51 protein-coding genes and 2 pseudogenes (2 of these 53 only partly in view) are annotated in these 56,721 nt (G+C 71.7%); 36 read left to right on the top strand and 17 right to left on the bottom strand.

Going from position 1 to position 56,721, the window contains the following annotated elements; genetic code table 11:
• Positions 1-65, bottom strand: partial view of a lipocalin family protein gene (locus tag JGR68_RS12750; protein WP_199362399.1) — the 5' end (the start) only. Its footprint begins 574 nt before the window's first position; only the first 65 of its 639 coding nucleotides appear in the window; the start codon lies at positions 63-65; the stop codon falls past the left edge of the window.
• A 117-nt stretch (positions 66-182) separates the two neighbouring features.
• Here JGR68_RS12750 and JGR68_RS12745 point away from each other — a divergent pair, with 117 nt between their 5' ends.
• The 12 genes from JGR68_RS12745 to JGR68_RS12690 all read left to right on the top strand — a co-directional run bounded on the left by JGR68_RS12745 (position 183) and on the right by JGR68_RS12690 (position 12,084).
• Complete coding sequence (locus JGR68_RS12745; RefSeq protein WP_199362398.1) at positions 183-440, top strand: hypothetical protein; 258 nt, start codon at positions 183-185, stop codon at positions 438-440.
• A gap of 93 nt (positions 441-533) precedes the next feature.
• A complete protein-coding gene (locus JGR68_RS12740; protein WP_199362397.1) occupies positions 534-2,687 on the top strand; it encodes a prolyl oligopeptidase family serine peptidase in 2,154 nt (717 codons plus the stop codon).
• Between the two features lie 59 nt (positions 2,688-2,746).
• Positions 2,747-4,927, top strand: a complete 2,181-nt coding sequence (locus tag JGR68_RS12735) for a S9 family peptidase (RefSeq protein ID WP_199362396.1) — start codon at positions 2,747-2,749, stop codon at positions 4,925-4,927.
• Positions 4,924-5,349: a YbaN family protein gene (locus JGR68_RS12730; protein ID WP_199362395.1), complete on the top strand. Its 426-nt coding sequence runs from the start codon at positions 4,924-4,926 to the stop codon at positions 5,347-5,349. Before JGR68_RS12735 ends, JGR68_RS12730 begins: the two co-directional genes overlap by 4 nt.
• A 9-nt stretch (positions 5,350-5,358) precedes the next feature.
• Complete coding sequence (locus JGR68_RS14080) at positions 5,359-5,682, top strand: lipoprotein (RefSeq protein WP_234446520.1); 324 nt, start codon at positions 5,359-5,361, stop codon at positions 5,680-5,682.
• Positions 5,669-6,541 carry a diaminopimelate epimerase gene (gene dapF, locus JGR68_RS12720; protein ID WP_199362656.1) on the top strand — a complete coding sequence of 291 codons (873 nt, stop codon included), beginning with the start codon at positions 5,669-5,671 and terminating at the stop codon, positions 6,539-6,541. The genes JGR68_RS14080 and dapF overlap by 14 nt, the downstream gene beginning before the upstream one ends.
• Positions 6,538-7,212 (top strand): DUF484 family protein, encoded by a 675-nt coding sequence (locus JGR68_RS12715; RefSeq protein WP_199362394.1) that lies wholly within the window; start codon positions 6,538-6,540, stop codon positions 7,210-7,212. The genes dapF and JGR68_RS12715 overlap by 4 nt, the downstream gene beginning before the upstream one ends.
• Positions 7,213-7,234: 22 nt before the next feature.
• Positions 7,235-8,182: a tyrosine recombinase XerC gene (gene xerC, locus JGR68_RS12710; RefSeq protein ID WP_305067923.1), complete on the top strand. Its 948-nt coding sequence runs from the start codon at positions 7,235-7,237 to the stop codon at positions 8,180-8,182.
• Between the two features lie 75 nt (positions 8,183-8,257).
• Positions 8,258-9,163, top strand: coding sequence for an amidohydrolase family protein (locus tag JGR68_RS12705; RefSeq protein ID WP_200672694.1), 906 nt, complete (start codon positions 8,258-8,260; stop codon positions 9,161-9,163).
• A 79-nt stretch (positions 9,164-9,242) separates the two neighbouring features.
• Positions 9,243-9,794: an ATP-dependent protease subunit HslV gene (gene hslV, locus JGR68_RS12700; protein ID WP_199362392.1), complete on the top strand. Its 552-nt coding sequence runs from the start codon at positions 9,243-9,245 to the stop codon at positions 9,792-9,794.
• 2 nt (positions 9,795-9,796) lie between these two features.
• The gene (hslU, locus tag JGR68_RS12695) at positions 9,797-11,197 is read left to right on the top strand and encodes an ATP-dependent protease ATPase subunit HslU (protein ID WP_305067852.1); all 1,401 of its coding nucleotides are present in this window, start codon (positions 9,797-9,799) and stop codon (positions 11,195-11,197) included.
• A gap of 314 nt (positions 11,198-11,511) precedes the next feature.
• Positions 11,512-12,084 (top strand): hypothetical protein, encoded by a 573-nt coding sequence (locus tag JGR68_RS12690; RefSeq protein WP_199362391.1) that lies wholly within the window; start codon positions 11,512-11,514, stop codon positions 12,082-12,084.
• Here JGR68_RS12690 and JGR68_RS12685 read toward each other — a convergent pair.
• On the bottom strand, positions 12,081-12,560 hold the full coding sequence (locus JGR68_RS12685) for a nucleoside deaminase (protein WP_199362390.1): 480 nt from the start codon (positions 12,558-12,560) through the stop codon (positions 12,081-12,083). The genes JGR68_RS12690 and JGR68_RS12685 overlap by 4 nt on opposite strands.
• Positions 12,561-12,595: 35 nt before the next feature.
• Between JGR68_RS12685 and ubiE the strand changes: the two genes are divergently transcribed.
• The 3 genes from ubiE to JGR68_RS12670 all read left to right on the top strand — a co-directional run bounded on the left by ubiE (position 12,596) and on the right by JGR68_RS12670 (position 16,349).
• Positions 12,596-13,354, top strand: a complete 759-nt coding sequence (ubiE, locus tag JGR68_RS12680) for a bifunctional demethylmenaquinone methyltransferase/2-methoxy-6-polyprenyl-1,4-benzoquinol methylase UbiE (protein WP_199362389.1) — start codon at positions 12,596-12,598, stop codon at positions 13,352-13,354.
• A 98-nt stretch (positions 13,355-13,452) separates the two neighbouring features.
• Positions 13,453-15,522 carry a M1 family metallopeptidase gene (locus JGR68_RS12675; protein ID WP_199362388.1) on the top strand — a complete coding sequence of 690 codons (2,070 nt, stop codon included), beginning with the start codon at positions 13,453-13,455 and terminating at the stop codon, positions 15,520-15,522.
• A gap of 71 nt (positions 15,523-15,593) precedes the next feature.
• A complete protein-coding gene (locus JGR68_RS12670; RefSeq protein ID WP_234446519.1) occupies positions 15,594-16,349 on the top strand; it encodes a hypothetical protein in 756 nt (251 codons plus the stop codon).
• Positions 16,350-16,352: 3 nt separating this feature from the next.
• On the opposite strand, the gene JGR68_RS12665 is transcribed toward JGR68_RS12670, so the two are convergent.
• Complete coding sequence (locus tag JGR68_RS12665; protein ID WP_199362387.1) at positions 16,353-17,717, bottom strand: hypothetical protein; 1,365 nt, start codon at positions 17,715-17,717, stop codon at positions 16,353-16,355.
• A gap of 19 nt (positions 17,718-17,736) precedes the next feature.
• The gene (locus JGR68_RS12660; RefSeq protein ID WP_199362386.1) at positions 17,737-18,669 is read right to left on the bottom strand and encodes a carbohydrate kinase family protein; all 933 of its coding nucleotides are present in this window, start codon (positions 18,667-18,669) and stop codon (positions 17,737-17,739) included.
• Between the two features lie 290 nt (positions 18,670-18,959).
• Here JGR68_RS12660 and JGR68_RS12655 point away from each other — a divergent pair, with 290 nt between their 5' ends.
• The 8 genes and pseudogenes from JGR68_RS12655 to JGR68_RS12620 all read left to right on the top strand — a co-directional run bounded on the left by JGR68_RS12655 (position 18,960) and on the right by JGR68_RS12620 (position 28,503).
• Positions 18,960-20,003, top strand: coding sequence for a rod shape-determining protein (locus tag JGR68_RS12655; protein ID WP_199362385.1), 1,044 nt, complete (start codon positions 18,960-18,962; stop codon positions 20,001-20,003).
• Between the two features lie 23 nt (positions 20,004-20,026).
• Positions 20,027-20,938 (top strand): rod shape-determining protein MreC, encoded by a 912-nt coding sequence (gene mreC, locus JGR68_RS12650; protein ID WP_199362384.1) that lies wholly within the window; start codon positions 20,027-20,029, stop codon positions 20,936-20,938.
• The gene (gene mreD / locus JGR68_RS12645; RefSeq protein WP_199362383.1) at positions 20,935-21,420 is read left to right on the top strand and encodes a rod shape-determining protein MreD; all 486 of its coding nucleotides are present in this window, start codon (positions 20,935-20,937) and stop codon (positions 21,418-21,420) included. The genes mreC and mreD overlap by 4 nt, the downstream gene beginning before the upstream one ends.
• Positions 21,420-23,270 (top strand): annotated as a pseudogene (mrdA, locus tag JGR68_RS12640) (penicillin-binding protein 2); the annotation flags it as partial. The gene mreD and the pseudogene mrdA, both read left to right, overlap by 1 nt.
• A gap of 167 nt (positions 23,271-23,437) precedes the next feature.
• Positions 23,438-24,550, top strand: a complete 1,113-nt coding sequence (gene rodA / locus JGR68_RS12635; RefSeq protein WP_199362381.1) for a rod shape-determining protein RodA — start codon at positions 23,438-23,440, stop codon at positions 24,548-24,550.
• Positions 24,551-24,615: 65 nt separating this feature from the next.
• Positions 24,616-25,773: a lytic murein transglycosylase B gene (mltB, locus tag JGR68_RS12630; RefSeq protein ID WP_199362380.1), complete on the top strand. Its 1,158-nt coding sequence runs from the start codon at positions 24,616-24,618 to the stop codon at positions 25,771-25,773.
• Between the two features lie 41 nt (positions 25,774-25,814).
• On the top strand, positions 25,815-27,206 hold the full coding sequence (locus JGR68_RS12625) for a septal ring lytic transglycosylase RlpA family protein (RefSeq protein WP_199362379.1): 1,392 nt from the start codon (positions 25,815-25,817) through the stop codon (positions 27,204-27,206).
• Positions 27,207-27,282: 76 nt separating this feature from the next.
• On the top strand, positions 27,283-28,503 hold the full coding sequence (locus tag JGR68_RS12620) for a D-alanyl-D-alanine carboxypeptidase family protein (RefSeq protein WP_199362378.1): 1,221 nt from the start codon (positions 27,283-27,285) through the stop codon (positions 28,501-28,503).
• A gap of 9 nt (positions 28,504-28,512) precedes the next feature.
• Here the strand turns inward: JGR68_RS12620 and JGR68_RS12615 are convergent, their stop codons facing one another.
• Positions 28,513-29,424, bottom strand: a complete 912-nt coding sequence (locus JGR68_RS12615) for a CsgG/HfaB family protein (protein ID WP_199362377.1) — start codon at positions 29,422-29,424, stop codon at positions 28,513-28,515.
• Between the two features lie 140 nt (positions 29,425-29,564).
• Here JGR68_RS12615 and JGR68_RS12610 point away from each other — a divergent pair, with 140 nt between their 5' ends.
• The 6 genes and pseudogenes from JGR68_RS12610 (at position 29,565) to rarD (ending at position 36,240) form a co-directional block, all read left to right on the top strand.
• Entirely contained in the window at positions 29,565-29,843 is a 279-nt protein-coding gene (locus tag JGR68_RS12610; RefSeq protein WP_199362376.1) for a DUF493 family protein, read from the top strand.
• Positions 29,831-30,520: a lipoyl(octanoyl) transferase LipB gene (lipB, locus tag JGR68_RS12605; RefSeq protein ID WP_199362375.1), complete on the top strand. Its 690-nt coding sequence runs from the start codon at positions 29,831-29,833 to the stop codon at positions 30,518-30,520. The genes JGR68_RS12610 and lipB overlap by 13 nt, the downstream gene beginning before the upstream one ends.
• A 160-nt stretch (positions 30,521-30,680) precedes the next feature.
• The gene (gene lipA / locus JGR68_RS12600) at positions 30,681-31,688 is read left to right on the top strand and encodes a lipoyl synthase (protein ID WP_199362374.1); all 1,008 of its coding nucleotides are present in this window, start codon (positions 30,681-30,683) and stop codon (positions 31,686-31,688) included.
• Between the two features lie 162 nt (positions 31,689-31,850).
• Entirely contained in the window at positions 31,851-34,037 is a 2,187-nt protein-coding gene (locus JGR68_RS12595; RefSeq protein WP_199362373.1) for a carboxy terminal-processing peptidase, read from the top strand.
• A gap of 314 nt (positions 34,038-34,351) precedes the next feature.
• Positions 34,352-35,254, top strand: a pseudogene (gene yedA / locus JGR68_RS12590) (drug/metabolite exporter YedA); the annotation flags it as partial.
• A gap of 83 nt (positions 35,255-35,337) precedes the next feature.
• A complete protein-coding gene (gene rarD / locus JGR68_RS12585) occupies positions 35,338-36,240 on the top strand; it encodes an EamA family transporter RarD (protein ID WP_199362652.1) in 903 nt (300 codons plus the stop codon).
• A gap of 63 nt (positions 36,241-36,303) precedes the next feature.
• Here rarD and JGR68_RS12580 read toward each other — a convergent pair whose 3' ends face one another.
• The 5 genes from JGR68_RS12580 to JGR68_RS12560 form a co-directional block, all read right to left on the bottom strand.
• A complete protein-coding gene (locus tag JGR68_RS12580; protein ID WP_199362651.1) occupies positions 36,304-37,617 on the bottom strand; it encodes an ABC transporter permease in 1,314 nt (437 codons plus the stop codon).
• 23 nt (positions 37,618-37,640) lie between these two features.
• A complete protein-coding gene (locus JGR68_RS12575) occupies positions 37,641-38,810 on the bottom strand; it encodes an ABC transporter permease (protein WP_199362371.1) in 1,170 nt (389 codons plus the stop codon).
• 27 nt (positions 38,811-38,837) lie between these two features.
• Positions 38,838-39,530: an ABC transporter ATP-binding protein gene (locus JGR68_RS12570; protein ID WP_199362370.1), complete on the bottom strand. Its 693-nt coding sequence runs from the start codon at positions 39,528-39,530 to the stop codon at positions 38,838-38,840.
• Positions 39,531-39,675: 145 nt separating this feature from the next.
• A complete protein-coding gene (locus JGR68_RS12565; RefSeq protein WP_199362369.1) occupies positions 39,676-40,923 on the bottom strand; it encodes an efflux RND transporter periplasmic adaptor subunit in 1,248 nt (415 codons plus the stop codon).
• Positions 40,924-41,044: 121 nt separating this feature from the next.
• The gene (locus JGR68_RS12560) at positions 41,045-41,269 is read right to left on the bottom strand and encodes a hypothetical protein (RefSeq protein WP_199362368.1); all 225 of its coding nucleotides are present in this window, start codon (positions 41,267-41,269) and stop codon (positions 41,045-41,047) included.
• A gap of 372 nt (positions 41,270-41,641) precedes the next feature.
• Between JGR68_RS12560 and JGR68_RS12555 the strand changes: the two genes are divergently transcribed.
• The 5 genes from JGR68_RS12555 (at position 41,642) to JGR68_RS12535 (ending at position 47,120) form a co-directional block, all read left to right on the top strand.
• Complete coding sequence (locus JGR68_RS12555; RefSeq protein ID WP_199362367.1) at positions 41,642-42,556, top strand: ABC transporter ATP-binding protein; 915 nt, start codon at positions 41,642-41,644, stop codon at positions 42,554-42,556.
• On the top strand, positions 42,556-43,329 hold the full coding sequence (locus tag JGR68_RS12550) for an ABC transporter permease (protein WP_199362366.1): 774 nt from the start codon (positions 42,556-42,558) through the stop codon (positions 43,327-43,329). Before JGR68_RS12555 ends, JGR68_RS12550 begins: the two co-directional genes overlap by 1 nt.
• 66 nt (positions 43,330-43,395) lie before the next feature.
• Entirely contained in the window at positions 43,396-45,258 is a 1,863-nt protein-coding gene (locus JGR68_RS12545; RefSeq protein ID WP_199362365.1) for a CIA30 family protein, read from the top strand.
• An 18-nt stretch (positions 45,259-45,276) separates the two neighbouring features.
• Positions 45,277-46,521 (top strand): sensor histidine kinase, encoded by a 1,245-nt coding sequence (locus tag JGR68_RS12540; protein ID WP_199362364.1) that lies wholly within the window; start codon positions 45,277-45,279, stop codon positions 46,519-46,521.
• The gene (locus JGR68_RS12535) at positions 46,518-47,120 is read left to right on the top strand and encodes a response regulator transcription factor (protein ID WP_199362363.1); all 603 of its coding nucleotides are present in this window, start codon (positions 46,518-46,520) and stop codon (positions 47,118-47,120) included. Before JGR68_RS12540 ends, JGR68_RS12535 begins: the two co-directional genes overlap by 4 nt.
• A 64-nt stretch (positions 47,121-47,184) precedes the next feature.
• On the opposite strand, the gene JGR68_RS12530 is transcribed toward JGR68_RS12535, so the two are convergent.
• From JGR68_RS12530 to JGR68_RS12500, 7 genes are read right to left on the bottom strand one after another with little or no spacing between them, the layout of a single operon-like run.
• The gene (locus JGR68_RS12530; RefSeq protein WP_199362362.1) at positions 47,185-48,612 is read right to left on the bottom strand and encodes a leucyl aminopeptidase family protein; all 1,428 of its coding nucleotides are present in this window, start codon (positions 48,610-48,612) and stop codon (positions 47,185-47,187) included.
• Complete coding sequence (locus tag JGR68_RS12525; protein ID WP_199362361.1) at positions 48,609-49,355, bottom strand: HAD-IA family hydrolase; 747 nt, start codon at positions 49,353-49,355, stop codon at positions 48,609-48,611. Before JGR68_RS12525 ends, JGR68_RS12530 begins: the two co-directional genes overlap by 4 nt.
• A gap of 18 nt (positions 49,356-49,373) precedes the next feature.
• Positions 49,374-50,513 carry an AI-2E family transporter gene (locus tag JGR68_RS12520; protein WP_199362360.1) on the bottom strand — a complete coding sequence of 380 codons (1,140 nt, stop codon included), beginning with the start codon at positions 50,511-50,513 and terminating at the stop codon, positions 49,374-49,376.
• 15 nt (positions 50,514-50,528) lie between these two features.
• The gene (locus JGR68_RS12515; RefSeq protein WP_199362359.1) at positions 50,529-51,071 is read right to left on the bottom strand and encodes a protein sip-5; all 543 of its coding nucleotides are present in this window, start codon (positions 51,069-51,071) and stop codon (positions 50,529-50,531) included.
• A 10-nt stretch (positions 51,072-51,081) separates the two neighbouring features.
• Positions 51,082-51,639 carry a phage holin family protein gene (locus tag JGR68_RS12510; RefSeq protein ID WP_199362358.1) on the bottom strand — a complete coding sequence of 186 codons (558 nt, stop codon included), beginning with the start codon at positions 51,637-51,639 and terminating at the stop codon, positions 51,082-51,084.
• Between the two features lie 45 nt (positions 51,640-51,684).
• Positions 51,685-52,047, bottom strand: coding sequence for a hypothetical protein (locus JGR68_RS12505; RefSeq protein ID WP_199362357.1), 363 nt, complete (start codon positions 52,045-52,047; stop codon positions 51,685-51,687).
• Between the two features lie 34 nt (positions 52,048-52,081).
• Positions 52,082-53,542, bottom strand: a complete 1,461-nt coding sequence (locus JGR68_RS12500) for a Do family serine endopeptidase (protein WP_199362356.1) — start codon at positions 53,540-53,542, stop codon at positions 52,082-52,084.
• A 577-nt stretch (positions 53,543-54,119) separates the two neighbouring features.
• On the opposite strand from JGR68_RS12500, the gene JGR68_RS12495 reads away from it, so the two are divergent.
• Entirely contained in the window at positions 54,120-56,279 is a 2,160-nt protein-coding gene (locus JGR68_RS12495) for an adenosylcobalamin-dependent ribonucleoside-diphosphate reductase (protein ID WP_199362355.1), read from the top strand.
• An 80-nt stretch (positions 56,280-56,359) separates the two neighbouring features.
• Positions 56,360-56,721, top strand: the 5' portion of a protein-coding gene (locus JGR68_RS12490; protein ID WP_199362354.1) for a hypothetical protein. Its footprint extends 115 nt past the window's final position; 362 of the gene's 477 nt are visible here — the first part of the coding sequence; it begins with the start codon at positions 56,360-56,362; its stop codon lies beyond the right edge, outside the window.

Below are 56,721 nucleotides of genomic sequence, written 5' to 3'. Positions count from 1 at the left end.
CCGGCCAGCAGGCACAGCGTGCGCAGGATGTCGGGGCGGGCGAGGGCTCGGAAGGGTCGGGTCATGGGCGGGTTCGGGGCGCCGCGGCAGCCTGCCTGCGGCACGGCGAAGGGGGCGTCAACACGATCGCAGTCCGTGAGATGGGGCATCCGCAGGCTGAGCCGACATTCTGGAGGCCCATCATGACAGTACGCAGCTACGCCGTGTCCCGGCGGTTTCCCGCCGTGTTCCCGCCGGCGCACGCCGGCGCCAATGCCGCACCCGACTGGGCCGGGCGCGTGGTCCTCGCGCTGGCCTTCCTGGCGGTGGTCGCGATGCTCTCGCTGCCGGACGCGCGCTCGGCCAGCGCCACCTTCGGCCTGCTGCCGCTGTGGCTCGCGGGCCTGCCGGCCACCGCGGGGCTCGCGCTGGCCGCGACCCGGCGCCGCGCGACCGGCTGAGCGCGGGTTCCGGACACGACCTTCGGCCCGCGGGCCGGGCCGGGTGCTGTGCTAGCGTTGCCGGCCCATCCGACCCGCCGGAGCCATGCCGCGATGCCCACGTTGCCCCATGCCTGCCTGTTCGCAGCGCTTGCCGTCGCCGCCTTCGGCGTGAACGCCCAGGAGGGCGCCGCCGTGACCGATCCCCACCAGTGGCTCGAGGACGTGGAGGGCGAAAAGCAGCTCGCCTGGGTCCGCGAGCAGAACGCGAAGGCCGAGGCCGAGCTGGCCGACACCCCCGGCTTCAAGGCGCTGGAGGCCGACCTGCTGGCCATCTACGACTCCGACGACAAGATCCCCGGCGTCTACAAGCAGGGCGACTGGTACTACAACTTCTGGAAGGACCGGAACCACGAGCGCGGCCTCTGGCGCCGCACCACGCTCGAGGAATACCGCAAGCCGCAGCCGAAGTGGGAGACCGTGCTCGACCTCGACGCGCTCAACAGGGCCGAGGGCGAGAACTGGGTCTGGCACGGCGCCAACTGCCTGCGCCCCCGGCTCTCCACCGAACCGTACACGCGCTGCCTGGTCGCGCTGTCGCGCGGCGGCGCGGACGCCGACGTCACCCGCGAGTTCGACCTGTCGACGAAGCAGTGGGTCGACGGCGGCTTCTTCCGCGCCGAGGCCAAGGGCGGACTGGGCTGGGTCGACCAGGACACGGTCTACGCCTATACCGACTTCGGCGACGGCTCGATGACCAGCTCGGGCTACCCGCGCATCGTCAAGGAGTGGAAGCGCGGGACGCCGATCGAGTCGGCGGCGGTGGTGTACGAAGGCCAGGCCGATGACATGTACATCGCGGCCGGCCACGACCACACGCCCGGCTACGAGCGCGACTTCGTCATGCGCACGATCGCCTTCTACAACGACGAGCTGTACCTGCGCAACGCGGACGGTTCGCTGACCAGGGTCGACGTCCCCAATTCCGCGCAGAAGTCGGTGCAGCGCGAGTGGCTCGGCATCGAGCTGCGCGAGCCCTGGGAGGTCGGCGGCCGGACCTACAAGGCCGGCTCGCTGCTGGTGGCGAAGTTCGACGACTTCATGGCCGGCACGCGCGAGCTGGAGGTGCTGTTCGAGCCCAGCGACACCACCTCGCTGGCCGGCAGCTCGTTCACGAAGAACCACCTCGTGATCAACGTGCTCGACGACGTCAAGAACCGCATCTCGGTGCTCACCCCGGGTCCGGACGGCTGGACGCGCAGCGAGCTGGCGGGCGTGCCCGAATTCGGCACCGTCAGCGCCAGCGCCGTGGACAGCGACGAGTCCGATGCGCTGTGGATGACCGTCACCGACTATCTGACCCCGACCACGCTGATGCTGGCCAGCGCCGCGCCAGGCGCGGCCGCGCCGGAGGTGCTGAAGACCCAGCCTGCGTTCTTCGACGCCTCGAAGCACGCGGTCGAGCAGCACTTCGTCAGCTCGAAGGATGGCACCCGCGTGCCGTACTTCCTGGTGCGCCCGAAGGACATGGCGCTCGACGGGAAGAACCCGACCCTGCTGTACGGCTACGGCGGCTTCGAGATCCCGATGGTGCCGGGCTATTCCGGCGGTACCGGCAAGGGCTGGCTGAACGGGCCTGATGGAAGCAGGGGCGGCGTGTACGCCGTCGCCAACATCCGCGGCGGCGGCGAGTACGGCCCGCGCTGGCACCAGGCCGCGCTCAAGGCCAACCGCCACAAGGCCTACGAGGACTTCGCCGCGGTCGCGCAGGACCTGATCGCGCGCAAGATCACTTCGCCTGCGCACCTCGGCATCCGCGGCGGCAGCAACGGTGGCCTGCTCACCGGCAACATGCTGGTGCAGTACCCGGAGCTGTTCGGCGCGGTGGTGATCCAGGTGCCGCTGCTGGACATGCAGCGCTACCACAAGCTGCTGGCCGGCGCGTCGTGGATGGCGGAATACGGCAACCCTGACAAGCCGGAGGAGTGGGCCTTCATCCAGAAGTTCTCGCCCTACCACCTGTTCGACCCCGCGAAGGACTATCCGCCGACCCTGATCCTCACCTCGACCCGCGACGACCGCGTCCACCCCGGCCACGCGCGCAAGATGCACGCGCTGATGTCGGCGGCCGGAAAGGACGTGCGCTATTACGAGAACATCGAGGGTGGCCACGGCGGTGCGGCCAACAACCGCCAGGCGGCGCACATGGACGCGCTGTACCTGACCTTCCTCTGGCAACAGCTCGGCCGCGGACGCGACGCCGAGTAAGGACCCGCGGGGCGCCTCCAGGGGCGCCCCGTTGCATTGCAACCCCGGAAGCCCCATCCATGAAGACCCTCGCCATCGCCAGCCTCCTGCTCATGACCGCCACCAGCCACGCCGCCACGCCCACGCCACCCGACGTCGAGAAGCGCGCGCACGAGGTTCGCGCGCCGCACGGCGCGGTGCGCCAGGACGAGTACTACTGGCTGCGCGACGACACCCGCGAGGACACCGGGATGCTGGCCTACCTCGAAGCGGAGAACGCCTACGTCGATGCGGTGATGGCGCCGCTGAAGCCCGTCGAGGACACCCTGTACGACGAGTTCGTCGCGCGCATCAAGCAGGACGACGCCAGCGTGCCGTTCCGCGACAACGGCTGGTGGTACTACTCGCGCTTCGAGACCGGCAAGGACTATCCGGTGCACGCGCGCCGGAAGGACGCCGATGGCCTGGGCGCGGCGGAGATCATGCGCCTCAACGAAGCCGCCGACTTCGCGGCCGAGGAGGTGCTGCTCGACGTCAACGCGATGGCCGAAGGCAAGGAGTACTTCTCGGTCGGCGTGTACGAGACCAGCCCCGACAACCGCGTCCTCGCCTGGGCCGACGACAGCATCGGGCGGCGCCAGTACACGATCCGCTTCCGCAACCTCGGGACCGGCGAGGTGTATCCCGAGTCGATCCCCGGCGTGTCCGCGGACATGGTCTGGGCCGACGACAACCGGACCCTGTTCTACGTCGAGAACGATCCCGAGACCCTGTTGACCGTGCGCGTCAGGAAGCACGTGCTGGGCACGCCGGTGGCCGACGACGTGGTGGTCTACGAGGAAACCGACGACAGCTTCTACATGGGCCTGTCGCGCACCCGCGACGACCGCTTCATCTGCATCGGCGTGGAGAGCACGGTGTCGAGCGAACTGCGCTGCACCCCGGCGGCCGCCCCGGGCGAGTTCGCCGTGCTGGCGCCGCGCGAGCGCGACGTCGAGTACGAGGCCGACCACTACGACGGCCGCTGGGTGATCCTGACCAACGCGCCGGACGCCGACGGCGGCAAGGCCCCGAACTACCGCATCGTCACCGCGCCCACCGCCGCGACCTCGCGCGCGGAATGGACCAGCTGGATCGCCCATCGCGACGACGTGCTGCTGGAAGGCTTCGAGTTGTTCGAGGGCTTTACGGCCATTTCCGAGCGTTCCAACGCGCTCGAGCGCATCCGCCTGCTCAAGGCCGACGGCGAGGAGTACGTGGCCGCCGACGAACCCGCCTATTCCATGGGCCTGTCGATCAACGCCGAGCCCGACACGCCGTGGCTGCGCTACGGCTACACCTCGATGACCACGCCGGCGACCACCTACGAGCTCAACGTCGCCACCGGCGAGCGCCGCCTGCTGAAGCAGCAGCCGGTGATCGGCTACGACCCGTCGAAGTACGTCACCGATCGCACCTGGGCCACCGCCCGCGATGGCACCCGCATCCCGGTCTCGCTGGTCTACCGCAAGGGCTTCCAGAAGGACGGCACCGCGCCGCTGCTGCAGTACGCCTACGGCAGCTACGGCATGTCGATGGATCCCGGCTACAGCCTGACCACCACCAGCCTGCTCGACCGCGGCATGGTCTATGCCATCGCGCATATCCGCGGCGGCATGGAAATGGGCCGCAAGTGGTACGACGACGGCAAGCTGCGCAACAAGGTCAACACCTTCACCGACTTCATCGACGTCACCGACCATCTGGTGGCCGGGGGCTGGGCGGCGGAAGACCGGGTGGCGGCCTACGGCGGCAGCGCCGGCGGCCTGCTGATGGGCGCGATCTCGAACATGGCGCCGGAGAAGTACCGGCTGATCCTTTCGCAGGTTCCGTTCGTGGACGTGGTCACCACCATGCTCGACCGCAGCATCCCGCTGACCACCAACGAGTACGACGAGTGGGGCAACCCGGAGCGCGCGGGCGACTACGCGTACATGGCCACCTATTCGCCCTATGACAACCTCGAGGCGAAGGCCTACCCGGCGATGTTCATCGGCACCGGCCTGTGGGATTCGCAGGTGCAGTACTGGGAGCCGGCGAAGTACGTGGCACGCCTGCGCGACCTGAACACCTCGGACGCGCCGGTCCTGTTCCGGACCAACATGGATGCCGGGCACGGCGGCAAGTCCGGCCGGTTCCGCCGCTACCGCGAGCTGGCCGAGATGTACGCCTTCATGCTTGACCAGCTGGCCGTCGGCCCGGCAGACGCGCCGGCGAAGTGAGCCCGCGGCCCCAGCACACCCCCCCCGGCGGGCGCCGCACGCGCTTCCGCTGGGCCTGGTGGCTGCTGGCCTACGCCGCGCTCGGTCTCGGGCTGCTCGGCATCGTGCTGCCCGGGCTGCCCACGGTGCCGTTCATCCTGCTCTCGGCCTGGGCCGCCGCGCAGGGTTCGGCGCGCCTGCACCGCTGGCTGCTGGCGCACCCGCGCTTCGGGCCGGTGATCGTCGACTGGCAGCGGCACGGGGCGCTGGCGCGCCGCTCGAAATGGCTGGCCACCGGCGCGATGGCGGCGTCCGCCGCGCTCCTGCTGGGGGTCGCCTGGGCCACGGGGTATGCGCGCTGGTGGGCGGTGGCGCTGCCGATCGCCTGCATGGCGGTGGTCTGCACGTGGCTGTGGATGCGGCCGGAACCGCCGCCGCGCTAGACTGCGGCCATGAACATCCGTCCCGTCCTGCCCGTCGTCCTGCTGTCCATCGCGCTCGCCCTCGCGGGCTGCGGCAACAAGGGCCCGCTGGTGCAGCCGCCGCCGCCCGAGGAAGGTGATTGGCCGGAGGAAGAGGCGGATGACGCCGACGTCGACGCGGACAGTGACGCTGACGCGGATTCCGATGCGGATACGGACGCGGACGCCGGCGACCGGGACGCCCTGGACATCGACACCGACACCGACGCGGATACGGATACGGACGCCGACTCCGACGTCGACGCCGACGCCGATGACCCGACGCCCGCTGCCGACGGTGATGGCGGCGCCTGATCCGGTGGATCCCGCGGCCGCCCCGGCCGGGCTGCGCTTCAGCAAGATGCACGGCGCCGGCAACGACTTCGTGGTGCTCGACCTGCGCGACGGCACGCCGCCGCCCGATCCCGCGCTGTGCCGCCACCTGGCCGACCGCCACCTCGGCGTCGGCTGCGACCAGATCCTGACCATCTCGCGCGCGCGCAGTGCAGGCGCCGTCGCCGCCTATGGCATCTGGAACGCCGACGGCTCGCCGTCGCGGCAGTGCGGCAACGGCGCGCGCTGCGTGGCCGCCTGGCTGGTGCGCGACGGCGCCGCCAGCGGCGCGTTCGTCCTCGACAGCCCGGGTGCCAGCCACCGCGTGCGCGCGCTGGGCGACGGCCGCTTCGAGGTCGCGATGGGCGTGCCGGCCTTCGCGCCGGCGGACATCCCGCTGGCCGGCGTCGACGCCCAGGCCGATGCCTACGCCTTCGACGTCGGGGGCCATGCCGTGTCGCTCGGCGCGGTCTCGATGGGCAATCCGCACGCCGTCATCGAGGTCGACGACATCGACGCCGCGCCGCTGGCCACGCTCGGCCCCGCGCTGCAGCGCCACGCCGCGTTCCCGCAGCAGTGCAACGTCGGCGTCGCCCAGGTGCTCGACCGCCGCCGCATCCGCCTGCGCGTGCACGAGCGCGGCGTCGGCGAAACGCTCGCCTGCGGCAGCGGTGCCTGCGCGGCGGTGGCGGTGCTCGCGCGGCGCGGCCGCGTGGACGCCGCGGCCGGCGTCGAGGTGGCGCTACCGGGCGGCACGCTCCGCATCCATCAAACGGCCGACGGCGTCCTGCACATGGCAGGCCCGGCGGCCTTCGTCTACGAAGGGGAATTCATCGCATGACCGACACCGTCGAGAAGCTCGGCGCCCACGAGGTCGCGGCCTGGCTGCGCCGCCACCCGGACTTCCTGAAACAGTTCCCGGACCTCGCGATCAGCATGGTGGTCCCGCGCGAGGATGGCCCGGCGGCATCGCTCGCCAGCTACCAGCTGGAAGTGCTGCGCGACAAGAACCGCGAGCTGTCGCGCCGGCTGCAGGACCTGTACGCGGTATCGCAGGAAAACGAGCGCCTGGCCGTGCGCACGCACCAGCTGACACTGGCGCTGATGCGCCCCGGCAGCGCCGCCGGCGTGGTGCGCGCGATGGTCGCGACGCTTGCCGAGGATTTCAGCGGCGACCTGGTGCGCGTGGTGCTGTTCGAAGCCCTGCCCGGACTGGCCGAAGAGGACTGGCTGCAGGTCATCGACCGCGACGAACGCCGCCTGCAGCCGTTCGCCGACTGTATCCGCGAGGGCGAGCCGCTGTGTGGCCGCCTGCATCCCGACAAGCAGGCGCTGCTGTACGCCGCGCGCATCGACGAGGTGGCCTCGACCGCCCTGCTGCCGGTCGCCGGCATCGGCCTGGTGGCCGTCGGCAGCCGCGATCCGAACCGCTTCTACCCCGGCATGGGCACGCTGTTCCTGCGCATGATGGGCGAGGCCTTCGCGGTGGCGCTGCGGCGCCATCGCGACTGAGTCGCACAAGCGTGCGCCGGCCGTGACCACCCTGGATGCAGCGGGGCGCGCGGCGGCGGCAACGCACCCGGCGGTCGCCGACTACCTCGCCCACCTCGAAGTCGAGCGGCGCATGTCGGCGCACACGCTCGACGCCTACCGCCGCGATCTTGCGGCGCTGGCCGGCTGGGCGCAGGCGCAGGACCAGGGCGAGCTGCTGGCGCTCGACAGCGCCGCCATCCGCGCCTTCGTGGCCGCCGAGCACCGCCGCGGGCTCGCGCCCAAGAGCCTGCAGCGCCGGCTGTCCGGCTGCCGCAGCTTCTACCAGTGGCTGCTCCGGCATGCACGGATCCGCGCCAACCCGGCCACCGGGATCCGCGCGCCGCGCGCGCCGCGCAAGCTGCCGCAGGTGCTCGACGTCGACGAGGCCGTGGCCCTGGTCGAAGTCCCCACCGATGCGCCGCTGGGGCTGCGCGACCGCGCGCTGCTCGAGCTGTTCTATTCCTCGGGGCTGCGCCTGTCCGAACTGCGCCTGCTGCGTTGGCGCGACCTCGACCTGGCCGAAGGGCTGGTGACGGTGCTCGGCAAGGGCAGCCGCCAGCGGACCGTGCCGGTCGGTTCGCATGCCTGCCGTGCGCTGGAGGCCTGGCGGGCCGAGGGCGTCGCGGGGCAGCGCCCGGGGCCCGAGGCCCCGGTGTTCCCCGGCCGCGGCGGCGCGCCGATCAGCGCGCGCGCCATCCAGCTCCGGCTGCGCGCGCTCGGCCAGCGCCAGGGCCTGTTCAAGCACGTGCACCCGCACATGCTGCGGCACTCGTTCGCCAGCCACGTGCTGGAGTCGTCCGGCGACCTCAGGGGCGTGCAGGAACTGCTGGGGCACGCCGACATCGCCACCACGCAGATCTACACCCACCTCGACTTCCAGCATCTGGCCAGGGTCTACGACGACGCGCATCCGCGCGCCAGGCGGCGCAAGGGTCCGGTCGGCGACTGAGGCTGGCGGAAACCGCGCTGTCCGCTGCGCGTCCGGCCTGTCGTTGGCGTGGAGACCACCACCGGAGCCCTGCCGATGCGCCTGCCGCTTGCTGCCGTCCTGCTGCTGGCCACCGGCGTCGCCTGCGCCCAGCCCTACAAGGGTCCGATCATCGATGTGCACCTGCACGTTGGTCCCGCGGCGCCGGGCGCGCCCAACCCCGCGACCGGCGAGCCGACCACCGCCGCCACCGACGCCGACCGGGAGCGCCTCACCCTGGAACGCATGCGCCGGCACGGCATCGTGCTCGGACTGGTCAGCGGCCCCGATGCCTACATGGCCAGCATGCGCCGGGCCGGCGGCGAGGCGATCCGCGCCGGCGCGTTCATGGACGACGGCCGCACCCGCCTGCTGCCGCCGGACGTGCTGCGCGAGGCCTTCGCCAGCGGCGAGCTGCAGGTACTCGGCGAGATCGGCGCGCAGTACCACGGACTGGACGCGGGCGACGCCTGGCTCGAGCCCTACCTGGCGCTGGCCGAGGAGTTCGACGTGCCGGTCGGCATCCATACCGGCCTGGGTCCGCCCGGCACGCCCTACGGCTGCTGCCCGGACTTCAGCATCGAACTGGGCAACCCGAAGCTGCTGGAGCCGATGCTCAAGCGACACCCGAAGCTGCGCGTGTGGCTGATGCACGCCGGATGGCCCTACCTGCAGGAGACCAAGGCGCTGATGTACGTCTATCCGCAGCTGCATGCCGACGTGTCGGTGATCAACTGGATCATCCCGCGGCAGGAGTTCCACGACTACCTGCAGGCGCTGCTGACCGCCGGACTGGGCGACCGGCTGATGTTCGGCTCCGACCAGATGGTCTGGCCCGAGGCGATCACGCTGGCGGTGGAGGGCGTGGACAGCGCGCCCTTCCTCACCGCGGCGCAGAAGCGGGCGATCTTCCATGACAACGCGGCGCGCTTCCTGAAGCTGGAGCCCGCGTCCGGGAAGTGACGCGACCGACAGCGTCGCGGGCGGCTTGCATCCGCCGGGGCCGGTCCCCATCCATGGGTTTCAGCCCCCGGAGGCCCGCATGGACCCCAGCCATAACCCCAATGTCTTCCACGCCACCACCATCGTCTCGGTGCGCCGCGAGGGCCGCGTCGCGATCGCCGGAGACGGCCAGGTGACGCTTGGCCATACGGTGATGAAGTCGAATGCGCGCAAGGTGCGCCGGCTCGGCAAGGACGGCCAGATCCTCGCCGGTTTCGCCGGCGCCGCCGCCGATGCCTTCACCCTGTTCGAACTGTTCGAATCCAAGCTCGAGAAGCACGGACAACTCACCCGCGCCGCCGTGGAACTCGCGAAGGACTGGCGCACCGAGCGGCGCTTCGGAAAGCTCGAGGCGCTGCTCGCGGTGGCCGACAAGGACACCTCGCTGATCATCAGCGGAACCGGTGACGTGATCGAACCCGAGGACGGACTGGTCGCGATCGGCTCCGGCGGCCCCTACGCGCTGTCCGCCGCGCGCGCGCTGCTGGCGCACACGCAGATGGACGCGCGATCGATCGCCGTGGAGGCGCTCAACATCGCCGGCGACGTCTGCATCTACACCAACCGCAACGTCGTGGTGGAGGAACTCTGAGCATGGCCATGAAGATCGACACCTCGCACGCCACCATGACCCCGCGCGAGATCGTGCAGGAGCTCGACCGCCACATCATCGGCCAGCAGGACGCCAAGCGCGCGGTCGCGATCGCGCTGCGCAACCGCTGGCGCCGCGCCCAGCTCGGCGACGAGCTGCGCAACGAAGTGATGCCCAAGAACATCCTGATGATCGGCCCGACCGGCGTCGGCAAGACCGAGATCGCGCGCCGCCTGGCGACGCTGGCCAACGCGCCGTTCGTGAAGGTGGAAGCCACGCGCTTCACCGAGGTCGGCTACGTCGGCAAGGACGTCGAGCAGATCATCCGCGACCTGGCCGACACCGCGGTCAAGCTGTACCGCGAGCAGGCCAAGCAGAAGATGCGCACCCAGGCCGAGGAGCGCGCGGAAGACCGCATCCTCGACGCGCTGTTGCCCCGGCGCGAACAGCCGCAGGCACCCTTCGGCTTCGGCGCGGCGGGCGGGCCGGGCAGCACCACCGTCGACATCGGCGCGGAGCCGTCGTCGCGTGAATCCGAGACGCGCCAGAAGCTGCGTCGCCAGCTCCGCGCCGGCGAGCTCGACGGGCGCGAGATCGAACTCGACCTCGCCGCCGGTGGCGGCGTCGACATCATGACTCCGCCCGGCATGGAGGAGATGGGCCAGCAGCTGCGGCAGATGTTCGCCAACCTCGGCAGCGGCAAGACCCAGAAGCGCACCATGGGGATCCACGCCGCGCGCCCGCTGCTGGTCGAGGAAGAGGCCGGCAAGCTGGTCAACGAGGACGAGGTGCGCGCGGCGGCGATCGAGGCCTGCGAACAGCACGGCATCGTCTTCATCGACGAGATCGACAAGGTCGCCAAGCGCAGCGAGGGCATGGGCGCCGACGTCAGCCGCGAAGGCGTGCAGCGCGACCTGCTGCCGCTGGTGGAAGGCTCGACGGTCAGCACCAAGTACGGACCGGTGAAGACCGACCACATCCTCTTCATCGCCTCCGGTGCGTTCCACCTCGCAAAGCCCAGCGACCTGATCCCCGAGATGCAGGGCCGCTTCCCGATCCGCGTGGAGCTGTCGGCGCTGACCAAGGACGACTTCGTGCGCATCCTGACCGAGCCGAAGGCGGCGCTGACCCGGCAGTACGTCGAGCTGATGAAGACCGAAGGCCTGGAGCTGGCGTTCGGCGCCGACGCGATCGACCGCCTGGCCGAGATCGCGGCCGACGTCAACGAGCGCCAGGAAAACATCGGCGCGCGGCGGCTGCATACGGTGCTGGAGCGGCTGCTGGACAGCCTGAGCTTCGAGGCGCCGGACCGCGGTGGTCAGGTCGCGATCGACCGCGCATATGTGGACGAGCAACTGGGCGAACTGGTGCAGGATCAGGATCTGAGCCGCTACATCCTCTGAGGGCTGGGCGGCCGGCGCCGCCGTGGCCGGAGACGGCTGCGGCGGTCGTTGCGCCATTGGCAGGTCGCCGCTGTGGCGACGTCGAACCGACCGCCATGCGCCGTGACCCCCGTTCCTTGCCGTATGCCGTGCTCCTGGTCGCCGCGGCATCCGCGGCGGGCGTGCCCGCCCCTGTCACTCCTGCCCCGCCGCCTGCGCCGCCCATATCCGGTCGGGCAGCCGGGCCCGCGGCACCGGCGTTGCCGGTCGCGACGGGTGCGCGCGCCGCCCACCTGGAGCGCTGTCGCGCCGGACACCGGCGGACCCATCCGCAGATGGCCGCCGCGGACATCGACAGCGACTGCGGGTACACGTGGGGAAAGATCGAAGCGGCCGGGCCGCTGGCCGACGCGATGCTGGCGGCAGTGCCGGCTCGCCCAGGCGAGCGCATCGCGCTCACGGACCTGCGCACGCGCGTGCCGGCCGCGCGCTGGGACGCGCGCCCGTCGGTCAGCGGATCGTCGACCGCCGTCGCCACCGGTCGCCTCGGCGCACTGGATGCCTGGGTCGACGGCACGGCCAGCGCGCCGAGTTCCCTCAGCCTGGGCTGGAGCGAGGTGGGCGCAGATACGCCCTACGACCTGGCGGGCGCGCTGATGGCGCGCGGGGCGAAGGTCGAGCCGCTGGGCTGCTACCACTTCGGCCCGGGTGAAGTGAACGCCGTCGCCATCGTTACGGCACCCGGGCGCCCGCCGTTCGCGCTCACCGCCTACAGCCGCGGCGCGCCGCTCGCGCAGTCCACGGCGCAGCAGAACATGAGCGTCGCGCTCGATGGCGTGCTGCCGACGCGCGCCAGCCTGCGCGCCGCGCACCGCGATCCGCCTTGGGAGGATCCCTGTCCGTTCTAGCGCGGCGTTTGACGCGGGACCTCGTCCTCGCCGATATCCTCGTTCCACAGCGCCGGATTCGCTTCGATCCAATCGCCCATCATCGTGATGCAGCGCTCGTCGTCGAGCACGACCACCTCGGTACCGGCCTCGCGCAGCCACTCCACGCCGCCGGCGAAGTTCGCCGCTTCGCCCACCACCACGGTGCCGATGTTGAACTGCCGCACCAGGCCGCTGCAGTACCAGCAGGGTGCCAGCGTGGTCACCATGATCGTGTCGCGGTAGGAGCGCTGCCGGCCGGCCTTGCGGAAGGCGTCGGTCTCGCCATGGATCGAAGGGTCGTCCTCCTGCACGCGTCGGTTGTGGCCGCAGCCCAGCATCCGGCCGTCGCGGTGGTGGAGGGCCGCACCGATCGGGATGCCGCCCTCGGCCAGACCCTGCCGGGCCTCGGCGATGGCGGTGTCGAGCAGGGCGCGGTAGTCGGGGGTGGCGATCATGGGCGGCTCCGGGCGGGGGGTGCGATAATCCTCGCATGACCGAGCGCGACCCCCGCCACGACACCACCCACTTCGGCTTCCGCGACGTGCCGGTGGCCGAAAAGCAGAAGCTGGTGGGCGAGGTGTTCTCGTCGGTCGCCGGCAACTACGACCTGATGAACGACCTGATGTCGTTCGGCATCCACCGGCTGTGGAAGCGCTACTTCACCGCCACCGCCCAGGTTTCGAGGGGCGACCGCGTGCTCGACCTGGCCGGCGGCACCGGGGACATCGCGGCGCTGCTGCGCTCGCGCGTTGGCGACACCGGGGAGCTGGTGCTCGGCGACATCAACGGCAGCATGCTGCGCGTCGGCCGCGACCGCATGGTCGACCGCGGCAACGTGCGTGGCTTCAGCTACGTGCAGTGCAATGCGCAGGCGCTGCCGTTCCCCGACGCGAGCTTCGACCTGGTCACGATCGCCTTCGGCCTGCGCAACGTCACCGACAAGGACGCGGGCCTGCGCGAGATGCTGCGCGTGCTCAAGGTCGGCGGCCAGGCGCGGGTGCTGGAATTCTCCGAAGTGCCGGAGTGGTTCAAGCCGCTCTACGACTTCCATTCCTTCAAGGTGCTGCCGAAGCTGGGCCAGCTGTTCGCCGGCGACCCCGGCAGCTACCAGTACCTGGCCGAGTCGATCCGCAAGCACCCGCCGCAGGCCGAGCTGAAGGGAATGATGGAAGCCGCGGGCTTCGCGCGCTGCCGCTACCGCAACCTTTCGGGCGGGATCGTCGCCATCCACGACGGCTACAAGGCCTGAGGCCAGGGCCTGGCGCACGCCGGCGCGGCGCGCCCGGGCACCACGGCCCGCGCCACGGGCTAGAATCGACGGCTGTTCCAATCACCGGACCCCCGTCCATGACCCTGAGCCGTTTCTTCCGCCTCGCCGCGCTCGCGGCGCTGGTCGTGTTCGCCGTCGCCGCCTGCCAGCGCGAGCCGACGCCCACCGAAGTCGCCCCGGCCCCCAAGCCGCAGGCCGCCGCCGACACCGGCGACTACGACGAGCATTCCTATGCCGAGCCCGACAAGGTCGCGATCGACGACCTGGCGCTGGAGCTGGCGCTGGACTTCGACGCGCGCACGATCAGCGGCACCGCCACCTACACGCTCGACTGGCGCGACGACACCGCCACCGCGCTGGTGCTCGATACCCGCGACCTGACCATCGAACGCGCGGAAGGCGAGGGTGCCGGCGGTGCCTGGCAGCCGCTGCAGTTCGAGCTGGCCGGGCGCGACGACCTGCTCGGCAGCAAGCTCACCATCCAGGCCCCGGAGCGCAACGCGCGCATCCGCGTCGCCTATCGCACCTCGCCGGCGGCCTCGGGCCTGCAGTGGCTCGACGCCTCGATGACCGAAGGCAAGGCCACGCCGTTCATGTTCAGCCAGTCGCAGGCGATCCACGCACGCTCGTGGGTGCCGCTGCAGGACACGCCGCGCGTGCGCTACACCTACAGCGCGCGCGTGACCTCGCCGGCCGACGTGATGGTGCTGATGAGCGCCGACAACGACCCGGCGGCCGCGCGTGATGGGGATTACAGCTTCCGCATGCCGCAGCGCATCCCGTCCTACCTGATGGCGATCGCCGCCGGCGACCTGGTGTTCAAGCCGATCTCCGCGCGCGCCGGCGTCTGGGCCGAGCCGGCCACCGTCGACCACGCGGTGGCAGAGTTCGAGGACACCGAAAAGATGATCGCGACCACCGAGTCGCTGTACGGCCCCTACCGCTGGGAGCGCTACGACCTGCTGATCCTGCCGCCGTCGTTCCCCTATGGCGGCATGGAGAATCCGCGCCTGTCCTTCATCACCCCGACGGTCATCGTGGGCGACAAGTCGCTGGTGGCGCTGATCGCGCACGAGCTGGCGCACAGCTGGTCGGGCAACCTGGTCACCAACTCCAGCGCCAAGGACGGCTGGCTCAACGAGGGCTTCACCAGCTACGTCGAGAACCGCATCGTCGAGGCGTTGTACGGGAAGGAACGCTCCGACATGGAGTACGTCATCTCGCGCAACGGGCTGAAGACCGAGATCGCGAAGATGAGCCCCGAGGAGCAGGCTCTGGCCGTGCGCCCGGGCGTGGTCAAGGATCCGGACGACTCGCTCAGCGCGGTCTCCTACGACAAGGGTGCCTGGTTCCTGCAGTTCCTCGAGGAGCGCTTCGGCCGCGCCGAGTTCGACGCGTTCCTGCGCGGCTACTTCGATCATTTCGCCTTCCAGTCGATTCCGACCGCGCGCTTCGTCGAGTACGCGCAGGAGAACCTGCTCGACAAGTACCCGGGCAAGGTCACGCCGGAAGAGTTCGACGCGTGGCTGTACGAGCCCGGCATCCCGGGCAGCGCGCCGCAGGTGATGTCGCGCAACTTCGGGGTGGTCGACAGTGCGCGCCTGGCGTGGCTGGGCAGCGGCACCCTGCCGCCGCAGGCGATCACCGGCGAGTGGAGCACCCAGGAGTGGATCCACTTCCTCGAGGGCCTGCCGCCGACCCTGTCGATCGAGCAGCTCTCGCAGCTGGACACCGCCTACCGCTTCACCGGCACGCCCAACGCCGAGCTGGCGCAGCGCTGGTATCCGCTGGCGGTGCGCAGCAGCTACATGCAGGCGTATCCGGCGATCGCCGACTTCGTGCGCACCATCGGCCGGCGCAAGCTGATCATGCCGACCTACCAGGCCCTGGTGGCGACCGAGGGCGGGCTGGCGTTCGCGAAGGAACAGCTCGCCGCCGCGCGCCCGGGCTACCACCCGATCACCACCGGCTCGGTGGAAAAGCTGATCGCCGAGGCCAGGCCGGTGCCGGGCAGTGGCACGCCGCCGGCTCCCGCCGCCGTGGCTCCGGCCGCGCCGGCACCGGTCGAGGCCCCGGCCGACCCCGCGACCCGGGAGATGCCGGTCGCCGACGGCGATCCGACCCGTCCGGCGCCGACCCGGCGCTGAGGCAGGACCGCACCCAACGCCGCCGTCGCGGGACGCAGGCGTCCCGCGGCGCGCCAGCCGAGGACACGCGCATGCGTACGCCACGCTTCCCCCGCGCAGCCCGCACCGCCCTGCTCGCGGCATCGCTTGCCGCCGCCACCTCCGCGCTCGTTGCCTGCCAGGACCCGGCGGCCCGCGCCGAGGCCCAGGCCGCGGCGCAGCGCGAGGCCGACGAGGCGGCCGCAGGCCAGGCCGCCGCCGATTTCGACGCGGCCTACGCGGCCGAGAACTGGCCGCTGGCGGCCGCGCAGGGCGACGTGCTGCTGGCGCGCTATCCGGGGACCGCCGCCGCCGAGCGGATCGGTCCCCTGCACGCCGAGGCCCGCGCCAAGGGCAATGCGGTGCGCGAGGACGCGCGCCTGGCCGCGCTCTGGTCCTACAACGTCGAAGCGGTGAAGGGTGGCGAGCAGCTGTCCGCCGCGATCTTCGCCAAGGAAAACGTCGACAGCGACGGCAGCGGCGCGAAGCCGGTGCGGCTGATCTTCCGCGACCATCCGGACTGGGGCCGCAGCAGCTACCTGGTGATGCAGGCCGGCGACTTCGACTGCTACGGCGCCTGTCGCGTGGCGGTCACCGTGGACGACGCGGCCCCGGTGCGCATGGCGGCCAACCGCCCGAAGACCGACGAGGCCATCGCCATGTTCATCGACGACGAGAAGGCGCTGTGGCGCATGATCGACGGCGCGAAGCGGCTGGCGGTCGAGTATCCGGTCAAGGCCGGCGGGACGCGCACGGTGGCGTTCGAAGTCGGCGGCCTGGAGCGCGGCCGACTGCCCGCCTGGAACTGAGTTTCAGTCGAACCAGATCAGCGGCAGGTCGGCGTTGAGCGAGACGTTGCGGAAGTCGCCCGTCGCCTCGCCGATCGCTTCCACCACATGGCAGCCCTCGGCCAGCGCTTCGGCTCCGGCGGAGAGCCAGCTGGTGCCCATGGTGCGCGTGCTGACCGCGTCGGGCCGGGGGCCCAGGGTCTGCGCGTTGCGCGCCACCTCGCGCCCGGCCACCCGCAACGACAGGCTCACCGTGCCGCCCCGGTCGTGGTCGTCGCCCTGGATCCGGGTGCGGCTGGCGAACAGCACCTCGCCGTCGTGTCCGGGCGGGATGCAGGCCCGTCCCCGCGCCAGGACCACCTGGGTCCCGGTCGGCGGGCACTTTCCGGGGCGGAAGCCGTTGGTGCCGATGCAGATATAGGCGTAGCGGCGGTAGCGTCCGCGGGTCACGTAGTCCCAGGCGGGCGGGTAGCCGCGGCCGACCACGCGCATGCCGCCGGACAGGGTCACCAGGCCGGTGCTGGAGCCCACGCGGTAGCGCACGCCGTTGGTGCTGGCCATGCGTGGCTGGTAGTAGGGCGATTCGCTGGCCACCAGCTGCACCGAGCTGTCGCGCGGCGGCGAGGGGAACAGCGCCTGCATGAACATCGGCGCCTGGACCTCGGCGCCCTCGAACAGGTCGTTGATCGACCAGGTGGCCGAGTGCAGCGGCGGCTCGCGGCCGTTGAGGAAGATGCCCCACATCGCATCGCCCGGCTGGTTCGACATCCAGGCGCGTCCCGACGCCATGGCCACGACCGGGCCGCCGTCATTTCCCGCCTGCACCGACAGCACCGGTGCCCAGCCGCGGCCGGCCGGCAGGGCGCGGCCTTCCGGCGTGTCGCGGGTGTCGAATTCAAGCCAGGGGGAAGAGGCGTCCAGGAACGCGCTCGACGCGTGCCGCGCGGCGTCGGTCAGCACCGAGAGGCTGCTGCGCGCCGTGGCCAGTGCCGCCCCGTCCGCCGTGCGCGCGTGCAACGCGACGCGCGAGCGTCCGGCGGGCAGGTGCACCGCGGCGATCGCGTTGAAGGCGTGGCGGTTGGGCGCGCGCGACCCGCGCCAGTCGACCACGCTCTGGTTGGACACCCGCCGCCCGTCGACGCTGATCCAGGCGTTGGCGATCGCCTCGCCCACCGGCGCCAGCCCGCCGTCGGCGTGCAGGTAGGTCCAGCCGGCGCGCTCGAGTTCGATCGTCGCCGACAGCAGCTCGACCGCGCCGCCGGGCTCGACCAGCCGGTCGGCCGGCAGCACCAGGTGGCGCGAGCCCTTCGCGGCGGCCGAAAGCGGCAGGAGGGCGAGCAGGGCTGCCGCGATCCATGCGGCCCGGCGGACGGCCGGCACGGGGTCCATGCGTGGGCTCCGGCCGGCGCTAGAGCGCGTATCCGAACTGCTGGGTGAACTGCGCGGCGAACTCGTCGTAGTCGAAGCGCTGGTTCTGGGTGCCCGGGTGCTCGACCTTCAGCGCGCCCATCAGGTTGCCGATGCGGCCGATGGTCTCCCAGCCGTAGCCCTTCTCGATGCCGAACAGCAGCCCGGCGCGGAACGCGTCGCCGCAGCCGGTCGGGTCGGTGACCCGGCTCTCGTGCGCCGGCGGCACGTCGTGGACCTTGCCGTCGGCGTAGATCACCACGCCCTTGGGGCCGCGGGTGGTGATGTAGGCCTTGACCTTGCCGGCGATCGTCGCCTCGTCCCAGCCGGTGCGCTCCTGCAGCAGGTTCGACTCGTAGTCGTTGACGGTGACGTAGTCGGCCTGCTCGATGAAGGCGCGCAGTTCCTCGCCGTTGAACAGCGGCATGGCCTGGCCCGGATCGAAGATGAAGGGAATGCCGGCCTCGGCGAATTCCTTCGAATTCTGGATCATGCCTTCGTAGCCGTCGGGACTGACGATGCCGATGGTCACGCCGGGCACGTCGCGCACGTGGTTCTCGTAGGAGCGCATCATCGCGCCGGGGTGGAAGGCGGTGATCTGATTGTTGTCGAGGTCGGTGGTGATGAACGCCTGCGGCGTGAACAGCTCCGGGATTTCCTTGACGTGGTCGAGCGGGATCCCGAGCTCGGCGAAATACTCGCGGTAGGGCCCGAAATCCTGGCCCACGGTCGCCATCGGGATCGGATCACCGCCCAGCAGCTTGAGGTTGTAGGCGATGTTGCCGGCGCAGCCGCCGAACTCGCGGCGCATCCGCGGCACCAGGAACGAGACGTTCAGGATGTGCACCTTGTCCGGCAGGATGTGGTTCTTGAACTGGTCGGGGAACACCATGATGGTGTCGTAGGCCAGGGAACCGCAGATCAGGGCAGGCATCGGGAAGGCGCTCCGGTGGGGTGCCGGCCCGGGGGACGGCGGTCAGGTTGCTCGGGGAACTGGCCGGGATCCGGCGCAGGGGCCACCGCCGCACAGGCAGCGGCGCGGGGCGCATAGGGTAGCCCGCGGCCGTCGGCGGGCCAAGCGCGGGCCCGGCCGCCGCACCAGGCGCGGCGCGGCCTGCGGGCCGGTTTTCCTTGCCCGGGGAGGGGGCGGTTGCTACGCTTCCCGATCGCCTTTTCGCGGGAATTCCCCCGTTCCCGCCCCCTCCTGACGGACGCGCGCCCCTGATGTTCAAGAAGTTCCGCGGCATGTTCTCCAATGACCTGTCCATCGACCTGGGCACGGCCAATACCCTCATCTTCGTGCGCGGCCAGGGCATCGTCCTCAACGAACCGTCGGTGGTCGCGGTACGCCAGGACCGCAACGGCGGCCCGAAGGCGGTCGCCGCCGTCGGCAGCGAGGCCAAGCAGATGCTCGGCCGCACGCCCGGCCACCTCACCACCCATCGGCCGATGAAGGACGGCGTGATCGCCGACTTCACCTATACCGAGGAAATGCTCAAGTACTTCATCCGCAAGGTGCACAAGAGCCGCTTCCTGCGGCCGAGCCCGCGGGTGCTGATCTGCGTCCCGGCCGGCTCCACCCAGGTGGAGAAGCGCGCCATCCGCGACTCGGCGATGGAGGCGGGCGCGCGCGACGTGTCGCTCATCGAAGAGCCCATGGCGGCGGCGATCGGCGCCGGCATGCCGGTCACCGAGGCCCGCGGCTCGATGGTGGTGGACATCGGCGGCGGCACCACCGAGGTGGCGGTGATCGCGCTCAACGGCATCGTCTACTCGCAGTCCGCGCGCATCGGCGGCGACCGCTTCGACGAGTCGATCATCAACTACGTGCGCCGCAACCACGGCATGCTGATCGGCGAGGCAACGGCGGAGCGGGTCAAGATCGAGCTGGGCTGCGCCTATCCCCAGGAGAAGGTCCTGGAGACCGAGATCTCCGGCCGGCACCTGGCCGAGGGCGTGCCGAAGATGGTCAAGATCAGCTCCAGCGAGGTGCTCGACGCGCTGCGCGAGCCGCTGATGGGCATCGTGGCCGCCGTGCGCCAGGCGCTGGAGCAGACCCCGCCGGAGCTCAGCGCCGACGTCGCCGAGCGCGGCATCGTGCTCACCGGCGGCGGCGCGCTGCTGCGCGACATCGACCGCCTGCTCAGCGAGGAGACCGGCCTGCACGTCCAGGTGGCCGAGGATCCGCTGACCTGCGTGGCCCGCGGCGGCGGTCGCGCGCTGGAGCTGCTCGACATGCACGGAAACGAATTCTTCGCCTCGGAGTGAGCTGACAGACCGCGGCCACGACTGTGTCCCACTACGCCGGTCCCGCCACCCCCCGATCGAGTGACGTCACCGGCACGCTGCGGCTGCTGGCCTATCTCGCGATCTCGGTGGCGCTCATCGTGCTCGACCACCGCGGCGACTGGCTGGCCCAGGTCCGCGGCCATGCCAGCGTCGCCATGCAGCCGCTGTGGTGGCTGGCCGGGCTGCCCTCGCGCCTGGGCGAGGACCTGCGCGACGACGCCGCCACCCGCACCCGGCTGGCGGAGGAGAACCGCCTGCTGCGCAACGAGCTGCTGCTGGGCGCCGCGCGCCAGGCGCGCCTGCAGGTGGAGGCCGAGGAGAACGCACGCCTGCGCGGCCTGATGGGCGCCGCCGAGCGCGGCGGCCAGGACGTGCAGCTGGCGCCGATCCTCGACGTCGACCTCGACCCGACGCGCCAGCGCCTGATGCTCAATGCCGGCACCGCCAGCGGCGTGCGCCGGGGCCAGGCGGTGATCGACGCCGGCGGGCTGGTCGGCCAGGTGATCGAGGCCACGCCGTCCACCGCCACCGTGCTGCTGCTGACCGATCCGGACCACGCGGTGCCGGTGGCGGTCGCGCGCACCGGCGTTCGCCTGATCGTCTACGGCACCGGCCGCAGCGACATGCTCGAGCTGCGCAACGTGCCCCTGTCGAGCGACGTGCGCGCGGGCGACGTGGTGATCACCTCGGGTCTGGGCGGCCGTTTCCCGCCGGGCTTCCCGGTGGGCACGATCGCCGCGCTGCGCCCGGACGACAGCCGCGCCTTCCTCGTCGGCGACGTCGACGCCGCGGCCCAGCTCGACCGCGGCCGCGACGTGCTGCTGCTGCGCGACCAGCCGGCCAGCGCGGCGCCGCCGCGCGTCGACGAGGCCATTCCCGCCGATCCGGCGGCCACCGCGGCGGCCGCGGAATGAGCGCGCGCGGACGCTCCTGGGTGCTGCCGGTCAGCGTGCTGCTGGCGCTGCTGCTCGGCCTGTTGCCGATGCCGGGGCTGCTGCAGCCGCTGCGTCCCTACTGGCTGGCGCTGGTGGTCGCCTACTGGGTGATCGAGGACAGCGAGCGCGTGGGGCTCGGCTTCGCCTTCGCGGTCGGCCTGGTCGCCGATGTCGCCTTCGGCGGCCTGCTCGGCGAACAGGGCCTGCGGCTGGTAGTGATGGCCTTCATCCTGCAGCGCTTCCGCACCCAGCTGCGCTTCTTCCCGATCCCGCAGCAGGCGCTGGCGATCGGCGGCCTGCTGCTCAACGACCGCGTCATCAGCACCATCGTCCACCTGGCGCTGGGCGAGCCGGTGCTGCCGCTGGCCTACTGGTGGGCGCCGCTGGTGGGCATGCTGCTCTGGGCGCCGCTGTTCGTGCTGCTCGACGCGCTGCGCATGGGCCGCGGCGCACGCCTGTGATGGCCGGCGCGCGCGGCCGGAAGCCCCGGCGGCTGCGCAACCCCGTGGCCGAGGCGCGCCTGTTCCGCGGGCGCGCGCTGTTCGGCTTCGCCGTCGTGCTGCTGTCGCTGCTGGGCCTGGCCGGCTGGTACTTCAAGCTGCAGGTGCTCGACCACGACGCCTATGCCATGCGTTCCGAGGCCAACCGCATCAAGCCGCGGCCGGTGGTGCCGGGGCGCGGACTGATCCTCGATCGCGAAGGCCGCATCCTGGCCGACAACGTGCCCGCCTACCGGCTCGACGTGACCCCGGACGAGGCCGGCGACCCGCAGGCGCTGATCGCGGCGCTGTCGCAGGTGGTGGAGCTGGCGCCCGAGGACATCGAGCGCTTCGAGGCCGCGCGCAGGACCACGCGCGGCTTCCGCGCCATCCCGCTCAAGCTGCGCATCAGCGACGTCGAAGCGGCGCGCTTCGCGGTCGAGCGCTGGCGCTTCCCGGGCGTGGAGCTGGTGCCCTACCTCAACCGCCGCTACCCCTACGGCGACCTGCTGGCGCACGTGATCGGCTACGTGGGCCGCACGGACGAAAGCGACATCGCGCGCTACGGCGAGGCCCACGGCGTGTTCACCCATACCGGCCGCACCGGACTCGAGCGCTACTACGACGAAGCGCTACGCGGCCTGGTCGGTTACGAGCAGGTGGAGACCAACGTCGAGGGCCGCGCGCTGGGCCGGCTCGGCCTGGTCCCGGCCACGGCGGGCGCCGACCTGCGGCTGTCGGTGGACGTCGAACTGCAGCGGGCGATGGTCGCCGCGTTCGGCGAGATGCAGGGCTCGGCAGTGGCGGTGGATCCGGCCACCGGCCAGGTCCTGGCCATGGTCAGCCTGCCGAGCTACGACCCCAACCTGTTCGTCAACGGCATCTCCAGCACCGACTACCGCGCGCTGATGGACGATCCGGCGCGGCCGCTGTTCAACCGCAACGTGCTCGGCGGCGGCCCGCCCGGCTCGATCGTCAAGCCGTTCATGGCGCTGGCCGGCGTCGACAGCGGGCTGCGCACGCCCGAGAGCCGGGTGTTCTCCACCGGCGAATTCTTCATCCCCGGCCAGAGCCGCGGCTACCGCGATGCGGGCCGCGGCGGCGGCTGGGTCGACCTGCGCGATTCGATCTCGCGCTCGATCAACTACTACTACTACAAGCTCGCCTACGACATGGGCATCGACCGCCTGGCCGAGTACATGCACCGCTACGGCTTCGGCGAGCCCACCGGCATCGACCTGACCGGCGAAACCTCGGGCATCGTGCCCTCGCGCGAATGGAAGTCGCGCAACAGCCGCGAGCCCTGGTACCCGGGCGAAACCGTGATCGCCGGCATCGGCCAGGGCTACTGGGTGGCCACGGCGCTGCAGATGGCGCGCGGCACCGCGGCCATCGCCAACGGCGGCAGCCTGCACCCGCTGCGCCTGGTGGCCGAGCGCCGCACCGGTTACGACGCGCCGTGGCTCCCGCTGCCGGCTGCGCCGGCGCCGCGGATCACCGACAACCCGTCGCACCTGCGCGCGGTGCAGGAAGGCATGGAAAACACCATCCACGGCCGCGGCACCGCCATCGCCATGGCGCGCGGCGCGCCCTACCGCATGGCCGGCAAGACCGGCACCGCGCAGAAGATCAGCCGCCGCGGCAGCGTCAGCCTCGATCCGCGCTCGCTGCCCTACCACCTGCGCCACCAGGCGCTGTTCGCCGGCTACGCGCCGGCCGACAACCCGACGATCGCGCTGGCCGTGGTGGTCGAGCACGGCGGCTATGGCGGCAGCACCGCGGCCCCGATCGCGCGGCGCATCTTCGACGCCTGGCTGCTGGGCCAGATGCCGGTGATGCCCGGCGCCGACGGCGAGGTGGTGCCGGTGGTGGACCTGTTCGGCAACGTCGAATCCGCCGTGCTCGCAGGACCGGGCAGTCCCCTAGCGGCGGAGACCGCAGCGGTGCCGGATGGCCGTGGCGCCGATGCCGGCGCGCCCGCACCCCGGACGCCGGCGCGATGAACCTCATCCTCCGCTTCCTGCTCGACCTGCTGCTGCGCTTCGTGCGCACCCTGGACTGGGTGCTGCTGGGCGCGCTGGTGGCGCTGATGGGCATCGGGCTTGCCGTGCTGCACAGCGCCGGCGGGCAGAACCCGGCGCTGGTGCTGTCGCAGGGCGCGCGCTACGGCGTCGGGCTCGGCGTGCTCTGGCTGCTGTCGCGCGTGCCGCTGCTTCGCCTGCGCGACGCCGCGCCGGCGGCCTATGTGCTGTCGCTGCTGCCGCTGGTCGCGGTGCTGTTCCTCGGCACCGGGCGCAGCGGCGCGCACTGGCTCAACCTGGGCGTGTTCTATTTCCAGCCGGCCGAGCTGCTCAAGCTCAGCCTGCCGATGATGGTGGCCTGGTACCTCAACTCGCGGCCGCAGCCGCCGTCCTTCGCCACCACCGTCGTCGGCCTGCTGCTGCTCGCGGTGCCGACCGGGCTGATCCTGCTGCAGCCGGACTTCGGCACGGCGATGCTGGTGGCCAGCAGCGGCGTGTTCGTGCTGTTCCTCGCCGGCATGTCGTGGTGGTGGTTCGTGGCCGCGGCCGCGGGCATCGCCGCCGCGGCGCCGGCCGCCTGGTTCTGGATGCTGCGGCCCTACCAGAAGGACCGCATCCTGACCTTCCTCGACCCGGAGTCGGATCCGCTCGGCGCGGGCTGGAACATCATCCAGTCGAAGATCGCGATCGGCTCCGGTGGCCTGCGCGGGCAGGGCTGGGGACAGGGCTCGCAGTCGCACCTGAACTACGTGCCCGAGCACACCACCGACTTCATCTTCGCGGTGCTGTCGGAGGAGTTCGGCTGGATCGGCGTGGTCACCGTGCTGGCGCTGTACCTGGTGGTGGTGGGGCGCTGCCTGTGGATCGCGGCCGAGTCGCGCGACGGCTTCGGGCGGCTGCTGGCCGGGGGGCTGGGGCTGGCGCTGTTCGTCTACGTGCTGGTCAACGGCGGCATGATCTCCGGCCTGCTGCCGGTGGTCGGCGTGCCGATGCCGCTGCTGAGCTTCGGCGGCACCGCCGCGGTGTCGCTGCTGGCAGGCATGGGCGTGGTGATGGCGGTGCACGCCGCACGCCCCGTGCGCGGCCGCTGAGCGCCACAACCGTGCATGAACGCGGCGCCCTGGCGGGCTGCAGGCGCGTGCTAACCTCGCCGCCGATGAACCGACACCCGCGACCGACCACGCCTCGACCGCGCCTGCTGCCGGTCCTGGCAGCGCCGCTGCTGCTTGCCGCCTGCGCGCCTCCCATCGTCCACTATCCGGCGGCGGCCGCCGATGCCGTACCGGTCGAAGCCGCTGCCGCGGCCCCGGCGCAGGCTCCCGGGCTGCTCGCGCCCGTGCCGCAGCCACCCGAACGCCCGGTGGCCCCGCCTCCGGTGACCGATCCGGCGATCGAGCGCGCGCAGCGGATCACCAACTTCGTCGACTACACCGCCACGACCTACGGCGTGGACCCGGCGCACGTGCGCAGCGTGCTGGCCGGTGCCGAGCACAAGCAGTCGATCATCGACGCGATGTCGCGGCCGGCCGAGGCGGTGCGCCCCTGGCGCGACTACCGCCCGATCTTCATCAACGACGCGCGCATCAGCGGTGGCAAGGCCTTCTACGCCGAGAACCGCGCGGCGCTGGACCGCGTCGCCGCGGAGACCGGCGTGCCGGCCGAGTACATCGTCGCCATCATCGGCGTCGAGACCAGCTACGGACGCATCACCGGCAACCATCGCGTGCTCGACGCGCTGTACACGCTGGCCTTTGGTTTCCCCAGGCGCGCGCCCTTCTTCGCCGGCGAGCTGGCGCAGCTGTTCGCGCTGGAGAAGCAAGAGCCGCAGCTCGACCTCGCCGCGCTCAAGGGCAGCTACGCCGGTGCCATGGGCATGGGCCAGTTCATGCCGTCGAGCTACCGCCTGTGGGCGAAGGACGGCGACGGCGACGGACGTCGCGACCTGCTGACCCACAAGCCGGACGTGTTCGCCTCGATCGCCAACTATTTCGTGGTGCATGGCTGGCAGCGCGGCGGCCCGGTGGTCGCGCGCGCGGACAAGGCGGACGGCGTGGCCGACTTCGTGCCCAGCGGCGATCCGAAGTCGCTCGAGCCCGACCATCCCCTGCCGCGGCTGGCCGAGCTGGGCTTCACCCCGCGCGCCGGCCAGCCGGTGGGCGAGGGCGCCACCGTGATCGCCCTCGACGGCGACGCAGGACGCGAATACTGGCTGGGCTACCGCAACTTCTACGTCATCAGCCGCTACAACCGCTCGCCGATGTATTCGCTGGCGGTGCACCAGCTCGCGCAGGCGATCGCGGGGCGCGGGCCGTGAGGCGGCCCCGGCGCGCGCGGTCGGCGTGCTGGTCCATCGTCATGTTCGCCGTGCTCCTGGCGGGCTGCGCGGGCACGCCGAAGCGTGATGCGCCGGGCGGCGGCACGGCGGCCGGTCCCGCTGCGCAGGCGACGCCAGCCACCGGCACCCGGGTGTCGCCCTATGCCCCGGCGCAGGAAGATCCGTCCACCCGCGGCGATTACGTCGCAGGCGGCCTGTACAAGCCGGGCGTCTCCGACACGATCCCCGACTATCTGCCGGACGTCGACGCCATTCCCGAGCCGGACGTGGTCGAGCTGCCGCGCTCGCGCTATGGCAACGGCCCGACCTACAAGGTGCTGGGCAGGACCTACCGCGTGCTCGACGACACCGAAGGCTTCGTCGAAAGCGGCCTGGCGTCGTACTACGGCCAGAAGTTCCACGGCCGACGGACCTCCAACCAAGAGGTCTATGACATGTACGCGTTCACCGCGGCGCACAAGTCGCTGCCGCTGCCGAGCTTCGCGCGGGTGACCAACCTCGACACGGGGCAGTCGGTGGTGGTGCGCGTCAACGACCGCGGCCCGTTCCACGAGGGCCGCGTGGTCGACCTCAGCTATGCCGCGGCGGTGAAGATCGGCGTGCATCCGCGCGGCACCGCGCGGGTCGAAGTGCGCGCCCTGGGTCCGGGCGAGAACGCGCGCGAACGACCTGCCGACACGCGCACCGCTGCGACCACGCCCGCCATCGATCCCGCGACCGGACTGCCGCCTGGCGTGCGCGTCGCGACCGGCAAGCCGCAGCCGGCGCCGCCGAGCGCCATGGACGGCCTGGTGGCCAGCGTGCAGGCACCGGCCGTCGCGCCGCCGGCACTGATCGCCGCGGTCTCTCAGCCCGCCGCGCTGCGCGCCGAGGCGTCCGCCGCCACGCAGGCCGGCGGCCAGGCGGCCGATGCGCCCACTGCCCAGCCGGCGAAGGCGGCCGGCAGCGGCGACTGGCGCTTCGACATGCACCAGGACGGGCGGGCGATGACCGCCGACGAATTCGATGCCTGGATGAAGTCGCGCCGCGCGCGCGTGGCCACCGGCCGGGCCGGCAAGCCCGACCCGCGCGATCCCGCGTTGGCCGCGGCAGGGTCCACGTCGTCCGCGCCTGCGCCTGCGCCTGCGCCCGCGGCCGCTCCGGCGCCCGCGGCCTCTCCGGCGTCCGCGCGGATGTCCGCCGCAGGCATCCTGCTCCAGGTCGCCGCCTTCGGCTCGCGCGACAACGCCGAACGCGCGCTCGCCATGCTGCGCGGCGCCGGGATCGGCGAGGCACGCCTCCAGGACGGGACGTCGGCGGGCAAGCCGGTCTGGCGCCTGCGCGTGGGCCCGGTCGCTCCGGCGACGGTCGCGGACCTCAGCGCCCGCGTCGCCGGCCTCGGCTTCGGCGCGCCGCAGCCCGTGCGCGAGTGACCCGCACGGTTAGAATCAACGCCTGTTCACGCCGCCCCGACACGGGTGGCCCGAAATTCCCGGAGTTCCCTGCCTGATGAAAGCCCACGCTGCCCGCGTCGCGCTGCTCGCCGCCGTTTCCGCCGCCACGCTCGGCCTCGCCTTCGCCCAGACCCCCGCGCCTGCGCCGACTCCCGCGCCGCCGGTCGCCGCCCTGAGTGACCAGCTGCCGGTGCCGGACGCGCCGGCGGTCACCGGCACCGCGTGGCTGCTGATGGACTTCGCCACCGGCCAGGTGCTGGCGGGCGAAAACGTCGACCAGCGCGTGGAGCCGGCCAGCATCACCAAGGTGATGACCAGCTATGTGATCGCCGCCGAAATGAAGGCGGGCAAGATCAGCAACGACGACGACGTCATGATGTCGGTCAACGCCTGGCGCACCGGTGGCGCCGGCACCGACGGCAGCTACAGCGGCTTCGAGGTCAACAAGACCGCGAAGCTGCTGGAGATGGAAAAGGGCATGACCGTGCAGTCGGGCAACGACGCCGCGATCGCCCTGGCCGAACACATCGCCGGCTCCGAGCAGGCGTTCGCCTCGCTGATGAATGCCCATGCCGCACGCCTGGGCATGAAGGACACCCATTTCGAGAACGCCACCGGCCTGTCGGGCCCGGAGCACTACTCGACCGCGCGTGACCTGGCGACGCTGGGCCGTGCGCTGGCGCGCGACTTCCCCGAGCACTACGCCTACAACGCGATCAAGGAATTCACCGTCGGGCCGATCACCCAGCGCAACCGCAACGTGCTGCTGTGGCGCGACAAGAGCGTGGACGGCATCAAGACCGGCCACCACTCGGGCGCCGGCTACTGCCTGCTGGCCTCGGCCAAGCGCGGCGACCAGCGGCTGATCTCGGTGGTCATGGGTTCGACCAGCGAGAGCCAGCGCGCGACCGATTCGCAGGCCCTGCTGAACTGGGGTTTCCGCTTCTTCGAGACCCACGAGCTGTACACCGCCGGCGAACCGGTCGCGACGCAGAAGGTCTGGAAGGGCGAAGCCAACGAGATCGGGCTGGGCGTGGCCCAGCCGCTGCTGGTCAGCATGCAGCGCGGCCAGTACGCGAAGCTGCAGCCGAGCATGGACGTGCCGCGCACCCTGGTGGCCCCGCTCGCCAAGGGCGAAGCCGTGGGCAAGGTGCGGGTGATGCTCGACGGCAAGCTGGTGGCCGAGGCGCCGCTGGTGGCGCTGCAGGAGGTGCCCGAAGCGGGCTTCTTCAAGCGCCTGTGGCACGAGCTGCTGATGTGGTGGCAGTCGCTGTAGGCCCGCGCCTCAGCGCGCGTTCGACAGCTGGGCCGAGTTGACCCAGCCGCGGTTGCCGACCTCGTCCTCGACTTCCCACATCGTCCCCACCCTGGTGCCGGTGGGATAGAGCAGCATCCCCGGCTCGAGGTCGCGTACCGCGGTGCCGCTGCCGTCCGCCGCGGCCAGCAGCCGGCCCGGGCGCGTCAGCGTGACCGCCTGCGACACGTTCGACGCCGAGGCATCGGAGGGCAGTCCGCCGAGCTGGGCGACCAGGTCGCTGTACGCCTGCAGGTAGGCCTGGGCCACGACCTGGCCGATCTCGGTGTTCGCGTAGCCGGAGGCGCCTCCGGCCAGCAGCGCGCCGCCGATCCCGCCGCCGGCCCCACGCCAGCCGACGTCGGTCTTGGTGGCATGTCCTTCGGTCATCGCCACCTGCTCGGACGAGCGCGCGTCGGTCACGGTGAGCACCACGTCGGCGCTGCTGCGCTTGAGGTTGACGCCGCCGACCACCGCCGCGGCGCGGCGGTTGCCCAGGAGGCCACCGACCAGCCCGCCGATGTTGGTGCCGCCGGCGTCGCGGTTCTGCGAGACCACGTCGGGGACCAGCACGTAGTCCGCGGCGCGCACCTGGCCCTTGCCGATGTTGGAGCCGCCGCGCAGCTCGCCGGACGCGGCCAGCGCGCGCTCGGCCTGCATCGCCTGCATGCCGGTGCCGCGATCGACCAGGGTGAAGCAGCGCGACCGGTTGACGTAGACCTTGATCAGGGCCGCAGGCGAGGCCAGGCGCTGGCCGGTCCACCAGTTCTGGCCGGTCGGCTCGATGACCGCGATGCTGCCCAGGTTGCGCGAGCAGACCGGGACATCGGCCTGCTGGGCGAGCGCCAGCGGGGGCGCGGCGAGCAGGGCGACGGCGAACAGGGCGTGGCAGGTGCGGGACATGGGGGCTCCTTGCGGGTCGGTGCACTCACCTCGCAATACGGCAGGGGGCCTTCGCACCGGCCTTTGCGCGGCCCGCCGCGGTCCGGACCGTTGCGGCCGCGGCATTGGGATCCGACGCGGGCGGGTCCATAATCCGGGGCATGGAAATCAAGTCCGACAACCCTGAACACGGCTTCCAGTTTCCCGGCGATTTCGAGATCACCGCGATGGGTCCGGCCTCCGCACGCCTCGAGGTCGAGGTGCCCAACCTGCTGCGCGCGGCCGGGCTGACCGTGCTCCACGAGACCCTGACCAGCCGGCCCTCGAGCGGCGGCCGCTTCGTCTCGGTGCGGCTGGCCTTCCGCGCCAATTCGCGCGAGGAGTACGAGAGCGCGCACGCCGCGCTGCGCGAGCATCCCGAGGTGAAGTGGACGCTGTAGTCGCCGCGGGCAAACGGCCACTGCGGGTCCGCGACCTCGGCCGGATGGCCTACGAGCCGGTCTGGCGCGCGATGCAGGCCTTCACCGACGCGCGCGATCCCGATACCGCGGACGAGCTGTGGCTGGTCGAGCACGATCCGGTGTTCACCCTGGGCCAGGCCGGCAAGCCGGAGCACGTGCTGCTGCCCGGCGACATCCCGGTGCTGAAGGTCGACCGCGGCGGCCAGGTGACCTACCACGGCCCCGGCCAGCTGGTGGCCTATCCGCTGCTCGACCTGCGGCGCCTGGGCCTGGGCGTGCGCGACTACGTCTGCCGCATCGAGCAGGCGCTCATCGACACCCTCGCCGGCTGGGACATCCACGCGCAGCGCCGCGAGGGCGCGCCGGGTGTCTACGTCGACGGCGGCGCCAAGATCGCCGCCCTCGGCATCCGCGTCCGCCACGGCCGCAGCTTCCACGGCCTGGCCTTCAACATCGCCATGGACCTGGAGCCCTTCCACCGCATCAACCCCTGCGGCTACGCCGGGCTGGACGTGACCTCGGTGGTAGACTGCGGCGGTCCTGCAAGCCTCCAGGCCGCCCGCCCCGCGCTGGTCGCGGCCCTTGCCGCGCAGTTCGATCTGGCGGTGGTGGAGGCTTCGGAAGAAGAAGCTTTTGCCACGGATTTACGCGGATAAGCGCGGATTCACACGGATCAGGCGAAGAACTTTTTCACTGGTTTTGCTCTATCCGCGTGAATCCGCGCAAATTCGTGGCCAATGCTCCTGCTCTTTCTGCGTTCTTGCTCGATCCGTGCAAATCCGCGCTTATCCGCGTAAATCCGTGGCAAAAAAAGAAATGACCAACATCCCCGCCGCCAAGGCCATCCCGCTCGAAGTCGTCGCCGATGCGCCGCTGTCCCTGGTGCCGGGCGTGAAGCAGGTGGCCGGCGACAAGATCGCGCGGTCGCCGGTGGCGTTCGTCGATGCGCCGGTGCTGCGCAAGCCGTCGTGGATCCGGGTGCGGATCCCGTCGAACGGCGCGGTCGCGGCGCTGAAGTCGAAGCTGCGCGAGAACCGGCTGGTGACGGTCTGCGAGGACGCGAGCTGCCCGAACATCCACGAATGCTTCGGCCACGGCACCGCGACCTTCATGATCCTGGGCGACGTGTGCACGCGCCGCTGCAGCTTCTGCGACGTCGCCCACGGCCGGCCGAACCCGCCGGATGCGGACGAGCCGCGCCGGCTGGCCGAAACGGTCGCCGACATGGGCCTGAAGTACGTCGTGGTGACCTCGGTCGACCGCGACGACCTGCGCGACGGCGGGGCGCAGCACTTCGTCGACTGCATCACCGCGATCCGCGCGCTGACACCGCAGACCCGCATCGAGGTCCTGACCCCTGACTTCCGCGGGAAGGGGCGCATGGACCGTGCGCTGGAGATCATGGCGGCCAACCCGCCCGACGTCTTCAACCACAACGTCGAAACCGTCCCGGACCTGTACCGCAACGTGCGCCCGGGCGCGGACTACCAGTGGTCGCTGACCCTGCTGCAGCGCTTCAAGGCGCAGCACCCGGAGGTCGCCACCAAGTCGGGGATCATGCTCGGCCTCGGCGAGACGCAGGAACAGGTCGAAGCCACGCTGCGCGACCTGCGCGCTCACGATGTCGACATGGTCACCATCGGCCAGTACCTGCAGCCCAGCGCGCACCACCATCCGGTGCTGCGCTACTGGACGCCGGAGGCGTTCAAGGCCTTCGAGGACTACGGCATGGCGCTGGGCTTCCACCATGTCGCGTCGGGGCCGCTGGTGCGCTCGTCCTACCACGCCGACCTGCAGGCCGCGGACGCCGGCGTCGTCGCCTGAACGCGGCTGCACGCCGCTTGGCGAACTGTTCACACCTCGCCCCAGGGCCGCGGTTAGAGTGGTCCGAGGGCGCTTCGAAGCGACTTCCAGCACTGTGCAGCCTGCCGCCGGCGGGCCATGTTGGGCAGGACGCGACGCCCCCCACGTGAGCACCGAGCACCCATGAAAGCACGCCAAGTCCTGTCCACTTCCGTCGTCGCACTCGCGCTGGCGATGCCACTGGCGCTCATGGCGCGCTCGGGCAGCGACGCCATCCCGGCCGGTCCGTCCACCGACCACGCGACCACGTCGAAGCTGGTCTACGGCCTGCTGTCGGACAGCCGCTACGCCTATCGCCCGCGCGGCCTCGACGCCTCGCTGTCGCAGGACATCTTCCGCCGCTATCTCGAGGCGCTGGACGGCAACAAGCTGTTCCTCGATGCGACCGACGTCGCGCGCTTCCAGCGCCACGAGCCGAAGCTGGGCGAGGCCGTGCGCCAGGGCGATCCGACGGCGGCGATGGAGATGTACGCGATCTACAAGCAGCGCGTGGCCGAGCGCGTGCAGTACGCGCGCGACCTGCTGGGCACGGACATCTTCGCCTTCGACGCCGTCGAACGCTGGTACTACGACCGCGAGGACGCGGAGTGGGCGAAGGACCAGGCCGAGCTCGACACGCTGTGGCAGAAGTCGGTGCGCAACGACTGGCTGCGCCTGAAGCTGGCCGGCAAGCCGCCGGCCGAGATCCGCGCCACGCTCGACAAGCGCTACGCCAACATGGCCACCAGCGTGTCGCAGCTCAACCAGGAAGACGCGTTCCAGACCTTCCTCAACGCCTATACCGCGTCGATCGATCCGCACACCGACTACTTCAACCCGCGCACGGCCAACCTGTTCACCCAGAGCATGTCGCTGTCGCTGGAAGGCATCGGCGCCCAGCTGCAGCGCCAGGACGACGTGGTGGTGATCCGCGAGCTGATCGCCGGCGGTCCGGCCGCGGGCAGCGGCAAGTTCACGCCGGGCGATCGCATCGTCGGCGTCGGCCAGGGCACCAGCGGGCCGATGGAGGACGTCATAGGCTGGCGCATCGACGACGTGGTCGACAAGATCAAGGGCAAGGCGGGCAGCCAGGTGCGCCTGGACGTGGTGCCGGTGGAGGCGCTGCTCGACAGCGAGCCGGTGCGGATCACCCTGACCCGCGCCAAGGTGAGGCTCGAGGAGCAGGCCGCGAAGTCCAAGATCATCAACATCCCGGCCGGCCCCGCGGGCGACGCCCGGCGGATCGGCGTGATCGAGCTGCCGGCGTTCTACCAGGATTTCGAGGGCCGCCGCAGCCGCAACGGCGACTACGCCTCGGCCACCCGCGACGTCGCGCGCATCCTCGGCGAATTCCGCGGCAAGGGCATGGACGGCGTGGTGCTCGACCTGCGCAACAACGGTGGCGGTTCGCTCAACGAGGCGGTGGAGCTCACCGGCCTCTTCATCGACACCGGCCCGGTGGTGCAGGTGCGCGAGTCAGGCGGCCGGGTCAACGTCGAGTCCGACCGCAAGGCCGGCGTGGCCTGGGACGGCCCGCTGGCGGTGCTGGTCAACCGCGCCTCGGCCTCGGCTTCGGAGATCGTGGCCGGCGCCATCCAGGACTACGGCCGCGGGCTGGTGATCGGCGAGACCACGTTCGGCAAGGGCACGGTGCAGAACCTGTTCGACCTCGACCGTTGGCCGGCCAACGAAGGCACGCGCCATGGCCAGGTCAAGATGACCATCGCGCAGTTCTTCCTGCCCGGCGGCAGCAGCACGCAGAACAAGGGCGTGGTGCCGGACATCCGCTTCCCGGCCACCGTCAACGGCAGCGAGTTCGGCGAGAGCACCTACGACAACGCGCTGCCCTGGACCCGCATCTCGGCCGTGCAGCACACCCGCTACGGAAACTTCGCGCCGCTGCTGCCGCGCCTGGACGAGCTGCACTCGGCGCGCGTGGCGCGCGATCGCGAATTCCAGTGGTGGAAGGAAGACGTGGCCGAGTTCCGCGCCGAGGCCGACAAGGAGTACATCTCCCTCAACGAGGCCGAGCGCCGCGCCGAGCGTGACCGCCAGACGGCCAAGCGCGCGCAGCGCCAGGACGAGCGCAAGCGCCTGGGCCTGGATCTGGATCCGCTGGCCGAGCTGTCCGACGATGACGGCCTGACCGCCAACGAGCGCGACATCGCAACCGACACCGCACGCGAGGACGCCGCCGAGAAGCGTCCGGACCCGCTGCTGCGCGAGTCCGCGGCGATCCTCGCCGATGCCGTGCGCCTGCTCGACGCCGACCGCAAGCTGTCCGGCGTCGTGCTGCCCGAATCCACCGCCCCCGGCCGCTGGGCGCGCTGATCCACGCCGCTCCCGTCCCCGGGCGCCGGGCGCGGGCGCGCTGATCCCCGGCGCCCCGCCCACTGTAGGAGCGGCTACAGCCGCGATCAGGAGTCACGCCAGCCAGCAGCCTTCGGCATCGCCAGGCGATCGCGGCTGTAGCCGCTCCTACAGGGAGGCGGCATTACGGCGGTAGCCGCCCCGGCGGGTGATGCGATCGCGACCGTGGGCATTTCCGCACGGGCGTGCCGGGGCCGTGCAGGCGTAGAATCGCGCTCCGGCCCGCGCCTGCGGGCCCTGCCGCTTTTCCTTCCACACTTCGCCCGGACGCCAGCATGGGTGCCGCTTCGCCGTCCCTCGGATCCCGCCCGTCGTCGCCCGGCCCCATGGCCGTCGTGCTTGCGCTGGGCGCGGTCTATGTCGTCTGGGGTTCGACCTACCTCGGGATCCGCTTCGCGCTGGAAGGCGGCTGGCCGCCGCTGCTGATGGCCGGCTGCCGCTTCCTTGCCGCCGGCGGGCTGCTCTACGTGCTGCTGCGCCTGCGCGGCGTTCCGGCCCCGACGCGCGCGCAGTGGCGCGACCTCTGGATCATGGGCCTGCTGCTGCTCGGCCTGGGCAACGGCATGGTGTGCATCGCCCAGCAGACGGTGTCCTCGGGACTCGCCGCGGTGGCGGTGGCCTCCTGCCCGCTGTGGATCGGCCTGTTCGCGGCGCTGCGCGGCGAGCGGCCGTCGCGCCTGGAGATCGTCGGCCTGGCGATCGGCTTCGCCGGCGTCGCCTGGCTCAACGCTGGCAGCTCGCTCACCGCCTCGCCGCAGGGGCTGGTCGCGCTCCTGGTGGCGCCGCTGGCCTGGGCCTTCGGTTCGGTCTGGAGCCGCGGGCGCGCGCTGCCGTCGCCGTTCATGGCCGCCGCCGCGCAGATGCTCTGCGGCGGCGTGCTGCTGACGGTGGCGGGCTGGCTGCTGGGCGAACGCATCACCGCGATGCCGACGCCGCGCGGCTGGCTGGCCGTGTCCTATCTCGCGGTGTTCGGCTCGATCGTGGCCTTCTCGGCCTATGCCTGGCTGCTGCAGAACGTGCGCGCATCGCTGCTCGGCAGCTACGCCTACGTCAACCCGGTGATCGCCGTGCTGCTCGGCACCCTGCTCGCCGGCGAGCGCTTCGGCGCCCACGACATCGGCGCGATGGCGGTGATCCTGGCCGGCGTGGTGGCGATCACCGTGGCCAGCGCGCGCCGCCGCCGGGCTTCGCTGCAGCCCGCGCCCTCGACCGTGGCCGAGCCGATCGCGGCGGCGACCGACGCGGAGACGCGCGCTTGAGCATGGACGCGCGCACCCGCGGCCTGTGGATGGCGGTGGGGGCCTTCATCATCTGGGGCCTGATGCCGCTGTACTGGCACCTGCTCAAGCACGTGCCCTCGCTGCAGGTGGTGCTGCACCGCGCGCTGTGGTCGGCGCTGCTGGTCGCGGCCTTCCTCACCCTCACCCGCGGCCGCGGCTGGCTGCGCGCGGTCTTCGCCCAGCCGCGGCTGGCCGGCATGCTGCTGGCCTCGGGCCTGCTGATCGGCTTCAACTGGAGCCTCTACGTCTGGGCGGTGAACGCCGGGCACGTGGTCGAGAGCAGCCTGGGCTACTTCATCAATCCGCTGCTCAACGTGGTGATCGGCGTGGTCTTCCTGCGCGAGCGGCTGGTGCCGGCGCAGTGGGTGGCGGTGGCGCTGGCGGCCTGCGGGGTGCTGTGGCTGACGTTCAACTACGGCAGCTTTCCGTGGATCGCGCTGGCGCTGGCAGGCTCGTTCGCGATGTACGGGCTGATCCGGCGCCAGGCCCAGGTGGACGCGGTGGCCGGCCTCGGCGTCGAGAACCTGTACCTGCTGCTGCCGGCCGCGGCGCTGCTCGCCTGGCTCGAGCTGGGCGGCGACGGCGGCTTCAGCGACCTGCGCTGGGGCTGGGGCACCAACCTGCTGCTGGTGCTGGGTGGCGCGCTCACCGCGCTGCCGCTGATCGGCTTCGCCTACGCGGTGCGCCAGGTGTCGTTGTCCACCGTCGGCCTGCTGCAGTACCTCGCGCCGACGCTGCAGCTGCTGTGCGGCGTGCTGGTGTTCGGCGAAGCCTTCGGCCGCGACCGGGCGATCGGCTTCGCGGTGATATGGCTGGGCCTGGCGGTGTTCGCCATCGACGGCTTCATCCGCGCGCGGCGGCGGATCGTGGCGCAGCAGGCCTGATCCAAGGCGGCGTCCGCGTCGGGCGGTGCCGGCAGCCGCCGGCACCGCCGCAGCGGTTTCGCCTCACGCCGCGCGCAGCGCGTCGGTCACCGGCATCGTCGCCGCACGCAGCGCCGGGAACAGGCCGCCGACAAAGCCGATCGCCAGCGCCCACTTCAGGCCTTGCCAGAGGAGCTCCGGCGATACCTTGAACTCGAAGGTCAGCTGGGCCACGCCGCCGGCGAGCGTCGACGCGGTGTAGCCGTTGAACACCAGCCAGGCCAGCAGCCCGCCCAGCGCACCGCCCAGCGCGGCCAGCAGCATGGTCTCCAGCATCACCGCGACCACGACGGGGATGCCGCGGAAGCCGATCGCGCGCAGCGTCGCGATCTCGCGCGCACGCGAGGCGACGCTTGCGAACATGGTGTTGAGCGCACCGAACACCGCGCCGATGGCCATGATCGAGCCGACCACGATGCCGATGATGCGCAGCACCTTCGACACGCCCGCCGACTGGCCCTGGAAATACGCCAGCGTGGTCTGCGCCTCGACCTGCAGGCGCGGATCGGCGTCGAGCGTGGCCTTGAAGGCCTTGAACGCCGAGGGCGCGGTGAGGCGGGCGAAGACCGAGGCGCGGCTGGATCCGCGGCGGTAGGTGGTGGCGACCACCTCGGCGTCGGCCCAGATCTCCGACTCCATCGCGTCGCCGGACTCGAACACGCCGACCACCGTCCACGGCTGGTTGCCCAGGCGCAGCTCGGCGCCGGGCTCGAGTCCGGCAAACTGGCGGCGCGCGCCCTTGCCGACCACCAGTTCGCGCTTGCCTGGCTCGAAGCGCCGACCTTCGACCAGCTGGATGTTCGGACGCACCGCCCAGGCCATGTCGCCGACGCCGCGCAGCTGCACGCTGCCGTCTTCGGCGGCATTCGCGCGCTGCGGCAGGTTGGCCGCGACCACCAGCTCGGGCGAGGCCAGCGGCCTGCCCGATGCGTCGCGGGCGATCTCCGGCGCGCGCTCGATGGCGGTGATCGCGTCGCGCGTCATCACCGACATCAGCTCGGCCGACGAGCCGCCGCGCAGCACCACCGCGGTCTCCTCGTCGCCGCTGCTGCTGACGGTGTGCTGGTAGCCCTCGGCCATCGCCAGCAGCGCCACCAGCACCCCGACCACGCCGGCGATGCCGATCACCACCACGGACGAGGAGCCCACGCGCTGGCCCAGGGTGCTGACGCCCACGCCGGTCACCGACGCCGCCTGGCGGCCGCTGCGGGTGAGGATCATCCACAGCGCAAAGGCCACCGCCAGCGCCAGCAGCGCCGGCCAGGGCAGCAGGATCCAGGCAGCCAGGAAGGCGGCCAGCAGCAGCACCAGGCCGGTCCCGCGAAGCATCTTCTTCATGCGGTTCATCTGCAGGTCTCCGGTCAGCGGCCCGCGAGGGCGTCGACGATGTTGAGGCGCATCGCGCGGATCGCCGGCAGGGCGCCGACCAGGAGGCCGATCGCCAGCATCAGCGCGAGGCCCAGCAGCCAGCTCTCCAGCCCGACCGGCGGCAGGTTGACCAGTCCGCCGCTGGCGGCGGTGGCCGCCTTGCCGATGACCGCGGCCAGGCCGAGTCCCAGCACGCCGCCGATCACCACCATCAGCATCGATTCCGCCAGCACCATCATCAGCACGCTGGTGCTGGTGAAGCCGATGGTCTTGAGCACCGCGAGTTCGGAGGTGCGCTCGCGCACCGCCTGCGCCATGGTGTTGCCGGTCAGCAGCAGCAGGGTGAAGAACACCGCGCCCATGATCGAGCCGACGATCAGGCCGATGTCGGCCATCTGCTTGAGCTGGGAGGCCATCGCCGCCTGCTCGCTCATGGTCTTGGTCTCGTGCGGCGAGTTGGCCGACAGCGCGTCGATCGCCTTGGCCGCGGCGTCGCTGCGGCGCACGTCGGAGACGCGGCTGATGTACCAGCCCACGTCGCCGTCGATGTACGGCGACGACTCCTCGAAGTAGTCGTAGTGCATCAGGATCAGCGAGTCGGTGAAGCCGCCACCGGCGCCGCCTTCCTTCGCGCGCAGCACGCCGGCGATGTCGAAGGCCCAGTCGAGCGTGCCGTCGCTGTTGGGATAGATGGTCGACTGAAGCGGGATGCGCTGGCCGACTTTCCAGTCGAAGCGCTTCATCATCGCCTCGCCCACCAGCATGCCGGTGCGGTTGCGCTTCCAGTCCTCGAGCTGGGCCGGATCGACCGCGATCTCGGGATAGAGCTCCAGGTAGTTCGGCGCCACGGCGAAGGTGAAGAGCTGGTTCTTCGGGTCCTGGTAGGCGCCGCCGAACCAGTTGGCGTGGGTCACTGCCTCGATGTTGTCGATGGTGGCGATGCGCGACTGCAGCGAGATCGGCAAGGTCTCGATGAAGGACAGCTTCGACGCGGTCTGCAGGCGCTGCGCGCCATCCGCGTTCTGCCCGAGCTGGGCGAAGCTGGTGCGGATGCCGTCGAGCAGGCCGAACAGCAGGAACGCGGCCACGATCGAGGCCAGCGTCAGGAAGGTGCGGGTCTTGCGCCGGAACAGCGCCGCCCAGACCAGATGGAAGTACTTCATGGCGACCTCCTCGGGTGGCCGGCGCGGTCAGGCCGCGTGCGACTGCTGTTCGACCAGCACGCCCTTGTCCAGGTGCAGGGTGTGGCTGGCGTGTTCGGCGGCCTTCGGGTCGTGGGTGACCATGACGATGGTCTTGCCGTGCTCGCGGTTGAGCTCCTGCAGCAGGCCGAGGATCTCCTCGGCCGACTGCCGGTCGAGGTCGCCGGTCGGCTCGTCGCAGATCAGCAGCGTCGGGTCGGAGACGATCGCGCGGGCGATCGCGACGCGCTGCTGCTGGCCACCGGACAGTTCCGCCGGCTTGTGCGAGACGCGGTCGGACAGGCCCACCAGCTCGAGCGCGATCTGCGCATTGCGCTTGCGCTGCGCGCCGCCGAGCCTGGTCAACAGCAGCGGCAGCTCGACGTTCTTCTGCGCGCTGAGCGCCGGCATCAGGTTGTAGAACTGGAAGACGTAACCCACGTGCTGGCTGCGCCACGCGGCGAGCTGCCCGGCGCCCATGCGGTCGATGCGCTGGCCGGCGACGTCGATCTCGCCGCTGGTGGGCGCGTCCAGGCCACCGATCAGGTTCAGCAGCGTGGTCTTGCCCGAGCCCGACGGGCCCATCAGCGCGACGAAGTCACCGGTCGCGATGTCGAGGTCGAGGCCGTGGAGCACGTCGACCTTCTCCGGCCCGCGCTGGTAGGACTTGGTGAGGTTGCGGATCGATACCAGGGTGGTCATCACGATGCTCCGGTGGAAGTAGTGGATGCGGTGGACCCGAACGCCGTTGTAGGAGCGGCTACAGCCGCGATCGGGATCTGGCCATCGCGGCTGTAGCCGCTCCTACAGGTCAGGCGAGGTGTCGAATGCGGGTGTCTGGCGGAAACTAGCGATCAGCCAGGGTGACCTGGTCACCATCCGCCAGGTCATCAGGTGGATCGAGCACAACGGATTCGCCCGGCGCCACGCCCGACAGCAGGATGCGCTGGCCGCCCGCGGCGCCGCCGGTGCTCACGTCGCGGCGTTCGGCCACGGCGTCGCCACCGCTGCCGGCGACCACGAACACCACGTCGCCGCCGTCGCGCGCGGCGACCGCCGCCTCCGGCACCCGCACGCCGCGCGGCGCGTCGTCGCCTTCGCCGGCCTCGGGGGCGCGTTCGAGGAAGCTCACGGTGACGCCCATGTCCGGCACGATCCGCGGGTCCTTTTCCTTCAGCGCCACGCGCACCTTGACCGTCGCCTTGCCGCGGTCGGCGGTCGGGATGATCGCGATCACCTCGGCCGGGATCTTCCAGTCGGGATAGGCGTTGAGCGTGGCTTCGACCGGCATCGCCGGCTGCACGCGGCCGATGTAGGCCTCGCCCACGTCGACCTCGACCTCGAGCGAGTCCATGTCGACGATCGTGCCGATACCGGTTCGGGTGAAGCCGCCGCCGGCCGACAGCGGCGACACGATCTCGCCCGGCTGTGCCGCCTTGGCGATGACCACGCCGGCGAACGGCGCGCGCACCACGGTGTTGTCGACGCCGATGCCGCTGATGCGCAGCTGCTGGCCGGCCACCTGTGCGTTCCGGCGTGAGGTGGCGAGCTGGGCGCGCAGCGATTCGCGCTGGGCCACGGCCTGGTCGTACTGCGCGCGTGAGACCAGCTGCTGTCCAACCAGGCTCGACAGACGCGTGGCATTCGCCTCCGCTTCGACCAGCTGCGCTTCGACCCCCGCGATCTGGCTGCGCGCGGCATCGACCTGGGCGCGGGCCAGCGCGTTCTGGGCGTCCGCATCGATCGGATCGAGCGTGGCCATCACCTGGCCCTCGGCCACCGCCATGCCTTCCTCGATCAGCACCTCGCGCACGCGGCCGGTGATCTTCGACGACACGGTGGCCATGCGCCGCGCGACCACGTAGCCGCTGGCGTCGAGCACGGAGGCCGCGGCCGCACCGCCGCCGGTGGCCACCGCGTCGGCGGTGCGCACCTCGACCGCGCGCGTGCCGCCAGCCAGCGCCCAGGCCAGGGCTGCGAGCGCCGCGAGCATGGCGGCCACCGCAAGCCCGATCCACGGGCCGCGTCGCGACGGCGGGGGCGTCGGCTGGCGGTCGATGCGCAGTTCCTTGAGCAGGTCGGCTTTTGTGTTCATCTCGGCATGGGACCAGGAAAGGGGATGGAGTGTGACCGCACGTGTCGCGGCGTCGCGCCACTTTCGCTGCGCGCGGCCGGCGTGTCACCTGAGGAGTGTCATGCGTTCCGGTGCGCGGCCTTTAGTCCGCGCGCAGGGCGTCGATCAGCCGCCCGCCCGCCAGGCGCCAGGTCGGCAGGAGTGCACTCAGCAGGCCCAGCGCCAGACTGTAGGCCATGACCGTGGCCCACAGGGCGGGCGTGATGGCCAACGGTGCCTGGATGGCCAGGCTGCCGGCCGAGGTGCCGAATACCCGCCCGGCCACGGCGAGCGACATCGCCGCGAGTGCAAGGACGGTGGCAACCATGCAGGCTGTCGGAGCCGCTGCCCACGTGCGCCAGCACGGGCGGGTCACCCTGTTGCAGGCGGGCCTCGATGGCCGCCGCGAGCTCGGCCAGCGCCCCAGCGGGTCGCGTGCGAAGCCGTGCAGCGCGGAGGGCGAACGGCGCCAGGCCTCCACATCGGCCGGGCTGATCCGGAGCCCGTGCAGTCGCCGCGCGGGGTGGTCGCCTCCCCAGCCGTTGAGCGTGGCGATGCCGGTGCGTGGAGACGGGCGGCAACGCACGCGGCGGGCCCGCGTGCAGCGACGTGACGCCTGTCATGTTGGATGGGTGATCGCGGCGACTGATCCCGGCGGCCGCGGCTTCCTAGTCTGTGGGCACACCGAGGAGGACGCCCCATGGACCATCCGTTCGACGCGCCGCTGGCGCGCCTGCACCACGCCACGAAGCGCTATGGCCAGTCGGTCGCGCTCGATGGCGTCGACCTTGAACTGCGCGCAGGCCAGGTGCTGGCGCTGCTCGGCGCGAACGGCGCCGGCAAGACGACCGCGATCTCGCTGCTGCTGGGCCTGGCCGCGCCCGATGCCGGCGAGGCACGCCTGTCCGGCCGCGATCCGCGCGAGCTTGCGGCGCGCCAGGGCGTGGGCGTGATGCTGCAGTCCGGCGCGCTGGCCCCCAACCTGAAGGTCGCCGAGCACCTCGACCTGGTCCGCAGCTACTACGCCGATCCGCTCGACGTCGCCACTTGCGTGGAGATCGCCGGACTCGACGGCCTGCTCGGGCGCCGCTACGGCCGGCTCTCTGGCGGGCAGCAGCGCCGCGTGCAGTTCGCGCTGGCAATCTGCGGCCGCCCGCGCGTGCTGTTCCTCGACGAGCCGACCACCGGCCTCGACATCGAGGCGCGCCAGGGCCTGTGGCGCGGACTGCGCGCGCTGGTCGCCGACGGGACCTCGGTGCTGCTGACCACGCACTACCTGGAGGAGGCCGAAGCCCTGGCCGACCGCGTCGTGGTCCTGGCCGGCGGCCGCGTGGTCGCGGCGGGCAGCCTCGACGAGGTGCGCGCCCGCGTCGACCAGCGCCGCATCCGCTGCGTCACCGTGCTGCAGGCCGCCGAGGTCGCGCGCTGGCCCGGCGTGCGATCGGCGAGCAGCGAGGAGGGTCGGCTGGAGGTGCTGGCCGGCGCCGCCGAGGACATCGTGCGCCGGCTGCTGGCCGCGGACGCCGCGCTGTCCGACCTCGACGTCAGCCGCGCCGGCCTCGCCGAGGCCTTCCTCGAAATCACCCGCGATGCACCGCTGAAGGAGGCTGCTTGATGAACACCCTGGCCCACGCAACCCCGGCGACAGGCAGGCACTCGCTGCTGCGCGCCCGCCTGCTCGAGGCGAAGTACGAATTCCTCGGGCTGCTGCGCACGCCGATCTTCGCGCTGCTGACGCTGCTGTTCCCGCTGATGTTCTACCTGCTGTTCGGCGTTGCGATGAACCGCGGCGGCAATGTCGGCCAGTACCTGCTGGCGACCTATGGCGTGTTCGGCGTGATGGGCGCCGCGCTGTTCGGCTTCGGCGTCACCGTGGCGATGGACCGCGACCACGGCCTGCTCGCGCTCAAGCGCGCGCTGCCGGTGCCGCCGGGCGCCTACCTGATGTCGAAGATGGCGATGGCGCTGCTGTTCTCGGCGATCGTGTCGCTGCTGCTGGCGGTGACCGCGTCCACGCTGGCCGGCGTGTCGCTCGCGCCCGGGCAGTGGCTGGGGCTGTGGCTGGTGCACGTGGCCGGTGCGCTGCCATTCTGCGCCATCGGCCTGTACATCGGCACGCTCGCCAGCGGCTCGGCGGCACCGGTGGTGGTCAACCTGGTCTACCTGCCGCTGTCCTTCCTGTCCGGCCTGTGGCTGCCGCTCTCGGCGCTTCCGGATGCGCTGGCCAGGCTGGCGCCGGTCTGGCCGTCCTATCACCATGCGCAGCTGGCGCTGAAGGTGGTGGGGATGGACGCCGGACAGCCGGTCGCCATGCACGTCGGCGTGCTGCTGGTGGTGACCATCGGGTTCTTCGTCCTGGCGCACGCCCGGCTGTCGCGACGTGGCTGAGCCGGCGCCACGCCGACGACGCTTCCGCCCTGAGAGTGATTTGCACGCCTTCCAAGGAGTCCTGCCATGAACCGCATTCCTGAAGTCCTCGCCGCCAGCGCCATCGCCGTCGCCATCGCCGGCGCCGTGGTGTGGGCGCAGCCATCGCGTCCAGCGGTCCCGGAATCCGCGGCCACCGCGCCCGTCACCCTTCCTTCCGGTGGCGAAAGCGCGGCCTTCGCCATCTCCGGCGTGCGCGTGTTCGATGGCGAACGCGTGCTGCCGAACGCGAACGTCATCGTCCGCGACGGCCGCATCGAAGCCGTGGGCGCCGGAGTCGCGATCCCCGAAGGCCTCGCGGTCGTCGAGGGCGCCGGACGCACGCTGCTGCCGGGCTTCATCGACGCGCATACCCACAGCTGGGGCGATGCGCAGCGCGACGCACTGCGCTACGGGGTCACCGCCGAGCTCGACATGTTCGGTGACTGGAACCGCATCCCGGCGCTGCGCGCACAGCGCGAATCGCTCGCGGCCACCGCGCTCGCCGACCTGTGGACGGCCGGCGCGACGGTCACCACCGCGGGCGGCCACGGCACCCAGTTCGGCATCGCGGTGCCGACGCTGGCGCCCGGCGACGATGCCGGTGACTTCGTCGCCGCGCGCGTGGCGGAGGGCTCGGACTACATCAAGCTGATCGTCGAGGACTTCAGCACGCATTCGGCCGAGCGCCGGCTGCCGACGATCACGCCGGCCCAGGTCGCCGCGGCGATCGCCGCCGCGCAGGCCGGGGAGCGCCTGGCCCTGGTGCACGTCGCCTCGCAGGCGGATGCGCTGCACGCGGTCGGATCGGGCGCGGACGGGCTGGTGCACGTCTTCCACGACGCGGCCGCCTCGCCGGCCTTCGTCGCCGCGGCGAAGCAGGCGGGCACCTTTGTCACGCCGACGCTGTCGGTGATCGCGGGCTTCGCCCAGGACGGCAGCGGCGCCGCGCTGGCCGACGACGCGCGGCTGTCGCCGTGGCTCGAGGCCGGGCAGCGCGACGGCCTGGCGGCGACGTTCCCGGGTGCGCCGCGTCCCGAGGCGCTCGACAACGCGCTGCGCAGCGTCGCGGCGCTGCATGCCGCCGGCGTCGACATCCTCGCCGGCACCGACGCCGGCAACCCGGGCACCGCGCACGGCGCCAGCATCCACGGCGAACTCGCCCTGCTGGTGCGTGCGGGCCTGACGCCGGGAGAGGCGCTCGCCGCCGCGACCTCGGTGCCCGCGCGCCGCTTCGGGCTTGCCGATCGCGGCCGGATTGCATCCGGATTGCGCGCCGACCTGGTGCTGGTCGAGGGCGACCCCACCGCGGACATCGCCGACACGCGCGCCATCGCCGGGATCTGGAAGAATGGCCATGCCGTGCCGCGCCCGCGCGTAGAGCAGGCCGCGGGGGCGCCGGTGATCAGCGCCGGCGCGCTGGTGGCCGACTTCGAGGACGGTGGCACCGGCGTGCGCTTCGGCCACGGCTGGCAGGTGACCACCGACGCGATGGCGGGTGGCCATTCGGTCGCGACCCAGGAAGCCGTCAGCGGCGGGGCGTCCAGCTCGCGCGGTGCGCTGCGCGTCTCAGGTGAGATCCGCCCGGGCTTCGCCTTCCCCTGGGCCGGCAGCATGTTCCATCCCGGCGCGCAGCCGATGCAGCCGGTCGACGCTTCGGCGCGCAGCGAGCTGGTGTTCCAGGTGCGCGGCGATGGCCGGACCTACCAGGCGATGCTGTTCTCGGGCGCGTCGCCGCAGGCGATGCCCGCGATGCAGTCCTTCACCGCGGGCCCGGAGTGGAGCGAGGTGCGCATCCCGCTGTCGGCCTTCGCCGGTGCCGACCTGGCCACGCTGCGCGCGGTGGCGATCACCGCGGGCCTGCCCGAGGGCGGCTTCGAACTGGTCATCGACCAGGTGGAGCTGCGCTGAGTGGGGCATCATCGCGCCATGTTGCAGGCAGGTGTCCGAGGCAAGGCGCAGGGGGGCTGGCGCGCGTGGTTCGCGCCGGCGCCCGATTCGCTGATGGCGGCGACGCTGCGGCTGGGACGGCCGCAGTGGACCGAATGGGTCCACCTGATGTGGACGCTGTGGGTCTTCATCACCCCGCTGTTCGCGCCCGGTGGCTACACGCTGCGCTGGCTGCTGCTGACCCTGGCCTCATACCCGCTGTTCGTCTGGCTGTACGCGATGGCGCTGCTGCAGCCGCAGCGCGTGGCCCCGCGCTACGCGCTGGCGATGGTGGCGCTCAGCGTCGTGCTGCTGCCCTGGTATCCGTCGGGAATGAGCTACTTCATCTTCGGCTGCGTGATGCTGCGCACCTGGCGCACGGCGACGCTGCGCGACTACCTGCTGGTGCTCGGGGCCCTGGGCGCCGGGTTCGTCGCGCTCGCGTTGTGGATCGGCTATCCGTGGCAGGCGCTGGTGTGGCTGCCGGTGGTGACGATCATCGTGGCGATGGTCGTCCACGCCGAGCACGTCGGCCAGCACAAGGACGCCGCGCTCCGGCTGTCGCACGACGAGGTGCGCAGGCTTGCCGGACTGGCCGAGCGCGAGCGCATCGGCCGCGACCTGCACGACCTGCTGGGCCACACGCTGTCGCTGGTGGCGCTGAAGTCCGACCTGGCCGGGCGCCTGGTGGAGCGCGACCCGGCGGCGGCGCGCCGCGAGATCGACGCGGTGAGCCACGTCGCGCGCGAGGCGCTGGCGCAGGTGCGTTCGGCGGTGAGCGGCATCCGCGCTGCCGGCATCGCGGCGGAACTGGCGTCGGCCAAGCTGCTGCTCGAGTGCGAGGGGGTGTCCCTGCGCCACGACTGGGACGAGCGCGGCCTGGCCGGCGACGCGCTGCCTGCGCCGGTCGAGAACGTGCTGGCGCTGGTGCTGCGCGAAGCCGCGACCAACATCCACCGCCACGCACACGCGCACCGGGCCGAGGTCGCACTGCGTCCGCAGGGCGACGGCGTCGTGCTGCGCATCAGCGATGACGGCCGCGGCGGGGCGATGGCGCCGGGCAACGGACTTGCCGGCATGCGCGAGCGCGTCGAGGCGCTGGGTGGCCGGCTGACGGTGGAGTCGGTGCGCGGTCGCGGCACCGTGCTCGAAGCCTGGCTGCCGCTGCACGGCCACGAGGTTGCTGGCACCAGCGCGCTGGACACGCACGGTTCGGACAAGCCCGATGCGGGAGCGCGGGCGTGATCCGCATCGTGCTCGCCGAAGACCAGGCCATGCTGCGCGGTGCGCTCGCCGCGCTGCTGGCGCTCGAGGACGACCTCGAGGTCGTAGGCACCGCCGGCGACGGCGAGGAGGCCTGGCGCGAGCTCCAGCGCCATGTGCCCGACCTGCTGGTGACCGACATCGAGATGCCCGGGCTGACCGGCCTCGAGCTCGCCCAGCGCATCCAGCGGCACGGCCTGGCGACGAAGGTGGTGATCGTCACCACCTTCGCCCGCGCCGGCTACCTGCGCCGAGCGCTGGACGCCGGCGTGCAGGGTTACCTGCTCAAGGATGCGCCGGCCGAGCAGCTGGCCGCGGCGCTGCGCCGCGTGCAGGCCGGCGGCCGGGCGATCGATCCGGAGCTTGCGCTCGAAGCCTGGTCCGAAGCCGACCCGCTCAACGAACGCGAGCGCCAGGTGCTGCGCCTGGCCGGCGAGGGCCAGTCGGCGGGCGCGATCGCCGCCGCCCTGGGCCTGTCCCAGGGCACGGTGCGCAACTACCTGTCGGAGGCCATCGGCAAGCTCGGCGTCGGCAACCGCATCGAGGCCTATCGCCTGGCCCGCCAGAAAGGCTGGCTGTAGGAGCGCTATCGCCCCGATGGCCGCGCCCGCCGCGGGTGCTGCCCGCAAGCTGCTGTGGGAGCGGCTAAAGCCGCGATTGCCGCGCCCTCGCTGGATCGGAACCGTCAGCCGGTGCAGGAACGCCTGCGCGGGCCTTCAGCATCGCGTAGGCGGCGCGCAGCCCCAGGGCTTCGCCGCCGGCCGGGCGGCCCGGGCGGTCGCTGTCGTTCCAGGCGTAGGTGTCGAGGTGCGCCCAGGGCATGCCCTTGGGCACGAAGCGCTCCAGGTACAGCGCGGCGGTCACGCTGCCGGCCATCTTCGAGCCGGCGTTGGCCATGTCGGCGACCTTGCTGGTCAGGTAGCGCAGGTACGGCCGCCACAGCGGCATGCGCCACAGCGGGTCGCGCACCTGCATGCCCGCGTCCAGCCACGCCTGCGCCAGCGCGTCGTCATTGCTGAAGAGCGCCGGCAGGTCCGGGCCGAGCGCGATGCGCGCGGCGCCGGTCAGGGTGGCGAAGTCGAGCACGAGGTCGGGCACCTGTTCGCCGGCATAGGCCAGCGCGTCGCCCAGGATGACGCGGCCCTCGGCATCGGTGTTGTCGATTTCGACGCTGACCCCGGTGCGGGTGGCGATCACTTCACCGGGCCGGAAGGCGTCGGGACCGATCGCGTTTTCCACCGCCGGCACCAGCAGGGTGATGCGCAGCGGCAGGCGGCGGGCCATCACCAGTTCGGCCAGCGCGATCGCGTGCGCGGCGCCGCCCATGTCCTTCTTCATGTTGCGCATGCCGTCGGCGGGCTTGATGTCCAGGCCGCCGGTGTCGAAGCACACGCCCTTGCCGACGATGGCTACGTGCGGATGCGAAGCATCGCCCCAGCGCAGGGCCAGCAGTCGCGGCGCGCGGTGCGAGGCGCGGCCCACGGCGTGGATCGCGGGGAAGTTCTGCGCCAGCAGGTCGCCGCCGGTGATGGCGGTGAGGCCGGCGCCATGTACCTGTGCAATGGCGCGCGCGACGTCCTCGAGTTCGTCCGGCCCCATGTCCTGGGTGGGCGTGTTCACCAGGTCGCGCACGCGCACGGTCGCAGCGAGCACGTCCAGCGTTTCCGCATCGAGCTCGGCCAGCGCCAGGCGCGCACGCACCGGCTTCGCGTCGCGGTAGCGGGTGAAGGCATAGCTTCCCAGGCCCCAGCCGAGCTGCAGCGCGCGCAGCGCCTCGGCCGCGGACTCGCCCGCCGGCGCCCAGTCGCCGGCCGGGAGTGCGCGTGGCGCATGGGCATAGGCGCAGGGGTCCTGCGCGTCGCCGATGCCGATCACCGCGGCCGCGGGCGCGCCATCGCTGCCGGGGATGACCAGGCAGCTGCCGGCCGAGGCGTCGAAGCCGTGCGCCGCCAGCCAGGCGGCCACCGGCGCCGGCTGTCCGGCACGCCAGGCCTCGAGGCCGCCCGCGTCGACCACGTGCAGCGGACGTGCGCCGGTGGTGCCGGCGGGGGCGTAGCAGGGGGGAAGGTTCATGCGTGGGAGCTCCGTATGGATGCGGCGGGCGCGGGCAGGGTCGCGTCCAGCCAGTCGGCCAGTCCGGCCAGGGAATCGAAATGCAGGTCCGGTTCGACCTCGGCGTGGCGCCAGGCCGCGCGCAGGCCGTCGTCGCCGGCGCGGTTGATCCAGCAGCTGCGCAAGCCCGCCCGCGCGGCACCGGCGACGTCGGCCTCGGGATGGTCGCCGACGTGCAGCACTTCGCCCGGCGGCGCGTCCAGCTGCGCGCAGGCGGCCAGGAAGATCGCGGGGTCGGGCTTGGCGCGACCGAAGCTGCAGGCGCTGAGCTGCGCGCTGAACAGGTGGTCCAGCCCGATGCGCGCGAGGTCGGCGTTGCCGTTGCTCAGCGCCGCAACCGGCAGCCGCGCGCTGATCCGCTCGAGCGCGCCGATGGCGTCGGGATAGCACTCCACGCGGTTGCGCTCGGCGAAGAACGCCTCGTAGGCCGCACCGGCCAGCGCCACGTCGCCGCCGCTCTCGCGCAGCGCGGCTTCCAGCGTCAGCCGGCGCAGCGCCGACATGTCGTGGGCCAGCGCCGGGTACTCATCCGCGACGCGTTCGCGCAGGGCGCGCATCGCCATGACCGGGAACATCGCCGCGGTAGCCGGGCTGTGCGCGCGCATCCAGTCGTCGAGCACGCGTTCGATGCGCACGCCGATCGGCGCGAACGGCCAGACGGTGTCATCGAGGTCGAGGGTGATGGCGCGGACGGCGAAGGCCATGCCGCCATTGTAAGGCGGCTACTCGAGCAGCCGGGCCCAGCCGTGCATGCCGTCGATCCGCGCCAGCACGCGCTTCACGCAGACCAGCAGCGGCACCGCCAGCAGCAGGCCGACGATGCCCCAGACCCAGCCGAACAGCACCAGCGCCAGGATCAGCACCAGCGGCGACAGCTGCATGCGCTGGCCGAGGACCAGCGGCGTTACCAGCTGGCCTTCCAGCGTGTGCAGGCCGAGGTAGATCGCGGCCGGCAGCAGGGAGGGGCCGACTTCGTCCCAGGTCACGAAGCCCATCGCCAGCATCAGCGCCACGCCAATGGCCGGGCCGACATAGGGCGCGAAGTTGAGCAGGGTCGCGATCGTGCCCCAGAGCAGCGCCTCCGGCACCTCCACGCCCAGGGCGAAATGCAGCACCGCGGCCAGCAGAAGGCCGACGGCGGCGTTGATCAGGGTGATGGTGAAGACGTAGCGGGACAGGTCGCGCTCGATCGCCTGCATGATCTCGACGGTGATCTTCTGCCGCTGGCGCGTCGGCAGGAGCGCGATCGCGCGCCGCTGCAGGTCTTCGCCGAAGACCATGAAGAAGAACGTCAGCAGCACCACCGCCAGCACGCCGCCGAGTGCCTTGGGCGCCCGCGTCAGGAGGGCGTAGGGATCGTCGGGAACCGTGCGCACCACCTCGACCTTGCGCCCGCCCTCGCCGCTGGCCTGGCGCGCGATGTCTTCGGCCACGCGGTTGGCCTCGTGCACCGGCTTGACCAGCTCGCTCAGCTCGCGACCGACCTGGCGCATCTGCCGGGGTGCCTCCTGCATCCAGTCGACGGCCGGCGCCAGCAGCTGCTGGCCGAGGAGCCCGGCGCCGGCGATGCCTCCGACCAGGACCAGGAGCGCAGCCAGGGCACGCGGCACGTACAGCCGCCGCAGGCCACGGATGACCGGGTTGCCGACCAGGGCCAGGAACATCGCCAGCAGCACCGGCAGCACGACGCCCTGCGCGGCCCACAGCGTGTAGCCGACCGCCAGGATCGCGAGGACGACCACGGCGCCCGGCGCGCGCGGGCGCGGCGGGACCGGCGGTGCCGCGGGCGGCGGGGGAGCGGGACCTCCCGGGTCGACATCCGCGGCGGAGGGAACGGGACTCGCGTCCGGACTGGCACCCATGGGGAAAACGGCGCCTCAGCGCCGTTCGGAGACTTCGGTGGCGGCTTCGGCCGGGCGCGGCGGGGACTCCCAGCTCGGATCGGGCACATAGCGGCGCGCGCTGGGCGACATCGGTGAAGCCGCCGGCGGAACCGCTGCCGGCACCGCCGTGGCCGCTGCGGTCGCCGCGGCCGATGCGCGCGCGGCAGCGGCGACATCCGCCGGCACCTTGGCACCGGGCGGCATCCCGCCGGCGACCGCGGCCGCATCGCCGGCATCCTCGGCCGCCTCCTTGGCATCGGATGCCGCGAACGCCGCGTGCACGGTGCCCGCAAGGCCTGCCAGGCTGGTCGCCAGCTGCAGCCAGCGGGCCGGCTGCACGCCGGCGATCGCCCGGCCAGGCTGTGCCCAGCCGGCGAGGAAGCCGGCCGCCAGGCCGGCGACCATGATCCGGGGCGGTGACCAGGTGTCGCGCCAGCAGCCGCCGAACACGCGGAAATCGGCGGCGACCTGGCGCTCACGCGCCTCCAGCGCGTCCTCGGCACGCGCGACCTTGGCCTGCAAAGCTTCGAAACTCATGTCCATGGCCTCATGGGGGCGTCTTGCCTTCGGCACGCGCGTCTTCGCGCACCACGGGTTCCGCGGCGCGGGCCGAGGCGGGCGAGCCGGGCGGCGGCATCAGGTCGGCAAGCTCGCCGATGCCCAGCCGTGCCAGCTGGCGGCGCGTGGCCTTGAGCCGCGTGTGTTCGAAATAGTCGGTGGCCTTCTGCAGCGCGAGCCAGGCGCCCAGCAGGCTGAGCAGTCCGCAGCCCGCCAGTGACATCCACCACGGCAGCCCGAACTGGTTGCTCAGCACCACGATCAGCGCGGTCATCAGCAGCAGCCAGGCCGAGACGCCGAACATCACCGAGACGCCGGCGAAAACCGCGCTGCGCCCGGCCGCGCTGCGGGCCAGCGAGACATCCGCCGCCAGCAGCTCTCGCAGCGCCTTGGCCGCATCGCCGGCGGCCCCGATCCCGGCCTTGCCGCTGTCGCGGAGGCCGCGCAGCGACTCGGCCAGGTCGGGTGCCGGCGGCGGGGCCGGTTCCGGTCTGCCAGGCGGCAGCCCGCCAGCGGGCGGCGTGCCGGGTGGCAGGCCGCCCGGCAACGGGCCCGCCCGGCCGGACGCGGGTGGCGTCTGTGGCTCCACGTCTTAGCGGTCGCCGCCGCGGGCGAGCTTGGCGATGATCCAGCCGGCCGCGAACGCGGCGCCGAACGACGCGATCGGACGCTCGCGGATGAGGTCGGCGGCGCTGTCGATCAGGTCGCGGCCCTTTTCCATCAGCTGGTCGACCTGCTCGCTGCCGGCGGCGGTGGCCTCCTCGAGCGCGGACAGGGCGGCCACCGAACCATCGGCCAGGTCGGCCTTCAGGTTGGCGCGCCCGAGGCGGATCTCCTCGCCCGCGGCGGACGCGGCGCCGCGCACGGCCTCGGCGGTATCGCTCGCGGCCTGCTTCAGGTGGCCGCCGGCTTCGGACAGGTTGGTCTTCAGGTTGTCGGTATGGGTGGGGCTCATCGTGTTGTCTCCTTGGGGGATGGGGTGGGGTGGTTCATTCCATGACCAGGTTGCCCTGGCCTCGGCCACGCTGGATGCGCAGCACCAGCTGCGCGGGTGAGTCGGAGACCGCGGCGCGCAGCGCCGACAGGTCGGAGGTGCCGGATGCGCGTGCGCCGCCGGCGCCGAGGATGACGTCGCCCGCGCGCAGGCCATTGCGCGCGGCGCGGCTGGCCGTGGCGACCTCTTCGACCAGGACACCGGCCACGCCACCGCGGCGCAGCGCCTCGGGCAGCTCGGCGAAGCTGGCCCCGGCCAGGCGCGGGTCGAGCTGCTGGCCGGCGAGCACGCGCGGCTGCTCGCGCAGCGTCGCCTGCAGCTGTCGGGTGCTGCCGTCACGGCGCACGTCGAGCGTGACCCGCGCGTTCGCCGGCTGCAGGCCCTGGAAGTTGCGCAGGGTCTCGCTGTCGCCGATGCGCTCGCCGTTGGCCGCGACGATCACGTCGCCCGGCCGCAGGCCGGCTTCGGCGGCCGAGGAGTCCGCATGCACGCGCGTGACCACGGCGCCGCGGGTCCCGGCCGCCAGCCCCAGGCTCGCGGCCAGGCGGTCGTCGAGGTCCTGGGTGTCGATGCCCAGCGAGCCGCGGCGAACCTCGCCGGTGGAGGCCAGCTGCTGCATCACGTTGCGCGCCAAATTGGCGGGGATGGCGAAGCCCAGGCCGATGTTGCCGGCCATGCTGCCGCGCGGGTTGAAGCTGGCGGTGTTGATGCCGACCAGCTCGCCACGCAGGTTGACCAGGGCCCCACCCGAGTTGCCCGGGTTGATGCTGGCGTCGGTCTGGATGAAGTTCTGGAAGCCCACGCCCGGCACGTTGCTGCGGCCGACCGCGGACACGATGCCCGAGGTCACCGTCTGTCCGACGCCGAAGGGATTGCCCACCGCCACCACGAAGTCGCCGACCTGCAGCGCGCCGCTGTCGGCGAGCTGGATGGCCTGCAGCGGCTGGCCTTCGCCGGGCACCGGGATCCGCATCAGCGCCACGTCGGTGTCCGCATCGGAGCCGACGAACTCGGCGGTCATGGTGCGGCCGTCGGTCAGGGTGACCGAGACCTCGTCCGCGCCCTCGATCACATGGTGGTTGGTGAGCACGTAGCCGCGCGCGGCGTCGACGATCACGCCCGAACCCAGCGACTCGTTGATGCGTTCGTCCGGCACGTTGGGAAACATGCGGCGGAAGAAGGGATCGTTGGCGAAGGGGTTGTTGATCCGCACGCGCTGCCGCGAATGCACGCTCACCACCGCGGGCGTGACCCGGCGCAGCATCGGCGCCAGCGAGGGCAGCGCCTGGCCATCGACCACGGCGGGCAGCGACCCGGCCATCGGCACCGCGGCGACCGGCAGCGGTTCGGCGCGCGCCGGCGCCTCCAGTGCATCGCGCACGAAGGTGGCCGCGAAGCCCCCGAAGGCGGAGGCTGCGACGAGGGCAAGGAGCGTGGTGCGGGTGGAGGCGCGCATGTCGGACTGTTATCCCGGTTGGACGGTGGCTGACGTGTGAAAGCCGGGCGCTGGAGCGCCGCTTCGGCGGCGCCGATCGTAGCAACGGGATGCCGAATGGAGGCTGCGCGCCGCGCTGCGGGCGGCAGAGGGTTCCAGGCCGCGCGCCGGCTTCGCGGGATGTCCGGTGCCCCCCTACGCGCGCGGTCGGGTCGCGCATTGCGATGTGTCGCACGTCCGCTGCGGGGTGTGAACCGCGACACGGCTGGGGTCACGCGCCGGGGTCGCGCGAGCGATTGACTTCGGTCTGCCGCGGCCTTACGGTCTCACCTGTCGGCCACAAGATGTAGTGGTCGGCAGGAGAGGTTCAGCCCAGCGCTAGTTGTTGCCGGGCCGGCACGCCAACCATTGGGGGGTGGTTCGCATGCGTGACATGACGACTGGCCAGACTCGACACTGACGCACACACGGCATGGCGCGCCTGCGCGCCATGCGGCATTGCCGTCGGCGCGACCCGCAGCGGGACCGCGCCCGGCAGGACACGACCACCACGGCCGGTTCGCGCACGACCGGGCAGGATCAAGGAGATGGAAGCAGCATGAGCACGGTTCGCCTGGAGGCTGTGAAGAACACGATGGCTGGCACCGACCAGGACATCCCGATGCAGCCGGCTTCGGTCGACATCTGGGACAAGAAGTACCGCCTGAAGACCAAGCAGGGCGAGGCGCTGGATGCCGACATCGACGGCACCTGCCAGCGCGTCGCGCGCGCGCTGTCCGAGGCGGAAGAGACGCCCGAGAAGCGCAGGTACTGGAACGAGCGTTTCCTCTGGGCGCTGCGCCGCGGCGCGATCCCGGCCGGCCGCATCACGTCCAACGCCGGTGCGCTCGAGCACAAGCCCGCCACCAGCACCATCAACTGCACGGTCAGCGGCACCATCGTCGACTCGATGGACGGCATCCTGGAGAAGGTCCACGAGGCCGGCCTGACGCTGAAGGCGGGCTGCGGCATCGGCTACGAGTTCTCGACGCTGCGCCCGCGCGGCGCCTTCGTCGCCGGCGCTGGGGCCTACACGTCGGGCCCGATGTCGTTCATGGATATCTACGACAAGATGTGCTTCACCGTCTCGTCGGCCGGCGGCCGCCGCGGCGCGCAGATGGGCACCTTCGACGTGTCGCACCCCGACGTGCGCGACTTCATCCGCGCCAAGCGCGAGGACGGGCGCCTGCGCCAGTTCAACCTCTCGCTGCTGGTGACCGACGGCTTCATCGATGCGGTCAAGTCCGACGCCGACTGGCCGCTGGTGTTCCCGGTCAGCGCCAAGGAGCAGGGCGACATCGACCTGGCGGACGCCACGCAGGTGGTCTGGCGCGACTGGCCGCAGCACGCCGGCTACATCGTGCGCGAAGACGGCCTGGTGGCCTGCAAGATCTACGGCAAGGTCCGCGCGCGCCACCTGTGGGACATGATCATGGTCTCGACGTATGACTACGCCGAGCCGGGCTTCATCCTCATCGACCGCGTCAACGAGATGAACAACAACTGGTGGTGCGAGAACATCCGCGCCACCAACCCGTGCGGCGAGCAGCCGCTGCCGGCCTACGGCGCGTGCCTGCTGGGCTCGGTCAACCTGACCAAGTTCGTGCGCGATCCGTTCACCGACAAGGCCAGCTTCGACTGGGAGGAGTACCGCGAGGTGGTGCGCGTGTTCACCCGCATGCTCGACAATGTGGTCGAGGTCAACGGCCTGCCGCTGCCGCAGCAGCGCGAGGAGATCATGCGCAAGCGCCGCCACGGCATGGGCTTCCTCGGCCTGGGCAGCACGGTCACCATGCTGCGCATGAAGTACGGCTCGAAGGCGAGCTGCGACTTCACCGAGCAGGTCGCCCGCGAGATGGCGGTCGCCGGCTGGGAGATGGGCCTCGCGCTGGCGCAGGAGAAGGGTCCCGCGCCGATCATGGAGGAGCGCTTCACGGTCACCGCCGAGATGCTGCGCAAGCGCCCGGAGATGGCGAAGGACGGCTGGAAGGCCGGCCAGGAGATCCCCGGAAAGGTGCTGCACGCGCGCTACAGCCGCTACATGCAGCAGGTGGCCGGCGTGGCGCCGGAGCTGGTCGAGCAGCTCGCCGAGCACGGCGCGCGCTTCACCCACCACAGCTCGATCGCGCCCACCGGCACGATCAGCCTGTCGCTGGCCAACAACGCCTCCAACGGCATCGAGCCCTCGTTCGCGCACCACTACAGCCGCAACGTGATCCGCGAGGGCAAGAAGTCGAAGGAGAAGGTGGACGTGTTCTCGTTCGAACTGCTCGCCTACCGCCACCTGGTCAACGCCGCGGCGATGCCGTTCAGCGAGGACGCGGGCGCGCAGCTGCCGGAGTATTTCATCAGCGCCGACGACATCAGCCCGAAGGAGCACGTCAACGTGCAGGCCGCCGCGCAGAAGTGGGTCGACTCGTCGATCTCCAAGACCGCGAACGTGCCGACCGACTACCCCTACGAACAGTTCAAGGACATCTACCTCTACGCCCACGAGAAGGGCCTCAAGGGCTGCACCACCTTCCGCTTCAACCCGGCGGCGTTCCAGGGCGTGCTGGTCAAGGAGTCCGACCTCGCCGCCACCACCTACCGCTTCGAGCTCGAGGACGGGACCACGGTGGAGGCCAGGGGCAACGAGGAAATCGAGTACGACGGCGAGACCCACACCGCGGCAAACCTCTTCGACGCGCTGAAAGAGGGGTACTACGGCAAGTTCTGACCACGCCCGCGCGGCTCGCCGCGCGCTACATTCCGGCCTGCGGGCGCCCCGCCCGCGACCATGACGACGAGGCAAACACGATGAGCAACGGCAATGGGGTCGCAGCAACGCTCGGCAACGCCGCTGGAACCGTCGCCGAAAAGGCGAAGGACGTCGGCAGCACGGTGTCCAGGCGCGCGTCCAAGGCGGTGGAGCAGGTGAAGCAGGCCGCGGGCAAGGCGCAGAAGGCGGTGGTCGAGGGCACGGGCAAGGCCAGGAAGGCGGTCAGCCAGGGCACCGGGACCGCGAAGAAGGCGGTGGGCAAGCGCGTGGCGGGCGCCAAGCAGTCGCTGGCGGCGACCAGTGCCAGCGCGCGCGCCGAGGCCGCGGAACTGAAGCGCCGCAAGGCGGAAAAGAAGGTCGCCAAGAAGGCGGTGCGCAAGGCCGCGGCGAAGAAGGCGGT

This window comes from Luteimonas sp. MC1750 (genome assembly GCF_016615955.1).
Taxonomy (GTDB): domain Bacteria; phylum Pseudomonadota; class Gammaproteobacteria; order Xanthomonadales; family Xanthomonadaceae; genus Luteimonas.
This window is presented reverse-complemented; position numbering and strand designations above follow the sequence as displayed.

Coding starts and splice junctions, on each gene's coding strand:
- hslV (WP_199362392.1), top strand. CDS start 9,243: ATGGACCCCAGCCATAACCCCAATGTCTTCCACGCCACCACCATCGTC.
- JGR68_RS12550 (WP_199362366.1), top strand. CDS start 42,556: ATGAACACCCTGGCCCACGCAACCCCGGCGACAGGCAGGCACTCGCTG.
- JGR68_RS12525 (WP_199362361.1), bottom strand. CDS start 49,355: ATGGCCTTCGCCGTCCGCGCCATCACCCTCGACCTCGATGACACCGTC.
- JGR68_RS12545 (WP_199362365.1), top strand. CDS start 43,396: ATGAACCGCATTCCTGAAGTCCTCGCCGCCAGCGCCATCGCCGTCGCC.
- JGR68_RS12495 (WP_199362355.1), top strand. CDS start 54,120: ATGAGCACGGTTCGCCTGGAGGCTGTGAAGAACACGATGGCTGGCACC.
- JGR68_RS14080 (WP_234446520.1), top strand. CDS start 5,359: ATGAACATCCGTCCCGTCCTGCCCGTCGTCCTGCTGTCCATCGCGCTC.
- JGR68_RS12715 (WP_199362394.1), top strand. CDS start 6,538: ATGACCGACACCGTCGAGAAGCTCGGCGCCCACGAGGTCGCGGCCTGG.
- mreD (WP_199362383.1), top strand. CDS start 20,935: ATGAGCGCGCGCGGACGCTCCTGGGTGCTGCCGGTCAGCGTGCTGCTG.
- dapF (WP_199362656.1), top strand. CDS start 5,669: ATGGCGGCGCCTGATCCGGTGGATCCCGCGGCCGCCCCGGCCGGGCTG.
- JGR68_RS12570 (WP_199362370.1), bottom strand. CDS start 39,530: ATGACCACCCTGGTATCGATCCGCAACCTCACCAAGTCCTACCAGCGC.
- JGR68_RS12555 (WP_199362367.1), top strand. CDS start 41,642: ATGGACCATCCGTTCGACGCGCCGCTGGCGCGCCTGCACCACGCCACG.
- JGR68_RS12665 (WP_199362387.1), bottom strand. CDS start 17,717: ATGGACCCCGTGCCGGCCGTCCGCCGGGCCGCATGGATCGCGGCAGCC.
- mltB (WP_199362380.1), top strand. CDS start 24,616: ATGAACCGACACCCGCGACCGACCACGCCTCGACCGCGCCTGCTGCCG.
- JGR68_RS12670 (WP_234446519.1), top strand. CDS start 15,594: ATGCGTACGCCACGCTTCCCCCGCGCAGCCCGCACCGCCCTGCTCGCG.
- JGR68_RS12660 (WP_199362386.1), bottom strand. CDS start 18,669: ATGCCTGCCCTGATCTGCGGTTCCCTGGCCTACGACACCATCATGGTG.
- JGR68_RS12745 (WP_199362398.1), top strand. CDS start 183: ATGACAGTACGCAGCTACGCCGTGTCCCGGCGGTTTCCCGCCGTGTTC.
- JGR68_RS12735 (WP_199362396.1), top strand. CDS start 2,747: ATGAAGACCCTCGCCATCGCCAGCCTCCTGCTCATGACCGCCACCAGC.
- JGR68_RS12520 (WP_199362360.1), bottom strand. CDS start 50,513: ATGGGTGCCAGTCCGGACGCGAGTCCCGTTCCCTCCGCCGCGGATGTC.
- ubiE (WP_199362389.1), top strand. CDS start 12,596: ATGACCGAGCGCGACCCCCGCCACGACACCACCCACTTCGGCTTCCGC.
- JGR68_RS12625 (WP_199362379.1), top strand. CDS start 25,815: ATGTTCGCCGTGCTCCTGGCGGGCTGCGCGGGCACGCCGAAGCGTGAT.
- JGR68_RS12685 (WP_199362390.1), bottom strand. CDS start 12,560: ATGATCGCCACCCCCGACTACCGCGCCCTGCTCGACACCGCCATCGCC.
- JGR68_RS12515 (WP_199362359.1), bottom strand. CDS start 51,071: ATGAGTTTCGAAGCTTTGCAGGCCAAGGTCGCGCGTGCCGAGGACGCG.
- lipA (WP_199362374.1), top strand. CDS start 30,681: ATGACCAACATCCCCGCCGCCAAGGCCATCCCGCTCGAAGTCGTCGCC.
- JGR68_RS12610 (WP_199362376.1), top strand. CDS start 29,565: ATGGAAATCAAGTCCGACAACCCTGAACACGGCTTCCAGTTTCCCGGC.
- rodA (WP_199362381.1), top strand. CDS start 23,438: ATGAACCTCATCCTCCGCTTCCTGCTCGACCTGCTGCTGCGCTTCGTG.
- hslU (WP_305067852.1), top strand. CDS start 9,797: ATGGCCATGAAGATCGACACCTCGCACGCCACCATGACCCCGCGCGAG.
- JGR68_RS12565 (WP_199362369.1), bottom strand. CDS start 40,923: ATGAACACAAAAGCCGACCTGCTCAAGGAACTGCGCATCGACCGCCAG.
- JGR68_RS12505 (WP_199362357.1), bottom strand. CDS start 52,047: ATGAGCCCCACCCATACCGACAACCTGAAGACCAACCTGTCCGAAGCC.
- JGR68_RS12540 (WP_199362364.1), top strand. CDS start 45,277: ATGTTGCAGGCAGGTGTCCGAGGCAAGGCGCAGGGGGGCTGGCGCGCG.
- JGR68_RS12560 (WP_199362368.1), bottom strand. CDS start 41,269: ATGGTTGCCACCGTCCTTGCACTCGCGGCGATGTCGCTCGCCGTGGCC.
- JGR68_RS12595 (WP_199362373.1), top strand. CDS start 31,851: ATGAAAGCACGCCAAGTCCTGTCCACTTCCGTCGTCGCACTCGCGCTG.
- JGR68_RS12675 (WP_199362388.1), top strand. CDS start 13,453: ATGACCCTGAGCCGTTTCTTCCGCCTCGCCGCGCTCGCGGCGCTGGTC.
- JGR68_RS12655 (WP_199362385.1), top strand. CDS start 18,960: ATGTTCAAGAAGTTCCGCGGCATGTTCTCCAATGACCTGTCCATCGAC.
- JGR68_RS12620 (WP_199362378.1), top strand. CDS start 27,283: ATGAAAGCCCACGCTGCCCGCGTCGCGCTGCTCGCCGCCGTTTCCGCC.
- JGR68_RS12690 (WP_199362391.1), top strand. CDS start 11,512: ATGGCCGCCGCGGACATCGACAGCGACTGCGGGTACACGTGGGGAAAG.
- rarD (WP_199362652.1), top strand. CDS start 35,338: ATGGACGCGCGCACCCGCGGCCTGTGGATGGCGGTGGGGGCCTTCATC.
- JGR68_RS12740 (WP_199362397.1), top strand. CDS start 534: ATGCCCACGTTGCCCCATGCCTGCCTGTTCGCAGCGCTTGCCGTCGCC.
- JGR68_RS12580 (WP_199362651.1), bottom strand. CDS start 37,617: ATGAAGAAGATGCTTCGCGGGACCGGCCTGGTGCTGCTGCTGGCCGCC.
- JGR68_RS12530 (WP_199362362.1), bottom strand. CDS start 48,612: ATGAACCTTCCCCCCTGCTACGCCCCCGCCGGCACCACCGGCGCACGT.
- JGR68_RS12705 (WP_200672694.1), top strand. CDS start 8,258: ATGCGCCTGCCGCTTGCTGCCGTCCTGCTGCTGGCCACCGGCGTCGCC.
- JGR68_RS12575 (WP_199362371.1), bottom strand. CDS start 38,810: ATGAAGTACTTCCATCTGGTCTGGGCGGCGCTGTTCCGGCGCAAGACC.
- JGR68_RS12615 (WP_199362377.1), bottom strand. CDS start 29,424: ATGTCCCGCACCTGCCACGCCCTGTTCGCCGTCGCCCTGCTCGCCGCG.
- JGR68_RS12500 (WP_199362356.1), bottom strand. CDS start 53,542: ATGCGCGCCTCCACCCGCACCACGCTCCTTGCCCTCGTCGCAGCCTCC.